Here is a 57,671-nt window from a genome sequence, read left to right as displayed (position 1 = left end):
TCTAGTCGAAAGGAATGCCCGAGGCGAGCGGGGCACAACCCGAAACCGGCAGTCCTTCCCGGGAAGGTCATGCACCCTTCACCAGGCTGTCATGCCATGTGTTTAAGGTGCGCCGATTCCAACCCACCGGATATTTCCCATGACTCGCACATCCTCGCGGCGGGGCGTTCCCGTGCGCGCCCTCAGCACCCTCTGCACCATCATCGCCTCATCCCTGCTGCTCCACGGCTGCTCGGGCAGCGGTGACGGCAACAGCGCACTGCCCGAATCCGCCACCGCCCAGCTGACCATCCTGGAGACCACCGACCTCCACGCCAATGTCCTCAGCTACGATTACTTCAAGCTTGCCGAGGACAAGTCGGTAGGCTTCGAACGCACCGCCACGCTGATCCGCCAGGCCCGCGTCGACTACCCCAACAGCGTGCTGATCGACAACGGCGACACCATCCAGGGCACCGCCCTGGCCGACTACCAGGCCCTGGTCACGCCGGTGAGCTGCAGCCAGAAGCTGGCCACCTACAAGGCCATGGACAGCATCGGCTACGACGCCGGCACCCTGGGCAACCACGAGTTCAACTACGGCCTGCCCTACCTGGCCCAGGTGACCGGCGCCAGGTTCAACGTGGATGGCATGGCTGCCGTGTCCAGCCAGGCCAGCTGCGCCGGCCCGGACTTCCCGCTGGTCCTGTCCAACGTCACCAGCAAGAAGGATGGCCAGACCCTCTACAAACCCTACGTGATCCTGACCCGCAAGATCAAGGGCAAGGACAAGGACGGCAAGGACATCGAGAGCACGGTGAAGGTCGCGGTGATCGGCTTCACGCCGCCCCCCATCCTGTCCTGGGACAAGCGCTGGCTGGATGGCAAGGTGGACGTGCAGGGCGTGGTCGAGGCCGCGCAGAAATACGTGCCGATGGCCCGCGCCGACGGCGCCGACCTGGTCATCGCCGCCTCCCACGGCGGCTACGACTCGCGCAGCTACTCGGCCACCATGGAGAATGCCAACTACCACCTGGCCAAGGTGGCCGGCATCGACGGCATCCTGATGGGCCACTCGCACAACGAATTCCCCAACGCCACCTGCACCACCAGTGACTGCAATGCCAGCGGCGTGGACAAGGTGAAGGGCACCCTGCACGGCGTGCCCGCGGTGATGCCCAGCTACTGGGGCAAGGCCCTGGGCGTGATCAACTACGGCCTGGTGGTGAAGAACGGCAAGTGGACCATCGACACCAGCAAGACCCAGGTGAGCCTGCGCAAGACCCTGCTCGACGCCACCGCCAAGACCTACGCGGCGGTGGACCCGACGATCGCCGCCGCGGTGAGGACGGAGCATGAGTCGGCGATCGCCTACGTGAAGACGCCGATCGGCCAGTCGGACTTCAACCTGTCGTCCTACTTCGCCGACGTGGGCGACGTGTCGGCCATCCAGGTGGTGAATGCCGCCCAGGCCGACTACGTGAGCAAGTACGTCGCCGCCAACCTGCCGGCCTACAAAAGCCTGCCCGTCCTGTCGGTCAGCGCGCCCTTCAAGAGCGGCTTCGCCGGCGGCACCGACTTCACCGACGTGAAGGCTGGTGGCATCGCCATCAACAACGCCGCCGACCTCTATCTCTACCCCAACACCGTGTATGCGGTGAAGGTCACCGGTGCCGGCATCAAGGCCTGGCTGGAAAAGGCCGCCGAACGCTTCAACCAGATCAACCCGGCCCTCACCACCGAGCAGCCCCTGATCTCGACCTTCCCAGGCTACAACTTCGACGTGTTCACCTCGGCGGACGTGAGCTACGAGATCGACGTGACCCAGGCCAAGGGCAGCCGCATCAAGAACCTCAATTACAAGGGCGCCCCCATCGACGCCACCGCCGAGTTCATCATCGCCACCAACAACTACCGGGGCTCCGGCGGTGGCGGCTTCCCGGGCCTGGACGGCAGCAACGTGATCTACGCCTCCCCCGATGCCAACCGGGACGTGCTGATCGAGTACATCAAGGCGCGCAAGAACCTGAGCCTGGCCACCGACGGCGCGGCCCGCAGCTGGCGCTTCACCAAGGTGACGACGGCCGGCCCGGTGAGCTTCAAGTCCGCCGGCGGCAAGCTGGCCACGGCCCAGACCCTGGGCCTTGGCAACATCAGCGTGATCAGCGATGACGACGGCTCCGGCAAGGGCCTGGGCGTCTACGCCATCGATCTGTCGAAGTAAGCACTGCCCGGGGCTCCCGCAATTGCGGGAGCCCCTCATCCACCACACTCAGCGGAACTTCACGCCGACCGCCGGATCGCCCGGCAGGCCCGCATACTTCACCACCACCGCCATGCCCGCCTTCGGCGGCATCAGCTTGCTGAAGGACCCCAGCGACAGCAGATCCCCCCGCTTCAGCGGTATGCCGGCCGCGGCCAGATCGCGCGCCAGCCAGGCCGCCGCATTGAGCGGGTTGCCCAGGGTGGCACTGCCCTTGCCCGTGTCCAGCACATTGCCCGCAGCATCCGAGACCGTCACCGTCATGCTGGCAAAGGCCCCGGCAAGCTCAGGGGTGGCCTTTACCGGCACGGCCTTTCCCACCACCCCGGCGCGGGCCCCCACGTTGATCATCGCCAGCATCGGCCCACCGAGCTTCGACGGATCGTCCACAATGAGATCAGGCAGCTCGATGAAGGGGAAATAATGCTTGAGCGCCTTGAGGGCCTCCAGCGGCGTCTGCGCCCTCGCGAGGGCAAGCGGGTCGGCCACCTCGACGAGCAGATCCGCCTCGAAGACCGGGCGGGCCCCATAGCTGACCGGCAGTTCGGCACCATCTGCCACCAGCATCGACTTGAACAAGGTGCCACGCAGGGGGGCGTCATGGTTGAAGCGCTTCTGCACGGCGGGACTGGTGAGCCCGGCCTTGTAGCCGACAGGCTCGCCATACACCTGCCGCAGATAGCGCACGACCTTGTCCCGCCCGCACATTCCGTCCGCGAGGCTCAGCTCGCCTGCAGGCCGGGGCACCGGCTGAAGGGCGACAATGGCGGCAGCGACCGCCGCCGCCTCGAGATCGGTGGGACACGCGGCGTGAACGGCTGCGGGAAAGGAAATCACCGCCACGGCGGCAGAGCAGACGGCAAGGCATTTCATCGATGGTCTCCAGGATTGTTATCGTGGGGCAAACAGCCCATCCGCATCTTACTTCGGACACACGGGAACAGGCCCCTCCAACGGAAATGGCATAATTCGTGACAGATATAGAGCCATCCACGCATACATATCACCATGTCTGGCATCTTCATCAGCTACCGCCGCGAGATCGACGCCGGCTGGGCCGGCCGCCTCGCCGCCGACCTCATGCAGGAACTGCCGGACAAGCCGGTCTTCCAGGACATCGCCTCCATCGAGATCGGCGAAGACTTCGGCCTCGCCATCGAGCAGGCGCTCGGCGACTGTGCCGTGCTGCTGGTGGTGATCGGCCCACGCTGGCTCGACGCGCGACACCCCGGCGGCGGGCGTCGCCTTGATGACCAGGACGACTGGGTCCGCCTGGAGATCATCACCGGCCTGCGTGGCAGATTGCGTGTGGTACCGATCCTCGTGGGCGGTGCGACGATGCCTCCGGGCGACAAGCTCCCCGAGCCCCTGAAGCCCCTGGCGCGGCGCAGCGCCCATGAGATCAGCGACAGGCGCTGGGACTATGACGTGGGTGAGCTGGTCAAGGCGCTGCGACGCATCCCGCCCCTCCCGGCGGAGCATGCGCCGGCCACGCCCCTGCCCCAGTCCACGCCTCCGGCGGCCACCGCCTCACGAGCATCTGGCACATCCCCGGCCCCCACGCAGCCCCAGTCACAGCACGCAGCTTCGCGGCCCCCTGGCGCCGGGAGGCAGCCTGCGCCCGATGCCCTCCTCCGCCATGGAGCGAATTTCCCCGAGTTGGTCGTGGTGCCGGCCGGGCGCTTCCTGATGGGATCGCCGGAAACCGAAAGAGGCCGCAGCAACGCGGAAAGCCCCCAGCATGAAGTTTCCATCGCACGCCCCTTTGCCGTGGGCCGCTACCCGGTCACCTTCGCCGAATGGGATGCCTTTGTCGCCACAGGCGCCACCTGCTACAAGCCCGCCGACCAGGACTGGGGGCGCGGCCGCCAGCCCGTGGTGAACCTGAGCTGGGACGATGCCCAGAGCTATGTGGCCTGGCTGCGCGAACAGACAGGCCAGCCCTATCGCCTGTTGTCCGAAGCGGAATGGGAGTACGCCGCCCGGGCCGGCAGCCAGGCCCGCTACCCGTGGGGCAACGAACCGGGCGTGGGGCAGGCCAACTTCCGCGACTCCGGCAGCCCGTGGAGCGGCAAGCAGACCAGTCCGGTCGGCAGCTTCGAAGCCAATGCTTTCGGGCTTCACGACATGATCGGCAATGTCTGGGAATGGGTGCAGGACAACTGGCACGACACCTACGAGGGGGCACCCGATGACGGGAGCGCCCGGCAGGCGCGCAGGGGGCTCCGGGTACTGCGTGGCGGTTCCTGGGATCTCGACTCCGCCTACTGCCGTGCTGCGTGCCGCGACGGGTCTGTCCCCGAAGACCGCCTCATCAACCTGGGGTTTCGGGTGTGTTGCGGGCTCCCCGACGCCTGAGCGCGACCTGCCCCTGCCGCGCTGAACCCACCCCACCCAATCCAATCCAGACCACCCAATCCAATCCAGACCGCCCAATACAATCCAGACCGCCCAATACAATCCAGACCGCCCAATACAAAACCGGCCCGTCTTGCGACGGGCCGGCTTCAATTACAGCCAGATGGCAGGCGAGGTTTACTCGCCCTTGCTGTGCGCCGCCAGCTTCAACCAGGTATCGACCACCGTATCCGGGTTCAGGGAGATGGTCTGGATGCCTTCGTCCATCAGCCACTCGGCGAAGTCGGCATGGTCGGAAGGCCCCTGGCCGCAGATACCGACGTACTTGCCCAACTTGTTGGCACCGCTGATGGCCATCGACAGCAGCATCTTGACGGCCGGATCACGTTCGTCGAAGGCGTGGGCCACCAGGCCGGAGTCGCGGTCCAGGCCCAGGGTCAGCTGGGTCAGGTCGTTGGAGCCGATGGAGAAGCCGTCGAAGTGCTGCAGGAATTGTTCGGCCAGCAGCGCGTTGGACGGGATCTCGCACATCATGATGAGCTTGAGGTCGTTCTCGCCCTGTTTCAGGCCGTGCTCGGCCAGCAGATCGACCACGCCCTTGGCTTCTTCCACGTTACGCACGAAGGGCACCATCAGCTGCACGTTGGTTAGGCCCAGTTCGTTGCGCACCTTCTTCATGGCGGCGCATTCGAGTTCGAAGCAGTCGCGGAAACTGTGGGCGATGTAGCGGGAGGCGCCACGGAAGCCCAGCATGGGGTTTTCTTCTTCCGGCTCGTAGATCTCGCCGCCCAGCAGCTTGCGGTACTCGTTGGACTTGAAGTCCGACAGGCGCACGATCACGGGCTTCGGGTAGAAGGCCGCGGCGATGGTTGCAACGCCTTCCACCAGCTTCTCGATGAAGAACTGCTTGGGGGTGGCGTAACCGCGGGAACGGCGGGTGATCTCGGCACGCAGGCTGGCCGGCACCTGGTTGATCTCGAGGATCGCCTTGGGGTGGATGCCGATCATGTTGTTGATCACGAACTCCAGGCGGGCCAGGCCCACACCGGCGTTGGGGATCTGCGCGAACTCGAAGGCCAGCTCCGGGTTGCCCACGTTCATCATGATCTTCACCGGGATGTCGGGCAGGTTGCCCATGTCGGTGGTGACCACTTCGAAGTCCAGCTTGCCGCGGTACACGTAGCCGGTGTCGCCTTCGGCACAGGACACGGTGGCTTCGTCGTTCTCTTCCAGCACCTCGGTGGCGTTGCCGCAACCGACGATGGCGGGGATGCCCAGCTCACGGGCGATGATCGCCGCGTGGCAGGTACGGCCGCCGCGGTTGGTGACGATGGCGGCGGCGCGCTTCATCACCGGCTCCCAGTTCGGGTCGGTCATGTCGGTGACGAGGATGTCGCCAGCCTTCACACGATCCATCTCGGAGGCGTCCTTGACGATACGGACCTGGCCGGCACCGATCTTCTGGCCGATGGCACGGCCGTGGGTCAGGGACTTGCCGTACTGCTTGAGGCGGTACTTCTCCATCACGTGGCCGGACTGCTGGCTCTTCACGGTTTCCGGACGGGCCTGCAGGATGTACAGCTTGCCGTCGTCGCCGCTCTTGCCCCACTCGATGTCCATCGGACGGCCGTAGTGCTGCTCGATGATCATGGCGTAGCGGCCCAGCTCCAGCACGTCCTCGTCGGTCAGGGAGTAAACGTTGCGCTCGGCTTCGGCCACATCGATGGTGCGGGTGGACTTGCCGGCTTCCTTCTTCTCGGCAAAGACCATCTTGATCAGCTTGGAACCCAGGTTGCGACGGATCACGGCCGGCTTGCCCTGGGCCAGGGTGGCCTTGTGCACGTAGAACTCGTCCGGGTTCACGGCGCCCTGCACCACGGTTTCGCCCAAGCCGTAGGAGGCGGTGATGAAGACCACACCGTCGAAGCCGGACTCGGTGTCCATGGTGAACATCACGCCGGAGGCGCCGATGTCGGAACGGACCATGCGCTGCACGCCGGCGGACAGGGCCACCTCGGCGTGGGTGAAGCCCTTGTGCACGCGGTAGGCGATGGCACGGTCGTTGTACAGGGAGGCAAACACTTCCTTGATGGCGTGGAGGATGTTCTCGTAGCCGTGGATGTTCAGGAAGGACTCCTGCTGGCCGGCGAAGGAGGCATCCGGCAGATCTTCCGCGGTGGCGGAGGAACGCACGGCGAAGCTGCCCTCGCCTTCGGCGGTGAGCTTGTCGTAGGCGGTCTTGATCTCGACTTCGAGCTCGGCCGGGAAGGGGGTGTCGACGATCCACTGGCGGATCTGGGTGCCGGTGCGGGCCAGGGCCACCACGTCATCCACGTCCAGGCTTTCCAGCGCGGCGCTGATGCGCTCGGCGAGGCCCTGGTGGGACAGGAACTGGCGGTAGGCATCCGCAGTGGTGGCAAAGCCGCCCGGCACACGCACGCTGGAGGGCAGCTGGCTGATCATTTCGCCGAGGGACGCGTTCTTTCCGCCGACCTGCTCCACATCGGACATGCGCAGCTCTTGGAAAGGAATGACATTACGGGACATGGGATCTTCCTGGGAGATAAGGGAAAAAGTGCAAAGCGTTGAATATTCTTGTTGGGGCGTATTGTAAGTGGTTTGCTGCTCCGCCGCATGCAGGGTTTATCCTAACGTCAGCATGATAGGACGCCCCGCCGAACCGGTCACGGATCGGCAACATCCTGTCTGCCCGGCTGCCGGACTAAAGGCCGGAATGGGATAAGATGCGGAGCTGGCGCCTCTCCCTCCGCGCCTGTGATCCGTTCATTCCCTGTTGGCACGCCCATGAACCAGACCCGCCCCGTTTTCTTCATTTCCGACGGCACTGGCATCACCGCCGAAACCCTTGGCCACAGCCTGCTGGCCCAGTTTCCGGAAACCCGTTTCCGCAATCACCGCCTGCCCTTCGTCGACACCCCCGAGAAGGCCCGTGACTGCGCCCTGCGGATCCGCGACGCCGCAGTGGAAAGCGGCAGCCGCCCGATCGTCTTCAACACCCTGGTCAATCCGGAAGCGGTGGCGGCCCTGAAAGAGGTGGACGCCCTCTTCCTCGACCTCTTCGAGAAGTTCATCGAGCCCCTGGAAAGCGAACTCGGCCAGCGCTCCACCCATGCCGCCGGGCGCTTCCACGGCATCGCCGACAGCCAGGACTACAAGAAACGCATCGAAGCGATCAACTTCACCCTGGCCCACGACGACGGCGTGTCCCACTCCGACCTCGAAGAGGCCGACGTGATCCTGGTGGGCGTCAGCCGTTCGGGCAAGACCCCGACCAGCCTCTACCTGGCCATGCAGTTCGGCATCAAGGCGGCCAACTACCCGCTGATCCCCGAAGACTTCGAGCGCAACAAGCTGCCGGTCGAGCTGACTCGCCACCGCAGCAAGCTGTTCGGCCTGACCATCAGCCCCGACCGCCTCTCGCAGATCCGCCAGGAACGCCGCCCCAACAGCCGCTACGCCTCCCTCGAGAACTGTTTCGGCGAGATCGAGGCGGCCCAGCGCATGATGAAGCGCGAGGGCATCAAGTGGCTGGACTCCACCGCCAAGTCGATCGAAGAGATCTCCACCATCATCCTGCAGGAAGTCCGCCTGGACCCCTCGTCCTACTGACCGGGCGGCGGGAATCCCCGCCATCCGGCCCTGTCCAAACCTCAATAACAAGGAGAGCCCCCGATGAAACGAAATCGCCTCGGGCGCCGCGGCGGACTGCCGCGGGACGCCGAACAGCTCCTGTGGCTCGCCAACGGTCTCGCCGACTCCAGCAGTCGTGCCGAAGACCATTTCTGGGATCAACGCCTCGCCGACGCCGTGGACGGCCTGCTCAGCGCGGAAGACGAGGACGCCCTCACCACGGCCCTCGATCATCTGGGCTCGGCCACCACCAGCGTGCACGCCTACGACGAGCTGGCCGACATGATCGAATCCCGGGCCGAAGGCGCCCTCAAGTCAGACGCGCAGCATGACGTACTGCTGATCGCCGCGCCGGTCATGGCCTGGTCGCGCTACCGCATTCCCGCCGCCCCCATCGCCGCGGCCGTCATGGCCAACCTGCGGGTGCACCTGAAGGCCCATGTGCTGGCCTCCGGCGTCAAGCTGGCCCTCGCCGACTTCCTGTTCAGCCCCGACCAGCTGCCCCAGGGCTACTGCGCCACCGCGGACTTTGCGACCCACCTGGGCAAGGCCGCCGAAGGCGACGGCGACCTGCACATCAAGACCGACAACCTGCCCGAGACGGCGCAGTTCCTGTCCGACAACCGCTACCTGCTGGGCGCGGTGATGGTCCCCAAGGGGGCCCCCATCTTCCGTTGGCAGGAAGAGGATTGCAGCCGCGACCAGGCGCTGGAGCAATGGCGCGCCCAGGGCGGCGCCTGCGTAGCCCCGCTGCTCACCGGCTGCGCCTTCGAGGTGGTGCTGCCCAATGCCTACTTCGCCGCCAGCCGGGAAGCCGACAAGACCTCCCGCCCCTACTCCATCCAGGCCTCGGTGGCCTTCCTGAGTACCACCCTGGACGCTCCGGCGGCGGGGCTGCGGGCGGTGGTCGCGCCCTTCTTCGAACGCCAGGTGGAAGAATTCCGCATCGGCTTCACCCTGCGCAACCAGAACGAGGTGGTGCATGGCGTGGTGTGGCCGCTGCTGGGCGCCGAGGACGAGAGCAGCGAGACCCTCGGCCAGATCGAGGCCACCCTGCGGGCCTGCGGCATCACCGACATCCTGGTGCTCGACAACGAGTTCCCGATGGAATACTGCGACGACTGCGGGGCCCCCATGTATCCATCGCCGGAAGGCGAAGCGGTGCACGCGGAGCTGCCCGAGGAGCAGGCCGAGCAGATGCCCAAGCATCTCCACTGAAAGCGAGTACGCGCGGGCGGGAACTCCTCCGCCCGCGCACCCTCAATCCGGCATCCCCCACCGGAGCACATCATGACCCGCAAGATCGAAAAGACCGACGCCGAATGGCGTGCCCAGCTCAGCCCCGAGGAATACCAGGTGGCTCGCCAGAAAGGCACCGAGCGCGCCTTCACCGGCCGCTACTGGGACTGCCACGAGCAGGGTAAATACGTGTGTGTGTGCTGTGGCGCCGACCTGTTCTCGTCCGAGCACAAGTTCGACTCCGGCTGCGGCTGGCCGAGCTTCCACTCCGCCGCGGCCCCCGAAAACGTCGAGGAGACCGAAGACCGCAGCCACTTCATGCTGCGCACCGAAGTGCTGTGCCGTGACTGCGGCGCCCACCTCGGGCACGTCTTCGAGGACGGCCCGGCCCCCACCGGCCTGCGCTACTGCATCAACTCCGTTTCGGTGAAGCTCGAGCAGGACGAGTGATCAGCGACGCATCGCGGCGTAGGTCTGCGACATGAAATCGCGGCGGTAGAGCACCAGCACGATCAGGGTGGTCACCGCCGCAAAGGCCCAGGGCTGGACGAACCAGAACACCGCCGCCAGCCCGAAGTAATAGGCCCGGATGCCCCGGTTGAATTCATCGCCGGCCAGGGAGTTCACCTTGGCGAAACGCTGGGCATCCTCCTCGGTGCCCTCTCCCGGCGGGGGCGCCGCGCCGATCAGGATGGACAGCATGTTGAACTGGCGCAGGGCCCAGGTGAACTTGAAGTAGGCCACCACGAAGACCAGCAGCAGCAGGATCAGCTTGACCTCCCACAGTTCCCGCGACACATGCCGGGCAAAGGGGAGGTCGGAAGCCACGTCGATCAGCTTGTCCATGGTGCCAAGCAGGGCCAGCAGGCCGGCGATCACATAGATCGTGGTGTTTGCATAGAAGGACACGTTCTGCATCAGGTTGCCGATCAGCCCCGAATCGGCCACCCGCACCTCCCGCCGCAGCATCTGGCGGCCCCATTCCTCGCGAAACCAGTGGCTGGCTCCCAGCAGCCCGCGCATGGTGCCGCCGGGGCCGTGTTCCACCACCCAGCCGTAACCGAACCAGCACGCCAGGAACCAGACCAGGGCCAGCCAATCCACCGGACTGAAGGCGGTCAGCCACACCCCGTGCATCAACGCACCTCCAGCAGGAAGTCCCGGATCGGAGCGATCTGTGCAGGATCCATCAGGGTGGGCGCATGGCCCACGTCCGGCACCTCAACCACGCGGGCCTTCGGGCCACGCAGCGCCATGGCCTCCGCCGTCTCACGCGCGAGCAGGTCCGACTGGGCGCCGCGCAGCACCAGGGTCGGGCAGCTGATCGACTCGTAGAGGGGCCACAGATCGACGTCCGTCTGCAGCGGTGTCTTGCGGAAGGAGTCACCCAGCCCCGGGTCGTAGCGCATCGCCCAGCCACCCTCCACCGGGTGGATCGAAGTCTCGGTCAGATGCCGCCACTGGGCGTCGGGAAGATTGCCGAAGGGCACGCTGACCGCCCGGATATAGGCCTCGGCCGCATCGATATCGGGGAACACCGGGGCCATGCCCACGTACTCGCCGATCCGCCGCACCGCCTCGGCGATGATCACCGGCCCCACGTCGTTGAGCACCAGGCGCCGGATCGGGTTGCCGGGCATGCTCGCCAGCAGCATGCCAATCAGCCCGCCCATGGAGGTGCCCACCCAATGCACCTCGGGAACATCCAGGCGGGCAATCAGCGTGACCATGTCGGCCGCATACAGCGGCAGCTGGTAGTCGTCCTTCACCACCAGCCAGCCGCTGCGCCCCCGCCCCACCACGTCCGGGCAGACCACCCGATACTCGCTGGCCAGCGCCCGCGCCAGATCGTCGAAATCCCGGCCGTTGCGGGTCAGGCCATGCACGCACACCAGCACCCTGGGGTTGGCCGGATCGCCCCACTCCGTGTAGGCCATGCGGTGCAAACCGTGGGGCCCGCAGCACTGGACATCCCGCAGGCGCGGCTCACCGGGGGCAACGGGATCTCGAACGGAAGAAGGGAGGTTCATGGACAGACCAGAGGAAACGAAAGAATGGGGCCAAGGATAGCATCGCCACCGGCCACGCCCTCACCGACCATGCCAGTAACGGGGCGCCCGCTCGCGCTCGGCCACCGGTTCCGCCGCCGGAGCCAGGTTGAATGACACCGCCCCCGCCAGATCGGTGCGCAGCATGCCGACCCCGGTCTCCTCCCATCTCGCCCACACATCCGCAGCCGGATGCCGGAAGCGGTTCCGGTAGCCCACCGGAAAGATCACCCAGCGCGGCGCCGTCGCCGCGATGAAGGCAGCGGTGGAGGAAGTCCGGCTGCCATGATGGGGTGCCACGACGAACTCGCTGGCCACGGCGCTGCCCTCCCGGGCGAGGATCTGCGCCTCGGACACGGCCTCGATATCCGAGCTCAGCAGCACCTTCCGGCCGGCCGCCTCCACCTGCAGCACGCAGCTCGCCTCGTTGCCGGCCCGCCCTTCGCCCACCGGGTCGACGGGGTGCAGCACGCGGAAGCGAACGCCATCCCACTCCCAGGCCTGGCCGGCGGCACAGGCCTCGCCGCGCGGGCCGGCGATCAGGCGCAGCGGATGGTTGTAAGGCAGGGACGCCAGGACCCGCACCACCGGCAGCCCGGCCAGCACGGACTCGGCTCCGCCGGCGTGATCCTGGTCCTGGTGGCTGACCACCAGCACGTCGAGCCGACGCACCCCCACCGCCCGGAGATAGGGCAAGAGGATCCGCTCGCCGCTGTTGGCATCCGCCGAGAAGGCCGGCCCGGTGTCATAGAGCAGGTCGTGCTGCGCCGTCTGGACATGCACGGCCAGCCCCTGCCCCACATCCAGCACCCGGACCCGTGCCTGCCCCGCGGGCGGACGTTCGGGAGACCACAGGAGCAGGGCCAGCAAGGGCAGCAGGCCCACCAGGCGCGCCGGCGTGCCGCGCGGCAGCAAGGCCCACAGGCAGCCGACGGTGGCCAGGACGGCCAGCACTACAGGTGGTGCCGCCTGCTGCCAGGCCGCCCCCGGCAACTCGCCCAGCCAGCCCACCGGCAGCATGGTCAGGACCATCGCCCCGTGAGCCAGGTCGGCAAACATCTGCAAGGGCAGCAGGGCGAACAGCAGCGCCAGGGGCGTTATTACAAAGCTGATCAGCGGGATCGCGATGCCGTTGGCCAGCGGCGACACCAGGGAGAACTGCTGGAACAGCACCAGCAGCGCCGGCACCAAGCCCAGGGTGACGGCCCACTGGGTGCGCAGCACGGTGAGCACCCGCCCTCCTGGCCCCAGGCGCCCGGCGCTCACCAGCAGGAGCACCGCCACCGCGCCATAGGACAGCCAGAACCCCGCGGCCAGCACCGACCAGGGGTCGATCAGCACCACCACGCCCAAGGCCGCCGCCAGCACCCGGCTGGGCGCCACCTCCCGCCGCAGGATCAACGCCAGGCTGACGCAGCCCAACATGTAGAGGGTGCGCTGGGCCGGAACCCCCCAGCCTGCCAGCAGGCAGTAGGCCCAGGCCACCACGAAGCCGGCCATCACCCCCGCCTGCTGCGCCGGCCAGCGCAGCGCCAGGGCCGGGCAACGCCGCCAGCCGGCCCCCACCAGCAGGGCCGCCAGCGCGGCGATCATCGTGACGTGCATGCCGCTGATCGCCACCAGGTGCGAGATCCCGGTCCTGGCGAAGACCCGCCATTGCTCCGCCGGAATGGCGCGCTGGTCACCGATCGCCAGGGCGATGAGCACCCCGGTGTAGCGTCCCTCCGGCAGCGCCTGGCGGAAGCGCTCGCGCAGGCCTCCCCGCAGGCGCTCGACGGCAAAGCCAAAGGTATTGACGAAAGCCTCCAGCAGGACGCGCTCCCCGTCCGGCCGCACATAGCCGGTGGCCCGGATGCCCTGCTGCAGCAACCAGCCCTCGTAGTCGAAACCATGGGGATTGAGGTTGCCGTGAGGACGCTTGAGACGCACCGTGAGCCGCCAGCGCTGCCCCGCATGGAGCGTGGGCGGCGCCTGCCCCGCTCCGTCCCCGGGACCTTCGTACCAGGCCAGCGAGATCCGCCCGGGCAGGGGCAGCGCACTCTCATCCAGATCGAACACAAAGCGCTGCCCCCGCTCGAAGGCCTGGGGCAGGGACGCGACCACGCCGGTCACGACGACATCGCGCCCCTCCCAGGCCATGGGCAGGCTCTCGGCCAGGCGGTTCTCCGCCCGCCAGCCGGCATACTGGAAACCCGCCGCACACGCCGCCAGCAGCAGCATCCCCCGCCCCATGCCGGGCCACCTCGAGCGCAGCCACCACCCGGCCAGCCCTGCCAGTCCCGCAGCGACAGCAAGCGCCAGGAATACCCTGCGAGAAGGCATGGCCGGCATGAACTGGAAGGCCAGCACACCGCCACAGAACACGATTGTCATAATCCGCATGAAGCGGAATCTAACCGGCTCCACCCGAACCGCCAAGCCCGCCAGCCTCGGTTAGAATCGACAGGCGCCCCGCGAGCCCGCCGCCATGGCACCGAGAACATGCGAAGACTGCTGAAGCGCTACCTGCCCGACCACGAATCCCTGGCTGCCAACCGCTGGCTTGCCCCTTTCGGTTCGACCCTCTTCCACCCGCGGCTGTGGCACCTCAACCGCCACTCGGCCGCCGGAGCCATCGCCGCCGGCCTGTTCTGCGGGCTTATTCCCGGGCCCTTCCAGATGCCCGCTGCAGCCATCTGCTGCCTGGCCCTACGGGTCAATCTGCCGCTCGCCCTGATCACCACGCTCTACACCAATCCCTTCACCATCGTGCCCATCTACCTGCTGGCGTTTACGATCGGCGAGTGGATCCTCGGCCCCGGGGCCGGACAATTCACGGCCCCCCCCGACATGGGCAGCACCGGCCTGCTTGCCTGGCTCGAAGCCCTGCTGGCCTGGACCTCCGGCCTGGGGCACCCCCTGCTCCTGGGCCTCATTGCCCTGGCCGGCATGCTGGCCCCCAGCGGCTACCTGCTGACCCGCCTGGCCTGGCGCTATTACCTGATCCGGCAATGGCACCAGCGCCGCACCCGGCGCAGCTGCTCCTCTCTTTGACGAAGGCAAAAAAAGGGGGCTTCCGCCCCCTTTGCCTGATCCGCTCCGCCTTCGGCCCGCTCAGATCCTGAAGTGCGACACCTCTGCGCGCAGCTGCTGGGCCAGCCCTTCAAGGCGCCGGGCCGTGTCCGCCGTCTCCCGGACGGCACCGGAGTTCTGCTCGGCCATGGCGGCAATACGCTCCACGTTGCGGGCGATGTCGGTACTGGCCGCCCCCTGCTCCCGCAAGGCCATCGAGATGTCGGTCACCGCATTGACGACCTGGTTCGCGCCGGCCCGGATCTGATCCATGGAGGCGCCCGCCTGCCCCGCCAGCACCACCCCCTCCTGCACCCGCGCCACACCGCCCTGCATGGTGTCCACCGCACGGCTGGTGCCGTTCTGGATGGCCGAGACCATGCCGGTGATCTCGCCGGTGGCCTTGGCCGTGCGCTCCGCCAGCTTGCGCACTTCGTCCGCCACCACGGCAAAGCCGCGCCCCGTCTCACCGGCCCGGGCCGCTTCGATGGCGGCGTTGAGGGCCAGCAGATTGGTCTGGTCGGCAATCTCCTTGATCGAGTTCACGATAGTGGAGATCTTTACCGACTGATCGCCCAGATCCTGGATCACCGAGGCAGACTGGCGCACGGTTTCCGCGATGCGCTCCATCTCGCTGACCGTGCGGGCAACCACCGCCCCCCCCTCGCTGGAGAGCCGGCCCGACTCCGACGAAATGCCCTCGGCCGACGAAGCGCTGCTGGCGATCTCCTCGATGCCGACGGTCATCTCCTCGACCGCCGCGGCCATCGTGGATGCCGCCTCGCTCTGCTGGTCGGAGCCCCGCGACACCATGGAGGCCGAACTGGCCAGCGAAACGGCAGACCCCGCCACGTCATCGGCCCCCGACTGCACCTTGGCGATCACGTCGCAGAAGGAGTGGGCCATCTCGTTGAACTGGTCGGCCACCAGCTTGAGCTCGTCGTGGGCCGAAAACGCGATGCGCGAGCGCAGATCACCATCAGCCAGCGCACGGGCACCCACGCGCAACTCCTGGACCGACTGCATGACCGCCACGCAAAAGGCCATCGACAGGTAGAGCAGGACCAGCAGGGACACGCCCGACAACACCGCCGCGATCACGAAATCACGCTTCAGGCCGGACAGGCGCTGATCCAGCAGGGCATTGGCCTCGGGGATCAGGGACTGGTAGGTCTTCTCGAAGACCAGGTCGATCACCTTGGTCACCATGTCGAAATAGGCCGGCGCGGGCATCTCGAAGTCGCCCTTGAGCACATGATCCTTCAGATGCCCGACCACCTTGCCGGTCGCCTCGTTGAAGTCCTTGTCCAGGGCCTCGAAGGTGGGACGGATCAAGGGGTTGGCCACCGCCGCCCGCTCGAAGTTCTCGTTCAGATCGGTCACCGCCATGTTCAGCTCACCCAGCTGCGAGCTCAGATCGAAGCGCCGCTGGTCGTCCACCGCACGGGCGGCCAGGGCTCCGGTACCCATGGCACGCAGGCGCCCCAGGCGCTCGGACACGTCGGGCACACGGCGCAGGGTGTTGTCGATCAGGTAATAGGTGTCGGCCGAGGGGTCGAGGGTCAGGTTGCCGTCGTCACCCAGGTCGTGGAGCGCCAGGATGACCTTTCGGATCAGGGCCGTATGCGCCACCAGGTTGTCCCGCGGGGCCATCTGCATGCCAGCGCTGCGCAGCGCCTCCCAGCCGCTCTTGACCTCACTCCAGCGCCGGCTGGCAAGCGGGGTCTGGCGGGCATCCAGCCCCCCCTCCGCGGCAGCCATGGCGGCCGCCAGCTCTTCAGTCTTCTTGAGCAGGCGCGGACGCAGCTCTTCGTTCCCGTTCAATACGCCCGACGACAGGCCGCGGTGCTGCTGGGTAAGCTCGATGACCTTCAACACCGCAGGAACGCGCTTCATCCCCTCCAGCTCCTTCTCGGTGAAATCGATACTGGCCCTCAGCGAGAGGGCCAGCTGCCCGAGCAGAAATCCGATGGCAATCAGCGCAATGAAGCCCAGCAAGGTGAACTTGGCCGGGTAGCGCAAGCGGTTCAGCAGGGCAACTGCCGGGGCGAAGATTGCATTCATGATCATTCCAATAGTTCTGGTGTCGTACGACTATAGCCATACGTCGGACTATCGGCCCGATCATTCCGAAACTTGACGCCCTTGGCGCCCACATTGGGCTTTCAGGCAGGCGACTCGGCACCGAAGGCACCGTCCCGCAGATGCAGGACGCGTGAAGCCCGCGCCGCCAGCCCGGGGTCGTGGGTCACGATGATGAAGCTGGTGCCGTGGGCTTCGGCCAGCTCGAGCATGAGCTCGAAGACCCGCTCGGCGGTGTGACGGTCCAGGTTGCCGGTCGGTTCGTCGGCCAGTACGCAGGCTGGCTGCGTCACCAGGGCCCGGGCGATTGCCGCCCGCTGGCGCTCCCCCCCCGACAGCTCGCCCGGCGTGTGTTCCAGACGGTGCCCGAGCCCCACCGCCTTGAGGGTCTCGGCAGCCCGCGCCAGCGCCTCGTCCTTCTTCATGCGCCGCACGAACAAGGGCATGGCCACATTCTCCAGCGCCGAGAACTCCGCCAGCAGGTGATGGAACTGGTACACGAAGCCCAGGGACTCGTTGCGCAGACGCCCCCGTTCCCGATCGGAGATCTTCGAGAAATCCCTCCCAAGCAGGCGCACCTCACCACCGGACGGCACATCCAGCCCGCCCAGCAGATGCAGCAATGTGCTCTTGCCGGACCCCGACGAGCCCACCACGGCGACCCGCTCGCCCCGCTCCACCGACAGGCTGACGCCCCGCAGGACCTGCAGGGCATCCTCGCCTTCGCGGAAGGACTTGCTCAGGTCACGACATTCGATCACCGGCTCGTTCATGCTTGCCTCACTCATAGCGCAGAGCCTCCGCCGGATTCAGGCGGGACGCACGCCAGCTCGGGTAGAGGGTCGCCACCAGGGTCAGCACGAAAGACACCCCGGTGATGGCAAACACATCCGACCACAGCAGCTCCGACGGCAGATCAGAGATGTAATAGACGTCCTTGGCCAGGAACTGGATGCCGAAGGCCCGTTCGATGGCCGGCACCACCACGTCGATGTTGAGGGCCAGGCTGACCCCGCCCAGCACGCCCAGCCCCAGGCCGATGAAGCCGATCAGGGCCCCCTGGATGACGAAGATCCCCATGATCGAGCCCGGGCTGGCACCCAGCGTGCGCAGGATGGCGATATCAGCCTGCTTGTCCTGCACCGCCATCACCAATGTGGACACGATATTGAAGGCCGCCACCGCGACGATCAGCAGCAGGATGATGAACATCACGTTCTTCTCGATCTGCACCGCCCGGAAGAAGTTGGCGTGGCTGCGGGTCCAGTCGGACACCAGGGTGTCCGCATCGAGGTACTTCATCAGCTCGCGAGCAACCCTCGGCGCCTCGAAGAGATCATCCAGCTTGAGGCGCACGCCGGACACCCTGTCCTCCATGCGATAGAGGGTCTGGGCGTCCTGCAGATGCACCAGCGCCAGGCTGGAGTCGTACTCGTACATACCCACCTCGAAGATGCCGACCACCCGGAACTGCTTGAGCCTTGGCAGGATGGCCGCCGGCGTGACCAGCCCCTGGGGAGCGATCAGGGTCACCTTGTCGTTCATCGAGACGCGCATGGCCCGCGCCAGATCGGCGCCCAGCACGATGCCGAACTCGCCGGGCCTGAGGTCGTCGAGGCGCCCGGCGCGCATGTGCTGGGCAAAGTCGGCCACCTTGTCCTCGGCATCCGGCAGCACGCCGCGGATCAGGGTGCCCCGCACCGTCTGGTCGAAGGACAGCATGCCCTGCGCTTGCACGAAGGGGGCGGCAAAGCGCACCCGCGGGTGCTTGCCGGCGTCATCGGCGACCCGCTGCCAGTTGCTCAGCTCGCCGTCAAAGCCACTCACCTGGACATGGGAGGCCACCCCCAGGATGCGCGTGCGCAGCTCCCGCTGGAAGCCGTTCATCACCGACAGGACGACGATCAGCGCCGCCACGCCGAGGGCGATGCCGAGCATGGAAACCAGCGAGATGAAGGAGATGAAGCGATTGCGTCCCTGCGCCCGCCGCTTCGAGCGGGTGTAGCGCAGGCCGACCAGAAACTCATAAGACATTCGGGACAGGACCGGAAACGCCGCCAGGCGGCGCGAGCGCGCATTGTGCCGGAGAAGGCCGGGGCTGGGTATCCCGCCGCGCTCGCCAGCCGCCGCGCCGCGGCCGATAATCGCAGGCTGTCCCTGCCAGACCGGAAGCCCGCCATGCCCATGCCCGCCGCATTCACCACCTTCGCCTGCCGCCTGCTCATCCTGGCCCTGCCGGCCACGGCCTGCCTGGCCGGACAGGCCACCCTGACCCGTTCCGACACCCTACGCGAGCAGCCCTCCGGCTTCTCTGGCCGGATCATGGATGTACAGCGCCGCAGCAGCGTCGAAGTGCTGGAGGTCCGCCAGGAATGGCTGCGCGTCATGGCGCCCGGCAACCGCAGCGGCTGGATCCTGCGCCAGAACACCGACCTCGACGCCCAGCTCCCGCCCCCGGACGCCGCCCCTGCCCCGCGCACGCAGCCGGCAGGCAACAGCGGCCTGCAATTGCGCGGCAGCCCGCGGGCCAGCAACCATGCCCTGGTCATCGGTGGCGATACGCGCAACGACGCCAGCCGGCTGGCCGGCCTGATGGGGGTTCCGGACGGCAACACCCGCTACCTGCCCGGCGCGGAGATGTCACTCGATGCCCTGCGCCAGGCCTTCGTCGACCTGGATGCGCGCCTCGGAGACGGCGACAGGCTGCTGATCCATGTCACGCCGGGCCGCTCCCCCCGCATCGCAGGGCACGCATGCCAGGAAGGCATCCAGACCACCGACCGCCAGACTTTCGGCAACGACGAGCTGCTCCGCCACATCAGCACCCTGGCCCGGCGCGCCGACAAGCTCTTCCTGATCATCGACACACCGTCCACCGGCCTGGGCAACTGCCCGACGACAGGCCTCGGCAGCAGCACCCTGCCCGCCAACGTGCTGGCCTTCCTCGACAACGGCGGCACGCTGACGCCCTCGCTGCTGGCCTGCCTTGAAGGTGATGCGCCTTCCCCAGCCTTCGCCGACGGGGAGGCCCTGTACCGCTGCATGCAAGCGCGGCCCGGCACCGCGGGGCAGACGACAGCGCGCCTGGCCGGCAATCCGGCCCTGATTCCCGTCCTCCGCCCACCGCAGCCGCCGGCGAGCGGCACGGACTCCGCCACCCGCCTGCTCGACGCCCTGCATGCCCAGCGTGATCAGCGCTCCGTGCCGGACATCCGCCAGCAGCCCTCCACCGACGGCAGCCTGCGCTTCCGTGCCGACACAAAGACCCCGGCCTACCTGTATGTCCTGGCGGCCGGCCCGGATGGCATCGCCCTGCTCCACCCCAACCGCCACATCACCGAGGCCCGCCTGGACCCGGGTCGCCCCATCGAACTGACCCTCCCGCCAAAACCGGCCGGCGGTGCCGTCCCGCGCCTGCTGTTCATGCTCAGCGACGGCCCGCGCTCGATCCAGCGGGCCGGCTTCATCGCGTCCGGGGACGGCGCCTCGAGCGGCCCCGACAGCACCAGCCTGCACCGGGTCATGGAAGAGCTCCTGGGCGGCGACAACAGCCCCACCTGCCGCCTCAGCGAAACCCGCAACCTCGGCCCCACCCAGGCACGCCAATGTGCGACGCGCTTCTCCGCGAAATGGATCACTCCGGCATCGGGAAAAGCCACTCGATAAGGGCTGCGCCGACAGCTAAAATATGAGGGCTTCGAGCCGGCCGTGACCGGCACTTGCCCGGACGTCCGTCCGCATTCATTCAGGGGAACTCAAAAATGACCAGCCGCATCGGCATCGCACGTCCGGCCAGCACGCTCGCTGCCATTGCCACCCTCGCCGCCCTCAGCGGCTGTGCCAACATGCAGGTGGGCTCGCCGGAAGCCAAGACGGCTGCGACCGGCTCGGCAGGGGGTGCCAACGCCCAGAACGCCAACTCCACCCTCGAAAAGTGCCAGGCCCCGCTGGGGACCATTGCCGTGGTCGAAGACACCGGCGCCTCCTGGTACGGCATCCTCACCGGCCAGATGAAGCTCGGCTCCACCGTTCCCGTGCTCAAGCTGCTGATCCAGCAATCCAACTGTTTCGTGGTGGTCGAGCGTGGTCGCGCCATGAACAACATGATGCAGGAACGTGCCCTCCAGCAATCCGGCGAGCTGCGCTCCAACTCCAACTTCGGCAAGGGCCAGATGGCCTCGGCCGACTACTCCCTGAGCCCCTCGATTACCTTCAGCAACAACAACGCAGGCGGGATGCGGGGCGGCCTGGGCGGGGTCGGTGGCGGCGTGCTGGGCGCCGTCGTCGGCAACATGAATGTCAAGGAAGCCAGCACCATGCTGACCATGATCGACAACCGCTCCGGCGTCCAGCTTGCGGCTGCGGAAGGCAGCGCCCGCAACATGGACTTCGGCGGCATGGGTGCCCTGTTCGGCGCCGGCGTGGGGGGGGGCCTGGGTGGCTACACCAACACCGCGGAAGGCAAGGTCATCGTCGCGGCCTTCACCGACGCCTACAACAACGTGGTCAAGGCAGTCCGGAACTACAAGGCCCAGGAAGTCAAGGGCGGCCTAGGCACCGGCGGCCAGCTCAGCGTACAGGGTGGCTCCACCGGGTCCACCGATGCCGCGGCCAAGCCGACCAGCAAGAAAAAGAAGAAGTAAGCCGCCGCTTCGCTTTACGCTCTAGCCGGTCAGACGACCGGCTAGAGCCCGTTTACAGCGGCCAGTGCCATACTTCGCCGCTCCGCATCCACCCCTCGGCCCACGCCGCCGCTTCCTCCACCACCGCAACAACGCCCCCGATGCGCTTCGAGCTGATCCTTCCCGGCCTGTGCTGGCCCTCCGGCCAGGGGCTGCACCCCGCCCGCGACCTGACCCTGCCATCCCTGGCCACGCTGGCCGGTTTCAGCACGATCCGCTGGCAGCCCCGGACCAGCCTGGAGGCGCTGCTGGCCGGGCAGTTCCGCTCACCGGCCGACCACGCACCGCCCGACACCTCCCAGGCCCATCTGCGCCGGCTCGGGGAAGCGCTGCCCATGCCGGCGGACGGCCACTGGCTGTGCTGCGACCCGGCGCACCTGCACTTCGCCCGGGACACCCTGCTGCTCGCCGACGCCAGCGGCCTGGCCATCCGGCGTGACGAGGCCGACACCCTGATGGCCGGCCTCAACGACATGTTTGCCGACATCGGCCGCTTCGAGGCGCCAGCCCCCGACCGCTGGTACCTTCAGCTGACCGATGCGCCGCGCCCTCGCTTTCACCCCCTGGCCGACGTCAATGGCAGGCCAGTACAGCTCTTCCTGCCCGACGGCGAGGACGTGACGCGCTGGGCCCGGCTCTCCAACGAGCTCGAGGTCTGGCTTTACAATCACCCGGTCAATCAGGCTCGCGAGGCCAGCGGACAACGCACCATCAACGGCGTCTGGCTGTGGGGCAACGGCCGCCCGGCGGGTCAGACCGAATCGCCCTTTGCCAGCATCCAGGCCGATCTGCCGCTGGCCCGCGGCCACGCCCGCCAGGCAGGCCTCGAACCAGTCCCGGCGACACGTTACCAGCCGCCCTCCGGCCCTGCGCTGGCCGTCGTCGACAGCCTGCTGCTGCCACTCCTGCACCGCGATCCGCAGGCCTGGGCCGCAGCCCTTCAACGCCTCGACAGCGACTGGTTCGCCCCTCTGCTGGCCGATCTGAAAAGCCGTCGCATCACCCATCTGCATATCGCAGTGCCCGACGATCAGCACAGCCTGGAGCTCGACATCGCCGCCGGCGGATTGTGGAAGTTCTGGCGCAAATCACGCGCCCTCGACACCCTGCTGGCATCTGCCCCCCCACCATCTCCGAGCACCCCATGACCCGCATCCTGCCCCGCCCCGTTCCCGGCCCTGCCGTCATGCGGCTCCTGGAAGACGGCACGCACCCGCTGCTTGCCCGCATCTACGCCTCCCGCGGCATCTCCAGCCGCAAGGAACTCGATTACGGCCTCAAGGCCCTGCTGCCGCCGGCGAGCCTGAAGGGTGTCCATGAGGCTGCCCAGCTTCTCGCCGATGCCATAGAAGCCAATGCGCGCATGCTCATCGTGGCCGACTACGACTGTGATGGGGCCACCGCCTGTGCAGTCGGCATCCGGGCCCTGCGGGCTTTCGGCGCCGACGTCGGCTACCTGGTGCCGAACCGCTTTGAATACGGCTACGGCCTGACGCCGGCGATCGTCGAACTGGCCGCCCCGCTGGAACCCGAGGTGCTGATCACCGTGGACAACGGCATCGCCAGCGTCGAGGGTGTGGCTGCTGCACGCGAGCACGGCATGGCCACCGTGATCACCGATCACCACCTGCCCGGTGACGAACTGCCCGAAGCCGATGTGATCGTGAACCCCAACCAGCCCGGCTGCCCCTTCCCGAGCAAGTCCCTGGCGGGCGTCGGCGTGATGTTCTACACCATGCTCGCACTGCGCGCCGAACTGCGCGACCGGGGCGCTTTCGAAGGCCGGAGCGAACCTAACCTCGCCGACCTGCTCGACCTGGTCGCCCTCGGCACCGTGGCGGACGTAGTCAAGCTCGACCACAACAACCGCATCCTGGTGGCCCAGGGCCTCCAGCGCATGCGCGCAGACCGCATGCAGCCGGGGGTGCGCGCCCTGTTTGCCGCCTCAGGGCGTGATGCGGCCAAAGCCACCACCTTCGACCTCGGCTTCGCCCTCGGCCCCCGCCTCAATGCCGCCGGCCGCCTGGCCGACATGTCCCTCGGCATCGAATGCCTGATCACCGACGATGTCGGGCGCGCGCTCAACATCGCCCAGGAGCTGGACAAGCTCAACCGGGAGCGGCGCGCCATCGAGGCCGACATGCAGGAAGAAGCCCTGAGCGGGCTCGATCGCATCGATCCGGGCAGCCGTGCCAGCCTGGTCATGTTCGAGCCGGAATGGCACCAGGGCGTGATCGGCATCCTGGCCGGGCGCATCAAGGAGAAATTTCACCGCCCCACGATCGCATTTGCGCGGGGCAACGAAGGGGAACTGAAAGGATCGGGACGCTCGATCCCGGGCCTGCACCTGCGCGACGCCCTGGATCTGGTCACCAAGCAGGCACCCGGAATGATCTTAAAGTTCGGCGGCCACGCCATGGCAGCGGGCCTCACCATCCCGGAGACAGAACTGGCGCGCTTCGAGGGCATTTTCGAGGAGGTGGTGCGCAGCCTGATCGACCCGGCCGACCTCACCCGCCGCCTGGAAACCGACGGGGCGCTGGAAGACAGCCTCTACAACCTGGAGACCGCGCGCCTGCTGGAGCGGGAGATCTGGGGCCAGGGCTTTGCCCCCCCCCTGTTCGACGACATCTTCCGGGTGGAAAACCAGCGCATCCTTAAGGACAAACACCTCAAGCTGCAGTTGCGCAAGGGTAATACCCGGATCGATGCGATCCTGTTCAATCATGCCGAACCGGCCGCGCCGCAGATACGGGCAGCCTTCAGGCTGGCAGTGAACGAGTACAACGGAGTGGCCGGCATCCAGCTGATGCTGGAACATTTCGAGAACGCCTGAGGCTTTCCCCCGAGGAGTTTCATGTCCGCGAGCACGGGAGGCGTGCTCCGGACAGTATTGAGGCCGGGAGAGAGCTCAAGGACGCGAGGCGTCGGCTCCACCGGACTCGGAGGTCTGCGGCTCTACTGCATCATCAGGCGCAGGACCATCGGTAACGGCATCATCGGAGTCAGGCCCCTGCGCGGCCCCCGAACGATCATCAAGCTTGCGCTGGCGCTTGGCTTCCTGCTTGCGCTTCTTGTCCAGTTCCCGCTGGCGTTTTTCGAACGAATAATTGGTTTTTGCCAAGACCGGGTTCCCTTCAAACGAAAAAACTCACCCTCCGCGGACCTTTCGGCCGCGGACAGGATGAAAGAAAGACCTGACTTCAGGGCTCGACAGGGTCGCGCCGGGAGTCAGGATCAGTCAGATCAGGACTGACCGGGATCGATCCGGGAGGATCAACCGGTGTCAGTCGCGACGGTCAGTAACGGCCACCGCCGCCGCCGAATCCGCCACCGCCGCCGGGACCACGACGACCACCGCCACCGCCGCCGCCGCCGAAACCACCGCCGCCGCCAGGGCCACGACGACCACCGCCGCCGCCGCCACCAAAGCCGCCACTGCGCGGCTCTTGCGGACGGGCCTCATTGACCGTCAGGTTGCGACCGTCGCAACCCTTGCCATTGAGGGCGGAAATCGCCGCCTGAGCTTCCTGGTCGGAAGACATTTCGACGAAGCCAAAACCCTTGGAGCGGCCTGTTTCACGATCCATGATCACCTGGGCGGAAGTCACAGTTCCGAACTCGCCAAAGATCTCTTCCAGACGACTCTTATCCACGCTGTAGGACAGATTGCCCACGTATAGCTTAGTACCCAATTGACGCGCTCCATTCAGAAAGGCGGCCTTGAGGCGGTCCGCGCATAGACACAATAGCAAGGCATCTGACGCGCGTCGAATACTTTCGTATTGATTCGGCAAGCGTATTACCCGCCACGGGGAAGCCAGTGGCAGACACCCCGGAGACGCCCGGCCAAGCTGCCGGGCGGCGCACCACGGGGATGCGCAATTGAATACCCACGCCCCATCCCGGGGCTCACCGACGGAGGTGCTTACATACCCTTCAACAGGGTCTCGCAGGCAGCAATATTGTCCAGATGCGAGACCCGCATGGTCTCCAGCATCTCACGGGCGACCGGATCCTCGACTCGCGGAAGCAGCTCGGCGATCCGCTTCACCACCCACATCTGCCCGCGGTTGAGGAACTCCAGGCGCGGCACCAACCCGTCAATGGCCAGCGTCCTGCCGACGAAGGCGCCCGTCTCGTGGGAAGGCCCGCCCCCCAGACGTCGGATCGTCTTGTAGAGCAGCACGGCATTGGCGCCCTCGTCCTGCTGCAGGCGGGCCAGCAACTCCCGCACCGGGGAGCGGGGATCAAGTCCGTCGCGCAGCACGGCCAGGACCTTGGCGCCGGCCCGCTCGGCTTCGAGCAAGGCGTTCAGCGCAGTCTCGATCTCGGGGGCGAGAACCGGCCCCTCTCCAGGGCCTTCGCCGAAGTGGCCGGGAAACTCGTCTGCCATGCAGGGCGGCGACCCGGGCCCTTCCAGTCCGGGGGCAGATTCAGGGCGCGGGCGACTCATGAAGACTCCTGATGAACAAGGCTCCCGCAGCGGATGGCGAGGCGGAAAGCCACAAAGGAAATGGTGAGACATCGATCCCGCATGGCGGACCTCCGTAATGCTCAAACTCGCATTGCAAGCCTACGCGCTCCGCCCAGAACGGGTCCTTGACCTGTGATAGGACGCCCTCTATCCGGGCCTGCGCGCGCTGTTCAGCCGCTCGCGAATCACCGGCCCGAGTCGATGCCCGGCCAGGAAGCCCGCGGCAATGAAGACTTTACGGGAGCTGAAGTCGGTGCTGCGGATCCGCCCTACATCGGGCCGGATGACAAGGTCCGCCCCAGCGATCTCGTTGTTGCGCAGGGAGTGGCTCATGATCTCGAAGGAACGCTGCAGCAGCTCGAAGAGCCCACTCTGCGGCTCACTGCCCTGATCTGCGCCCCCCACATCAACGGCCACCACCAGATCCGCACCGAGTTGCCGCGCGGTTCTCACCGGCACCGGGCTGATCAGGCCGCCGTCGAGATATTCCTGCCCGCCCTGCTCCGCCGGCACGAACACCCCCGGAATGCTGCAGGACGCCCGCACCGCGAAGCCCGGGTCGCCACTACGCAACACCGCCAGGTCGCCCTGGGGATAGCGGGTGGCCACCGCAGCGAAGCGGGTCGGGAAGGATTCGATGGGACGCCCCTTGAGAGACTGGCTGACAAAGTTCTGCAGGGCCTGTCCGGTCACCATGCCGCGGGGTGCATTGCCCTGCACCAGGTCGATGACCTCCGTATCCCGGACCCGCAGGGCCAGCTCCTCCATGCGATCTCCGGAAACACCGGCCGCCCAGAAAGCGCCTACCAGGCTGCCTGCACTGCATCCGACGATAAGGTCCGGCTGGATGCCACGGGCCTCGAAGGCCTTGACCACGCCGATATGCGCGAAGCCCCGGGCCGAGCCTCCCCCCAGCACGACAGCAAGTCTGGGGCGCGCGCCCCGACCGCTCTCCGCTGGCCGGTCGGCGGCAAAGGCCGCAGCAGCCGGCACTGCCAGCCCAGCCAGCGCACTGCGCAGGACAAGCCGCCGACGGGTATTCGGTGTATTCATCGAGACGTTCTTTCGCGCGCCAGGAAACGGGCATTCAGCTCGGCCTTGAGCTTGCTGAAGGCCGCCTCGAAGGCGCCGTCGGCATCACCGCGGGTGAGCTTGTCGACCTCCTCGCCAAGAATGACGATTTCGACCCGCCGGTTTACGCGGCGGCCTGCCTCGGAGTCATTCGGTGCGATCGGCCGGGAGAAGCCATGCCCGAGCACGGCCAGGCGGGATTCGGGGACTCCGCGCGCAACCAGCGCCTGCCTGACGGCGATGGCACGATTGACGGAAAGCACGCGGTTGCCATTCTCCGACCCTACAGAATCGGTGTGGCCTTCGAGGGAGACGGACTTGACCGTCCTTTCGTTGAGCAACCAGGCAATGCGGTCCATGTAGGGACTGGCGAGCACCGGATTGAGCTCGGCCCTGCCGAAATCGAAAAGGATGTCTTCAGGCAGCCAGACCAGGACACCCCGGTCGAGCTGGCTGACGGGCAGCCGCATGGGCGCAACGGGGGAGGACGCAGGCGGCGTGGTCGTGCAGGCCGCAAGCACAGAGGCCGCCAGACAGTAGGCGACGACACGCGTGATGAAACGGAACATCAGGAGGAACCTGTCAGATTGACACGCTCACAGAGGCTACAGGAACGGTGCAGAGTGTCTTTCAAATCTTGTTAAACCCACCAACTGGATCACGCCGGCAGGGTTCAGCAGCTCAGCGTCGGTACAGGCTCACCTGGTCACGACCTGAGCGCTTGGCCTCGTACATGGCCCGGTCGGCCCCCAGCAACAGGCTGGACTCGCTGCGGCCATCCTCCGGGTAGAGGGCCACCCCGATGCTCGAAGAGACCTCGAGGCGCAGGCCGGACACCAGGAAGGGGCTGGCCAGGGCACTGCGGATCTTCTCGGCGACCCGCAGGGCATCGTCCGACACCTCGACCCGTGGCAGCAGGACGACGAATTCGTCTCCCCCGAAGCGCCCCACCGTATCGGACTCCCGCACGCAATCCCGCATGCGCTGGGCCGCCTCGCGCAGCAGGAGATCGCCCACCGCATGGCCATGGGTGTCATTCACCGGCTTGAAGCGATCCAGATCGATGTAGAGCAGCGCAACCCCGTGGCCCTCCCGGCGTGCCGACGCCAGGGCCTGGGACAGGCGGTCGGTGACCAGCGCCCGGTTCGGCAAGCCGGTCAGCGTGTCATGTTCTGCAAGGTAGGCGATGCGCTCCTGCGTGGCACGCCGCTCGGTGATGTCCCGGGTCACGCCCTGGAGTTCCAGGCCGCCGCTGCGCAGATTGACGCTGTAGGTGGACACCACCTCGGTCCACACCGTGGAGCCATCCTTGCAAGGCTGCTCGAAGATATCGGTGTAGAACTGCTGATTGTCGGGATCCGCCCTGAAGGCCCGCGCGCGCTGGCGCACGAGATTGCGCAAGGCCGCCCGCTCCTGGGGCTGGACCGTCAGGTCGATCGCCGTTCCGACCAGCTCGCTGGGGGTATAGCCCCGTTGCCATTCGATCGACGGGCTCACATAGGTGAAGCGCAGGGAATCCGCATCGGCGATCCAGGCCACATCCTTCATGCTCTCGGTCAGCAGTCGGTACTTCCGCTCGCTGGCGTGCAGGTCTTCCGCGGCCCGGCGCGACTCCGCCACGCTGACCAGCAGCCGCCGGTTGATCCGGTGGATGTAGGCGGCCACACCCGCCACCAGCACGATGGCCGCCAGGGCTGCACCAAGATAGATGCGCAGGCCCTCCAGATCGGCCTTGCCGTCGTCAGCGAACAGGAAGCCCGTAAAGTCGAACTGGCGCGGCAACATGCCCATATCGCCATAGACATCGGCGATCTGCTGCCAGCGCGCGGGGCTCATGTAGCCGATCTCGACCAGGTCCGGCTGAACCAGGGAGATCATTTCCCGCGCCTCGAACAACAGGAAGTCCAGCGACTGATCCGGCGCATAACGGGTCTGGATCAGCGCCGCGACCTCCTCGGGATGGTCCATCGCGTAGCGCCAGCCCTTCAGGCTGGCCTCCCGAAAGGCGCGCACCAGCTCGGGCCGCTGGCGCAGCTGGTTCTCGGTGGTGAACAGGTTGTCACCGTAGAAATCCACGCCACCAGAGCGTGGGGTGAACATGCGGTAGGCGACACCAACTCTTTCCAGATGGTACGGCTCCACTGACGAATAGGCCGACATGGCGTCAACGCGCCCCTCCGCCAGGTCATTGATGTCAAAGGAGTGCTCGACCTGGTTCAGGCCATCGACAGGCACATGCTCCCGCCGCAGGTAGGCCAGGAGCTCATCGGAACCCCGCTCTATCATCACATTCTTGCCGACCAGGTCGGGGAGGCTGCGGACAACGGAATCCCGGCGTGTCAGCAGCACGATCGGGGAATGCTGGAAAATCGCCGCGAGGACCACCACCGGCTGTCCGGCCTTGCGAGCGAGCAGCAGGCTGCTCGTACCGACACCGAAATCGGCCCGTCCGGCGAGCACCTCCTCCGGCACATCCGTTTTCGGGGTTGCCTCAATGACGCGGACATCGAGCCCGGCCGCGCGGTAATAGCCTTTTTCCTGAGCCGCGTAGTAACCCGCAAACTGGAAGCCATGACTCCACTTGAGCTGCAGTGTCACCGGCGTCTGCGCCCACAGGACGGAAGCCTGCACCAACAGCACGAGGCCAGCCAGACCGCGAAACAGGAGCGAACCGGGATAAATCCGGTGAAGAGAGAGCATGAAGGCGCCGACGTTCAGGTAACCCGCGAAGTATACCGGGCCGCCTGCGACACCCGCGCCTGGCGAAATCACGATTTTCATGAGGCAAAAGTCCGGCTTCGCAGGTATTGTCGGCGACGCTTCCGGCCACCTCCCGGACAAGACAGCTTTCGGAGACACGCAACATGCCCCCCCGCCTCAATCAGCCCTCGCTCACCCCGACCCCGCTCAGCCTGGCCCTGCTCGCCGCCCTGGCGCCCCTCGCCGGAACGGCCAGCGCCGCGGACACCAGCCTCACCCTCAACCCGGTGGTCATCACCGGCAGCCGCGCCGAAGCAGCCAGTTTTGACCTGCCGGCCGCCATCGACGTGCTGGACCGCGAGCAGATCACGGCCGGCCAGCCGCGGGTGAATGCCTCCGAAGCCCTGCTCGCCGTCCCCGGCGTGGTCGCCAACAACCGCCAGAACTACGCCCAGGATCTGCAGATCTCGACCCGTGGTTTTGGTGCCCGCTCGGCCTTCGGGGTGCGGGGCGTCAAGCTGATCACCGACGGGATCCCCGCCAGCATGCCGGATGGCCAGGGCCAGGCCGCCACCTTCAACCTGGATGTAGCCGAGCGCATGGAAGTCCTGCGCGGGCCGTTCTCCGCCGTGTATGGCAACCACTCCGGCGGCGTGATCCAGCTGTTCACCCGCGAGCCGGAAAACCGCCCCAGCGTGGAGGGCGGCCTGGCCGTCGGCAGCTACGGCACCACCAAGGCCGACCTGGGCGCCCAGGGCAAGGCCGGCGGCCTGGGCTACGTGCTCAGCACCTCGCACTTCGACACCGACGGCTACCGCGACCACTCCGCCGCCACCCGCGACCAGGCCTTCCTCAAGCTCACCGGTAAACCCGACGATGTGAGCAAGCTGAGTTTCGTCGTGAACGGCCTGTGGCAGCACAACACCCAGGATCCGCTGGGCCTCTCCTGGAACAGCTACAAGTCCAACCCCCGCGGCGTGGACCAGGCCGCCATCGACTACAACACCCGCAAGAGCATCGACCACCTGCAGGCCGGCATTGCCTACGAACGCAAGTTCGGCAGCGACCTGCTCCAGCTGTCCACCTACTCGGGCCAGCGCAGCGTGATCCAGTACCAGTCCATCCCGCGCACGGTGCAAGCCAATGTCCGCCACTCCGGCGGCATCATCGACTTCGACCGCAGCTTCTATGGCTTTGGCGCCCGCTACATCGCCGTCCGCGAAGTGGCCGGCGGCAAGCTCACCACCACCGTCGGCGCCGACTTCGACAGCAGCACCGACCAACGCCGCGGCTACGAGAACTTTGTCGGTACCACCCTGGGCGTCAAGGGCAGGCTGCGCCGCAAGGAAACCGACACCGTCGAGAGCCTCGACCCCTACGTACAAAGCGAATGGGCCAGCGGCAACTGGGCCGTCACCGCAGGCCTGCGCCACAGCCAGGTCAAGTTCAAGGTGGATGACCAGTACGTCGTCGGCGTGAACGGCAACGACAGCGGCCGCCGCGACTACAGCAAGACCACCCCTGTGCTGGGCGTCGTCTACAAGCTCAACCCGGCGGTCAACCTCTACGCCAGCGCGGCCCGGGGCTTCGAGACCCCGACCCTCAACGAGATGTTCTACTCGGGCAGCGGCGGCAGCTTCAATTTCGGCCTCAATCCCTCCCGCAGCAAGCACCTGGAAGTGGGCGCCAAGGCCTTTGTCGGCGACGCCAGCCGTGTGAACCTGGCCGTCTTCCAGATCACCACCGACGACGAGCTGGTGGTGGATACCGCCATCGGCGGCCGCACCAGCTACAAGAATGCCGGCAAGACCCAGCGCCAGGGCGTCGAGCTGTCCTTCGACACGGCCTGGCGCAAGGACCTCACCAGCCGCTTCGCCGCCTCCTACCTGCGCGCCATCTACGACGAAGGTTTCCGCACCGGCAGCGCCAACACCCTGGTGGCCGCCGGCAACCTGATGCCCGGCATCCCCCGCAGCACCGTGTTCGGCGACCTGGCCTGGAAGATCAGGCCCGGCCTCAGCACCGCCGTGGAAGGGGTGTACCGCAGCAAGGTGTACGTCGAGGACACCAATACCCAGACCCCTGCACCGTCCTACGCCATTGCCAACCTGCGGGTCACCGCCGAGCAGCGCGTCGGGCCGTGGCGCTTCACCGAGTTTGCCCGCCTCGACAACCTGTTCGACCGGCAGTACGTGGGTTCGGTGGTGGTCGGCGACACCAATGGCCGCTATTACGAAGGCGCCCCCGGTCGCAACGGCATGGTCGGAGTCAACGCCCGCTACACCTGGTAAGTCCCGGCCGCCCGCTCCCGGCGGCGCAGCCATACCCAGCGCCCTGCGCCCCTACCAGGCCGGGGCGTTGTTGCATCTGCAGTACGCCCGGTAGGTCTGTGCCCATGGCAGCGGAGGCTGCAGGCCCCACTCATTGTTGCCCATATCGCAACACTGGTTTGCCGACTTGCCACTATTTCGGATCATCCGGCAGGACTAAAGTCTGCACATGGGCACTGCGGACATAACGCTGCAGCGCCTTCACCCAAACAGGAAAGGACGCATCGCCATGCTGGAACTGAGACCCGCCGCCGCACGAGGCACCGCGAACTTTGGCTGGCTGCAGTCGCGGCACAGCTTTTCCTTCGGCCATTACTACGATCCAGAGCAAGTCGGCTTCTCCGACCTGCTGGTGATCAACGACGACCGCGTCAGCGCAGGCAAGGGCTTTGGCACCCACCCGCACCGGGACATGGAGATCTTCTCCTATGTGCTGGACGGCGCCCTCGAACACAAGGACTCGATGGGTACCGGCTCGGTGATCCGCCCGGGTGACGTACAGATGATGAGTGCCGGCTCCGGCATCCTGCACAGCGAGTACAACGGCTCCCAGGCGGCCCCGGTGCACTTCCTGCAGATCTGGATCGTGCCCAACCGGGTCGGCGTGGCACCGCGCTATCAGCAGCAGCACTTCGGCGAGGCCGACAAGCGCGGACGCATGCGCCTGATCATCTCGCCCGACGGCGCCGACGGCTCGCTGTCGGTGTACCAGGATGCCCGTGTCTACGCGGGGCTGTTCGATGGCGACGAACAGCAGCGCATCACGCTGCCCGCCGGACGTCATGCCTATGTGCATGTCGCCCGGGGCTCGCTCCAGGTCAATGGCCAGCCCATGACTGCCGGCGACGGCGCGCGGCTTCGGAATGTGCAGGAGATCGAGTTCTCGGGTGGGCAGCAGGCCGAAGTGCTGCTGTTCGACCTGCGGCCGGTCGAACTGCCGGGCGACTGAACGGCGCAGGGCAAGGGGCGACATCCCGCAGGGGGTGTCGCCCCACCCGGCCAGACGGCCGCCTACTGAAGTCCCCGTTCGGGCCCCGCCGCTTGCGATCTGCTGCGGATGGCCGCCAGCTTCACGTACAAGGTGCTGCGCGAGATGCCCAGGTTGCGCGCCGCCAGGGACAGGTTCCCCCCCGCGCCGGCGACCGCCGCGTCGATGGCGGCCCGCTCCATTTCTTCGAGCCGGCCGGACGCAAGCTGCGGCCGGCTCACCAACTCGGGCATCGCCAGATGCTCGGGCAGGGCTGCGATATGCGGCGGCAACAGCGAACTGTCGATGCGGTCTCCGTCGCTCAGCGCGAACATCGCCTCGAAAACGTTCTGCAGCTCACGGATGTTGCCCGGCCAGCGGTAACGCAGGAGCTGGTCGCGAACCGGCGCGTCGAGCGTCTTGCTCGGGCAGCCGTACTTCCGGGCAAAACGCTGGTTGAGGCAGTCGAGGATGGCCTCGATATCGTCCGGCCGCTCGCGCAGGGCGGGCAGGCTCAGGCTGACCACGCACAGGCGATGGAAGAGATCCTCGCGGAAGCGCCCCGCGCCGGCATCGGCCTGCAGGTCGCGGTTGGTGGCCGCGATGATGCGCACCGCCACCTTGCGCTCCCGCGTGTCGCCCAGCCGCACCACCACACCATCCTGCAGGACCCGCAGCAGATGCGGCTGCATGTCGAGGGGCATCTCGCCGATCTCGTCGAGGAACAGCGTGCCGCCATCGGCCTGCTCGAACTTGCCGGGCAAGCCGCCGCGACGGGCCCCGGTGAAGGCCCCTTCGCTGTAGCCGAAGAGCTCACTGGCCAGCAGCTCGCGGGTCAGCGCGCCGCAATTGACGGCCACGAAGGGGCCGTTGGGCCTGGCACTGGCCTTGTGGATGGCCCGCGCGAAGATCTCCTTGCCGGCGCCGGTTTCGCCAAGCAGCAGCACCGGCAGGTCGAGGGGCGCCACCCGCCGCGCCCTGGCCTTGGCCACCGTGATGGCCTGGCTGGTGCCGATGATGTCTGCAAAATGATCGACGCCTGGGCACGCGCCCGGTGCCTCGCCGCGCGACGGCAGATGGGTCGTCGGCCGGGCCCGCGCGCCCACCGGGATGACCAGCAGGCTGCCGAGAACGCCCTCGCGGGTGTCCACCGGATGCAGCCATTCGCCGCGCAGCCAGGCCGGCGTCTGGCGTTGCCGCTCGTCGGCCGGCAGGCTGATGTCCAGGGCCGCCACCCTGCCGCCGACCTCAAAAGGCAGGCGGACGCCGAAGGCCTCGCGGGCAAGCTGGACGCTGCCGCCGGTCTTCACGACACGGCCAAGGTGGTCGAAGAGCACCACGCAGTCGTTGGCATAACGGGTGAAGCTGTCCGCCGTGTGGGCCAGCAGGCGGCCATGCCGCTCGTAATCGCGGCGTGCCAGCACGGCCTCGATCTGCTTGGCGGCGGCGATGACCAGGCCCAGGGTGTGACCATGGAAGGTCTCCTTCACCCCGGACACATCAACCACCCCCAGCAGGGTCCGCCCCATCGGGTCGAGGATGGGTGCCGCCGCGCAGGTCCAGTGCTTGACGTCGATGCAGTAGTGCTCGCTGGCGTAGATCTGCACCGGGAGCTGGGTGGCGATGGCGGTGCCGATCGCGTTGGTGCCGATCAGCTCCTCGCTCCAGCGCCCGCCTGCGGCCAGGTTGATCTGTTCGCCGGCATCGCGGGCCCGGGATTCGCCATTGAGGTCGAGGATGGTGCCACTCTGGTCGCTGAGCATGATCAGGGTGCCCGACGCGCACAGGATGTCGCGCAGGGATTCGAGCACCGGCCGGGCGGCGACATACAGGTCGCCGGACCCCTGCCGCAGTTGCTCGACCTTGCGCGGGTCGGCGGCCGGTGCACAGGGCAAGGCAGGGTCCACGGCCCCCTGGCGGCTGCGCCGCCACGAGTCGAGCACCACGTCGCGCACGCCGCCACCGCTCACCGGACGATCGGCAAGAAAACGCTCCCATGTCGTGGCGACGGCTTTCTCGTCGCCAATGCGGGGAATCAAGGGATTGCTGGAAGGCGTCACATTCCGCTCGCTTCGGACTCCGAAAACCCTGCCGGGACCAGGCTTTTTAACATACGCGTAACCGTAGCCAGAAGACCGCCACAAGTCAAATAAAGTCTTTTATATCAATGCGTTGTGCAAAGCAACATAGCCTGCAGAAAGTGTCCGGATTCCGGACACACCCCGCCTGGTGTCGATCTTCCGGACAATCCCGCCCCCGCCGCCGGACACCCCGTTTTCTGCATGCCCTGATCGCAAGCTGCTGATTCGCCACAAGAACAGATGGATTTCCGGGACCTGGCCCGGCGCTTGCCATTGGACTGTCGTGGGGCTTCTCACCACACACACCAATGACAGGAGACAAGACATGCAAGTCCAGCAGTCAAGCGTACAGGTGATGGGCATCGATGCCGGCGGCACGATGACCGACACCTTCTTCGTCCGCGCCGATGGGCGCTTCGTGGTCGGCAAGGCACAGAGCAATCCCGGCGACGAATCCCTGGCCATCTACAACTCGTCGGTCGATGCCCTGGCGCACTGGGGCCGCGAGGTGGACGACGTCTATCCGGAACTGGTCACCTGCGTCTATTCCGGCACCGCCATGCTCAACCGCATCCTGATGCGCAAGGGCCTCGACGTCGGCCTGATCTGCAACCGCGGCTTCGAGCAGATCCACTCCATGGGCCGCGCCCTGCAGAGCTACCTGGGCTACGCCCTGGAAGACCGCATCCACCTCAACACCCACCGCTACGACGAGCCGCTGGTGCCGGTGTCGCGCACCCGCGGCGTCACCGAACGCACCGACGTGCAGGGCCGGATCGTCATTCCCCTGCGTGAGGACGAGGTGCGCCAGGCCACCCGCGAGCTGGTCGAGGCCGGTTCCCAGGCCATCGTCATCTGCCTGCTGCAGTCCCACAAGAACGAGATCAGCGAACAGCGCGCCCGGGACATCGTGCGGGAGGAACTGAAGCGGCTGAAGTCCGACATCCCGGTGTTCGCCTCGGTGGACTACTACCCGTCGCGCAAGGAAAGCCACCGGATGAACACCACCATCCTTGAGGCCTACGGCGCCGAGCCCTCGCGCCAGACCCTGAAGAAGGTCAGCGACCGCTTCAAGAAGCACGGCGCCAAGTTCGACCTGCGGGTCATGGCCACCCACGGCGGCACCATCAGCTGGAAGGCCAAGGAGCTGGCCCGCACCATCGTCTCCGGCCCCATCGGCGGGGTCATCGGCTCCCGGCTGCTCGGCGAATACCTGGGCGACGAGAACATCGCCTGCTCGGACATCGGCGGCACCAGCTTCGACGTGGCGCTGATCACCAAAGGCAGCTTCGCCATCAAGTCCGACCCCGACATGGCCCGCTTGGTGCTGTCCCTGCCCCTGGTGGCGATGGACTCGGTGGGTGCCGGCGCCGGCAGCTTCGTGCGCCTCGACCCCTACAGCAAGTCGATCAAGCTCGGCCCCGACTCCGCCGGCTACCGGGTCGGCACCTGCTGGCCGGAGAGCGGGCTGGACACGGTGTCGGTGTCCGACTGCCACGTGGTGCTGGGCTACCTCAACCCGGACAACTTCCTGGGCGGCGCCATCAAGCTGGACGTGCAGCGCGCCCGCGACCACATCAAGGCGCAGATCGCCGACCCGCTCGGCCTGTCGGTCGAGGACGCCGCTGCCGGTGTCATCGAGCTGCTCGACCTGACCCTGTCCGAGTACCTGCGCGCCAACATCAGCGCCAAGGGCTACAACCCCGCCGAGTTCACCTGCTTCTCCTACGGCGGCGCCGGCCCGGTGCACACCTACGGCTACACCGAAGGCGTCGGCTTCAAGGACGTGGTGGTGCCCGCCTGGGCCGCCGGCTTCTCGGCCTTCGGCTGCGCCTGCGCCGATTTCGAATACCGCTACGACAAGTCGGTGGACCTGGGCGTCGCCCAGTTCGCCCCCGACGCGCAGAAGGCCGCGGCCTGCACCACCCTGCAGGCAGCCTGGGAGGAACTGGCGGTCAAGGTCATCGACGAGTTCGTCAATAACGGCTTCAAGGCCGAGGACGTGCTGCTGATCCCCGGCTACAAGATGCAGTACATGGGCCAGCTCAACGACCTGGAGATCGTCTCGCCGGTAAGCAGCGCCGGTACGGCCGCCGACTGGGACAAGATCGTCGACAGCTTCGAGACCACCTACGGCCGCGTCTATGCCAGCTCGGCCCGCTCGCCGGAGCTGGGCTTCTCGATCACCGGCGCCATCCTGCGCGGCATGGTCGTGACCCAGAAGCCGGTGCTGCCCGAGGACCCGGACGCCGGCCCGACGCCACCGCAGGAGGCCTTCCTCGGCACCCGCCCCTTCTACCGCCACAAGAAATGGGTCGAGGCCGCCCTGTGGAAGATGGAGTCACTGAAGGCCGGCAACCACATCACCGGCCCCGCCATCATCGAATCCGATGCCACCACCTTCGTCGTGCCCGATGGCTTTGAAACCACCATCGACAAGCACCGCCTGTTCCATCTCAAAGAAGTGAAGTGAGGAGACCAATCATGAACATGATGAGCAACAAGGAATTCGGCATCGGCAATCTGCTGGCCAGCGGCCTGACCCTCAAGCAGCACCGCGACGCCATCATCGAACGCACCCAGAGCAGCGGCTACTACAACGGGCTGGAGAAGCTGGAACTGCGCGACAGCGACCCGATCGGCTACGAGAAGCTGTTCTCCAAGCTGCGCGGCGGCCTGGTGCACGCCCGCGAAACCGCCAAGAAGATCGCCGCCAGCCCCATCGTCGAGCAGGAAGGCGAGCTCTGCTTCACCCTCTACAACGCCGCCGGCGACTGCGTCCTGACCTCCACCGGCATCATCATCCACGTCGGCACCATGGGCGCGGCGATCAAGTACATGATCGAGAACAACTGGGAGGCCAACCCGACGATCAACCCCGGTGACATGTTCACCACCAACGACTGCGCCATCGGCAACGTCCACCCCTGCGACATCGCCACCATCGTGCCGATCTTCTGGGAAGGCAAGCTGATCGGCTGGGTCGGCGGCGTCACCCACGTCATCGACACCGGCTCGGTGACCCCGGGCTCCATGTCCACCGGCCAGACCCAGCGCTTCGGTGACGGCTACATGATCACCTGCCGCAAGACCGGCGTGAACGACGAGCCCCTGCGCGACTGGCTGCACGAATCCCAACGCTCGGTACGCACCCCCAAGTACTGGATCCTCGACGAGAAGACCCGCATCGCCGGCTGCCACATGATCCGCGAGCTGGTCGAGGACGTGATCCGTGCCGACGGCCTCGACGCCTACATGAAGTTCTCCCACGAGGTCATCGAGGAAGGCCGCCGCGGCCTGATGAGCCGCATCAAGGCCATGACCCTGCCCGGCAAGTACCGCAAGGTGTCCTTCGTCGATGTGCCCTACAAGCACGACGACGTGCAGGTCTCCAACGCCTTCGCCAAGCTCGACTCGATCATGCACTCGCCCTGCGAGATGACCATCAAGCCCGACGGCAAGTGGCGGCTCGACTTCGAGGGCGCCAGCCGCTGGGGCTGGCACACCTTCAACGCCCACCAGGTGGCCTTCACCTCGGGCATCTGGGTGATGATGTGCCAGACCCTGGTGCCCACCCAGCGCATCAACGACGGCGCCTACTACGCCACCGAGTTCCGCCTGCCCAAGGGCACCTGGTGCAACCCGGACGACCGCCGCACCGGCCACGCCTACGCCTGGCACTTCCTGGTCTCCGGCTGGGCCGCCCTGTGGCGCGGCCTGTCCCAGTCCTACTTCAGCCGCGGCTACCTGGAGGAGGTCAACGCCGGCAACGCCAACACCTCCAACTGGCTGCAAGGCGGGGGCATCAACCAGGACGGCGAAATCCACGCGGTGAACAGCTTCGAGGCCAGCTCCTGCGGCACCGGTGCCTGCGCCGTCAAGGACGGCCTCAACCACGCCGCCGCGATCTGGAACCCGGAAGGCGACATGGGTGACATCGAGATCTGGGAAATGGCCGAGCCGCTTCTCTACCTCGGCCGCAACGTCAAGGCCAACTCCGGCGGCTATGGCAAGTACCGCGGCGGCTGCGGCTTCGAGACCCTGCGCATGGTGTGGAACGCCCAGGACTGGACCATGTTCTTCATGGGCAACGGCTTCATGAACAGCGACTGGGGCATGATGGGCGGCTACCCCTCGGCCACCGGCTACCGCTTCGAAGCCCACAAGACCGGCCTCAAGGAGCGCATCGCCATCGGTGACTCCCTGCCCCTCGGCGGCGACCTCGACCCGTCCCGCCCCGACTACGAGCGCCACCTGGACGCCACCGCCGTGGTCAAGCGCGACAAGCAGTGCATCACCACCGAAGACTGCTACGACAACCACGACCTCTACCTCAACTACCTGCGCGGCGGCCCCGGCTTCGGCGACCCCATCGACCGCGAGGTCAAGGCCATCGAGAACGACCTCAACCAGAAGTTCCTGCTGCCGGAGTACGCGCAGAAGGTCTATGGCGCGGTGTTCACCCAGGACGCCAAGGGTGTGTTCACGGTCGATCCGGCCCGCACCCAGGCCCGCCGTGCCGAGATCCGCAAGGAACGCCTGGCCCGCGCCCTGCCGACCCGCGAATGGATGAAGGAAGAGCGCGAACGCATCCTCAACAAGCACGCCGCCGTGCAAGTGCAGCACATGTTCGCCACCAGCTTCGCCCTGTCCGAGAAGTTCACCAAGCAGTTCAAGGACTTCTGGAACCTGCCGGCCGACTGGCAGGTGCTGGAAGAAGAGCTGGGCGTGCCGACCTACGGCTCCAAGCACCGCATGGACCTCTCGCTGATGCCCGACGTCACCACCGTCGTCCAGGTCGAAGAGTGACCTCCCGCCCCATCGACACCCCGAATCAAGGAGCACGCAATGTCATACACGAATGAACAGGTCAGCCATCTGGTCGAAGGCACGCTGGACTGGGAGACCACCTTCCGCATGCTGTCCATGCCCAAGGACAACAGCCGCTTCGAGCAATACGTCGCCGCGCTGCAGGCCAAGGTCGGCTTCAAGGACCGCATCGTCCTGCCCCTGGCCCCGCACATGTACATCGTGCAGTCGGCCACCACCAAGCAGTGGATCATCAAGTGCGACTGCGGCCACGAGTTCTGCGACTACAAGGAGAACTGGAAGCTGCACGCCTCGATCTACGTGCGCGACACCGAAGAGGCGATGACCGAGGTCTATCCCAAGCTGATGGCGCCGGACACCCAGTGGCAGGTCTACCGGGAGTACTACTGCCCCACCTGCGGCACCCTGCACGACGTCGAGGCACCGACCCCGTGGTATCCGGTGATCCATGACTTCGAGCCGGACATCGAAGCCTTCTACAAGGAATGGGTGCATCTGCCCGTACCCGAACGCGCTGATTAAGGCCCCCTGAGGCCTGGACCGGGGCGGCGGCCGGATCTCCCGGCAACCGCCCCACAGCGGAACACACACAACAGCACATCGGGGACTGCACCCAATGAACAAGGTATTCCCAACGAGCGACGCCGCCCTCGACGGCCTCCTCTTCGACGGCATGACCATCGCCGCCGGCGGCTTCGGCCTGTGCGGCATCCCGGAGAACCTCATCGCCGCATTGCTACGCGCCGGCACCCGCGGGCTGACCATCGTCGGCAACAACGCCGGGGTGGACGACTTCGGCATGGGCCTGCTGCTCAAGGCCCGGCAGGTCAAGAAGGTGATCGCCTCCTACGTGGGCGAGAACAAGGAATTCGAGCGCCAGGTCCTGGCCGGGGAGCTGGAGCTGGAACTGGCCCCCCAGGGCACCCTGGCCGAAAGGCTGCGGGCCGGCGGCGCCGGCATCCCCGGCTTCTTCACCCGCACCGCCTTCGGCACCCGCCTGGCCGACGGCAAGGAGACCCGCAGCTTCGACGGCGCGGACTACGTGCTGGAGGCCGCCATCCGCGCCGACCTGGCCATCGTCAAGGCCTGGAAGGGCGACCACGCCGGCAACCTGGTCTTCCGCAAGACGGCGCGCAACTTCAACCCGATGATCGCCACCTGCGGCCGCACGACCATCGCCGAGGTCGAGGAACTGGTCGAGCCCGGCCGGCTGGACCCGGACCAGATCCACACCCCGGGCATCTACGTGGACCGCATCCTCCAGGGCCACGGCTACGAGAAGCGCATCGAATTCCCCACCGCCGCCGGCGCCGCCGCGCCGCGCAAGCACGACCCCGTGCGCGACAGCATGGCCCGCCGCGCCGCCCGCGAGCTGCGCAACGGCTATTACGTGAACCTCGGCATAGGCATCCCGACCCTGGTCGCCAACTACATCCCCGACGGCATGCAGGTGACCCTGCAATCGGAGAACGGCCTGCTCGGCATCGGCCCCTTTCCACCGGCCGAAGCCCTCGACCCCGACCTCATCAACGCCGGCAAGCAGACCATCACCAGCCTGCCCGGCAGCAGCTTCTTCTCCAGCGCCGACTCGTTTGCCATGATCCGCGGCGGCCACGTGGACCTGTCCATCCTCGGCGGCCTGGAAGTCTCGGCCAGCGGGGACCTGGCCAACTGGATGGTGCCGGGCAAGATGATCAAGGGCCCCGGCGGCGCCATGGACCTGGTCTCCGGCGTCGGACGCGTCATCGTCCTGATGGAGCACACGGCCCGCGACGGCTCGCCCAAGATCCTGCCCCGCTGCACCCTGCCCCTCACCGGCAAGGGCGTGGTGGACATGATCATCACCGAGCTGTGCGTCTTCGAGGTCGATCCCGACCACGGTCTGACCCTGATCGAACTGCAGCCGGGCGTGAGCCTGGACGAAGTGCGGGCGAAGACCGGCTGTGATTTCGCGGTACGTCAGACAACGGGCAAGGCAATGGCCTGGACGCTCGCCCCGGAGCTGCGGACGGGCCCGCCGATGTAATCACCCCTGCGGATCGCCGACCGGCCCCAGGGTCGCCGCGCACACCTCCCGCACGCAGTGGCGCAGCCAGCGGTGGGCCGGATCGGCATCCAGCCGGGGGTGCCAGATCAGCGACACGGTGATCTGCGGGGCGGTGATGGGCAGCGGAAAGCAGAACAGGCCGGCGCGCAGGTTGCCGGTATGTCTTTCCGGCACGCTGGCAACCAGGTCGGAGCCACGCGCCAGGGCCAGGGCCGTGGCGAAGCCGCCGACGATGGTCACCACCTTGCGCTCCAGCCCCAGGGGCTGCAGGGCATCGTCGATGGCCCCCCTGGCCGAGCCCCGCCGCGAGACACCGATGTGCCCTGCCGCCGCATAGCGCGCGGCGGTGATCTCGCCATGGCTCAGGGGGTGCCCCATCCTCACCGCGCCGATGAAGCGGTCGCGGAACAAGGCCTGCACGCGCAGCTCCGGCGCCGTCGCCTCGCCGATCACGCCGGTTTCCAGGTCGATCGCGCCCTCGCGCAGGGGCGCGCTGTCCCTGCCCCGATCCCAGTCCCGATCCTTGCCCCGATCCCTTCCCTTATGCATCTTCGGCACGAAGCGCAGGCGGACACCCGGGGCTTCCGCGCCGATGCGGGCCAGCAGCGCCGGCCCGAAGTTCTCGACGAAGCCGTCGCTGGTGCGCAGCGAGAAGCTGCGGACCAGCTGCGCCGGGTCCAGCGCACCCACCGGGCGCAGCACGGACTCCACATCGCGCACCAGCAGGCTCACCTGCTCACGGAGCTCCAGGGCCCGTGGCGTCGGCACCAGACCGCTGCCGGCCCGGACCAGCAGCGGGTCACCCATCGTCTCGCGCAGCCGCGCCAGTGCCCGGCTCATCGCCGAGGGGCTGAGCTGCAGACGCCGCGCCGCCGCCGCCACACTGCCTTCGGTGAGCAGCACATCAAGGGTGATCAGCAGGTTGAAATCGGGATTCGTCATGCGCCGGACCATAGCATGCAGCGCTCACACATGGCGTCTGGCGCACGGATACAGTGCAAGCCATGCGTCTTCCGCCACATATCGGAAGCACCTACAGTGGGCTCATCCGGCACCCGCCGCACACAAGAAGCAGAGAGAGCCCCATGCCCCAAGCCAAAGACCTCCAGCAAGCCGGCCCCGTGATGTCCTGGACGCTGGCCGGCCTGGCCCTGTCCATCCTGCTGCCGTCCCTCGGCACCAGCATCGCCAACATCGGCCTGCCGACCCTGATGGAGGCCTTCGGCGCGTCCTTCCAGGCGGTGCAGTGGGTCGTCCTGGCCTACCTGCTCGCCATCACCACGCTGATCGTCGGCGTCGGGCGGCTGGGCGACCTGCTGGGGCGGCGCCGGCTGCTGCTCGCCGGAATCGCCGTGTTCACGGTGGCCTCGGCGCTGTGTGGCCTGGCTCCGGCGCTGCCGCTGCTGATCGCCATGCGGGCCGTTCAGGGGCTCGGCGCAGCCATCATGATGGCCCTCGCCATGGCCTGTGTCGGCGAAGCCATCCCCCGCGAAAGAACCGGCAGCGCAATGGGCGTGCTCGGCAGCATGTCGGCCATCGGCACCGCCCTGGGGCCGGCGCTGGGCGGCGTGCTGATCGCCGCCGCGGGCTGGCCGGCGATCTTCCTGATCAACCTGCCCCTCGGTGCGCTGGCCTTCGTGCTGGTGTATCGCCACCTGCCCGCCAGCGCCCCGGCCGCACCGAAGGACGGCACCGGCTTCGACGTGCCGGGCACCGTGCTCCTGGCCGCCACGCTGGCCGCCTACGCCCTCGCGCTGACCATCGGACGCGGCCACTTCGGCAGCCTCAATCTGGCCCTGCTGGCAGGCGCGGCGCTGGGGGTGGCCCTCTTCCTGCGGGTCGAAGCGCGGGCAGCCTTCCCCCTGATCCGGCCCGGAATGTTCGGTGATGCGTCGCTGCGTGCCGGCCTGCTCAGCAGCGCGCTGGTGGCCACGGTGTTGATGGCGACGCTGGTGGTCGGCCCCTTCCATCTCTCCAGCGCACTCGGGCTCAACGCGGCAGCCGTCGGCCTGGTGATATCGATGGGGCCGCTGGTGGCGGCGCTCACCGCGGCCCCCGCCGGGCGCCTGGTGGATCGCCTCGGCGCCCGGCCGATGAGCCTGCTCGGGCTGGCCGGCATCGGCGGCGCCTGCGTGCTGCTGGCAGTGCTGCCGACGCAGCTCGGCGTCGCCGCCTACCTCGGCCCGATCGTGATCCTCACCGCCAGCTACGCGCTGTTCCAGACCGCCAACAACACCGGCGTGATGGCCGGCATCGCCCCGGCGCAGCGGGGCCTGGTGTCCGGCATGCTCAACCTGTCGCGCAATCTCGGGCTCATCACCGGCACCTCGGCCCTCGGTGCGGTGTTCGCCGCCGGCGGACTGCACATCACCTTTGCGGTGGCGGCCGCCCTGATCGGCCTGGCCCTGGCCATCACCACGCTCCTGCGCAGCCCGGCCGGCCGCCCCGCGCCGCGTGGCGAGGCTCCGTGACGCGGCGGCCTACATGAAGTTGCGGGTATGCAGGGAGGCCAGGCGGTGCGCCGCCTCGCCCTTGAAGCCGAGCTTGGCGAGGCGTGCCTCGCGGCCCCGCGCCATGTCCTGCAGCAGGCCCTGGACACGCCCGTAGCCGGCGGCGATGTCTGCCGGGCGGGTGCCGCCGGCAGCCAGCAGGATGAGGGCATCGAAGACCTCCTCGTTGAGCCCCGAGGTACCCGCCAGGTGTTCGTAGCGCGCCTCCACCGCATTGCCCAGGCGGGACAGCAGGGCCGGCTCCCGGGCGATGCTCTGCCCCAGGTGGGCCATGCCGAAGGCCACGTGGCGGGCTTCGTCCCGCGCGGCCAGGCGGGCGATCTGACGGGTCACCGGATCAGGCGCGTGCTGATTGAGGAAGTTCAGCAGGCTGACGAAGGTGCCCTCCCCCAGCACCGCCAGCAGGAACTGGGCGACGGAGAAGTCCGGCTCATCCACCAGGGTCTTGAGCGAAGTCTGCCCACCGGCGGTGGACAAGCCGGGCTGGCGGCCCTTGAGGGCGATGCGGCGGGTGAACACGTCGATATGCCGCGCCTCGTCGGCCACCTGGATGGCCAGCAAGGCCTGCACCTCGCGGAAATGGGGATGCAGCTGGCCCAGGAAGCGGGCCGGCACCACCAGGGCGGCGTTCTCGTTCTCCACCATGTAGGTCATCACCTGCACCACGGCATCCTCGACCTCGTCAGGCAGCGCGAAGGCCGTGTTCCAGTCGATGGCGGTATCGGCGTTCCACTGGGCCGCCGCGGCCTCGGCATAGAGGGTGGCGGCGCTGTCGGCCCACACCTCGTCCTTGCGGCTGAGGCGGAAGGCAAAGGCGGGGCTGCCCGCCTCCACCGTCGCGCCACGCGCGGCCAGGCCCCAGCGGGCCTCGGCCTGCGGCAGCACGGCGTTGTCGGCGCGCGGGTCGATGGCGCCGGTGACGGCCGCCGCGCGCCAGCGGCCGGCCTGCACCGCGCCGCGGGTGACGCGGGCCTCGATGTGGCCGGCCGCGGCGTCGAAGTCGACCGCGTGTCCCTGGCTGCGGCACCAGGCTGCCAGGGGGCCTTCCCAGCCCTCCCCCTGGCTGCGCACCCGCAGCACCTCGCCGACGGCGACCCGGCCCAGGGCCAGCTTCACCAGCAGGTGGGCGCCGGCGTCGAAGCCGACCGACTCAATATCGATAGTCGGCAGCAAGGATCTTCCCTTCGGCATCGTAGAAGGCCTCGTCATCCACCGCCCGGGCCAGGGCCGCGTAGCCGCTGGTACGGCCGGGGCGCCAGGCGCGCAGGCCTTCCAGCTCGAGCAGCGAGCGCACCGCCGGGTCGTCCCACGACATGCCGAGGAGCAGTTCGGTGAAGCGCCCGATCAGCTCGGCCGGCGCGCCGGGGCTGACGGTGAAATTGCAGTGGTCGTAGAGGCCGGTACGGGTGAGGATGCGGGTCGCGCCGCTGGGCAGCACGCCCTCGTTGGCGAAGGCCATGTAGTTGCCGTCTATCATCCAGGCCGCGTCGATCTCGCCGGCCATCAGGGCCACGGCCGCATCGCGCTCGCCGCCGATGTGGTCGCCGTGCTTGCCGCCGAGCACATCGAAGCGCTGCGCCGTGTAGTCACGCCCGGCGACGAGGCCGGCCTGGCGCAGGTGATCGAGAGGAATGAGGGTCGCCTGGGGTGAATCGATGGCCCCGAAGCCGACCCGCCGGCCCTTGAGCGCAGCCACCTCGGCGGCCCCGTCCTGGCGCACCACCAGCACCGAGGACAGGTCCTGGTCGGTGTCGCGCATGGCCACGGCGCTGACCTGGAGGCCTCTGGCGCGAGCGATGCGCTCGGCGCGCACCCAGGCCAGCGGGGAATTCCAGGCCAGATCGAGGGTGCCGTCGAACTGGGCCTCCACCTGGCGCTCGTAGTTGGAATAGAGCACGAAGTCGAACTCGAGGCCCTGCTCGCGGAACCAGGCCTTGAAGCCTTCCCAGATGGTGACGACCTTCGGCGCGTAGGCGACTGCGCCCATCACAAGTGTTGTAGACATGGTGTTTCCTCAGCCAAAGACAGGCATGCCGCACACGGCCTTGCCGATGAAGTCGTAAAGCACGTCCGCGGTGGGTGCCATCACGGTGGCGGCCCGGGCATCGCGGAAGTGGCGTTCCACCCCGTGGCTCTTGCGGAAGGCGGCACCGCCGCACACGCGCATGGCCAGGTCGGTGACCTCGGTGCCGGTCTCGGCGGCGGCGGCCTTCACCTCGAGGAGGCGCAGCATGGTGTCGGGGCGGCCCTGTTCAACAGCGTCCAGGGTGTCCAGGAGCAGGGTGCGCACCATGTCCACCTTGATGCGGGCGCGGCCCAGGTAGGCGCGCACGGTGGGCAGGTCGGCGATGGACTGGCCGAGATGCTCGAAGCGGGTGGCGCTGACGTGGGCGATGGCCTTGCCCAGGGCGGCTTCCATATTGCCGAGGGATACCGCGGCGGTCATCAGGTTGAAGTACGGGACCACCGTGCCCATCATGATGTCGAAGCCGCCGCCGTCGGCACCCAGCCGGGCGCTGTCGGCCACCCGCACATTGTCGGCGGTGATCGGCGAGGAGGCGTTGCCGCGCAGGCCCAGACCCTCGAACTTGCCGACCACGGTCAGGCCGGCGGCGTCGGCCGGCACCAGCCACAGGGTGCTGGCGCCTTCCGCGGCGGCGGGGCGGCTCGACCACACATAGGAGTCGGCCTCTCCGGCGGAGGTGATCATGCTCTTCTTGCCGTCCAGGCGGATCGCCCCATCCAGCGCAGCCGCCGTGCCCACGGGAGCCCAGAAATGGCTGCGCGAACCGGTTTCGGAGAAGGCCAGGGTGGACACATGCTTGCCGGCCGCAATGGCGCGGCGCACTTCGAGGCTGCCGAAGGCTTCGATGACGGCCGTGGCGCAATAGTGCATGCACAACACCATGGCCGTGGACGTACAGCCCTGGGCCACCTTCTCCACCGCCAGGGCGGCGGCGCGGTGGGACAGGCCGAGGCCGCCCACTTCGGCGCTGCTGATCAGGCCGAGCAGGCCCGTGCGGCCCAGCGCATCGAAAGCGGCGCGGGGATAGCGGCCATCGGCATCCACGTCGGCGGCGGCCGGGGCCACCACCTCGGTCACCACCTCGTCAAACATCTTCAGGCTGGCGGCGAGCGCCTCCGCCACCTGATTTGCAGGCTTGTTCATTGTTTCTCCAGTCAACGAGCCGCCCGGGCGCGGAGTCGCCCGGACTTAATATCCATCCACCACGGGATGAAGCGGTATCGGCAGGAGGTACACAGACCGCCGTATCTGAAAAAATCAGGCCGGGGCCGAATTCTGCAGCAAAGTCCCCGCCGGGGAGAGGATTTGTTGCCCAGGCCGCGCCGGGCGTGGGTTACAGCACGGTTGCCAGCCCCGGGTTGGCGGGCTATCGTGTCCGCGCAACAGGTGTTGTGTATTTTTGATTCGCTGGCGGCAGTGGGGGGCTGAGTGAGATTCACCGAGTTGGTCGACATCGAAGAGCTGCGCGGCCTGTGCGAAGAGTTTTCCGACATCACGGGTGCCGTGACGGCAATCCTTGATCTCGAGGGCAACATCCTGATTGCCACGGGCTGGCACGACATCTGCACCAAGTTCCACCGCGTCAATCCTGGCACTGCGGCGCGCTGCCTGGAGAGCGACACCATCCTCGCCGACCAGCTCAAGCTGGGTGAGAGCTACAACGTCTACCGCTGCAAGAACGGCCTGGTCGACGTGGCCGTGCCCATCAACATCGGCGGGGAACACGTCGCCAACCTGTTCACCGGCCAGTTCTTCTTTGATTCACCGGACACCCAGTACTTCATCCGCCAGGCCAACGAGTTCCGCTTCGACCAGGCGGCTTATCTCGACGCCCTGGAAAAGACCCCGGTGTTCACGGTCGAGAAGGTCAAGTCCACCATGGCCTTCTTCACCCGCCTGGCCCGGGTCATCGGCGAGATGGGGCTGGCCAGGGTGCAACTGCTCGAGACGAACACCGCCCTGCAGGCCAGCGAGGCCATCATCCAGTCGTCGGAAGACGCCATCATCGGCAAGACCCTGAGCGGCGTCGTCACGACCTGGAACCCGCGCGCCACGACGATCTTCGGCTACACCGCGGCCGAGATGATCGGCCAGTCGATGCTGCGGCTGTTCCCGGACGAGCTGCGCCACGAGGAGGAAGAGATCCTGGAGCGGATCCAGCACGGCGAGAAGGTCGAACACTTCGAGAGCATCCGGATTCGCAAGGACGGCGAGCCGATCAACGTCAGCATCACCATCTCGCCGATCCGCAACGCTCGCGGCGAGACCATCGGCGCGAGCTCCATCGCCCGCGACATCACCCGCCAGGTGTCGGCCGAAGCCGCCGCCCGCGAGAAGGACGAGCAGTTCCGCCTGGCAGTCGAAACGTCCACGGATGGTTTCTGGATCACCGACACGGCGGGCCGCCTCCTCGAAGTGAACAATGCCTACGTGAAGCTCTCGGGCTATTCCCGCGACGAGCTGCTGAGCCTGTCGATCGAGCACCTGGACGCCAGCGACAGCGCGGAACGGCTCACCAGCCTGACCGAGAGAGTCCTGGCCGACGGCTACGCGCGTTTCGAGACCACCCACCGCAGCCGGAGCGGCAAGATCTGGCCCGCGGAAGTGGCGGCCAGTTATTCACCCATGATGGGCGGCCGCTTCTTCGTCTTCATCAAGGACCGCACCGAAGAAAAGAAGACTGCCGAGTTGATCTGGCGCCAGGCCAACTTCGACCGGCTGACCGACCTGCCCAACCGCTCCCTCCTGTTCGACCGCCTGTCCAAGGCCTGCCTGCTGGCCCAGCGCCAGGGTCGGCACGCCGCCCTGCTGTATCTCGACCTGGATGGTTTCAAGCCGATCAACGACCAGTTCGGCCACGAAACCGGGGACATCGTCCTCGCCGCCGTGGCCAAGCGCTGGCTCGGCTGCGTGCGCGAATCGGACACGGTGGCCCGGCTGGGAGGCGACGAATTCGCGGTACTGACCGGCGACCTGATCGAGCCGGGCGAAGCTGCCAGCGTCGCCCGGAAGCTGCTCGACGCCCTCGCAGCCCCCATTCCGCTCCCCGGCGGCAAGCTCTGCCAGATCGGGGCCAGCATCGGCATCAGCATGTATCCCGACAACGCCCTGGAGATCGACTCGCTGATCGAAACCGCCGATTCCGCGATGTACCAGAGCAAGGCCAGGGGCAAGAACACCTACACCTTCTCGTCGGCCAGCCCGGAGCCGCGGCAATGGGTGTCCTTCGACGACAGCTACCTGGTGGGGGTGGCGGAGATCGATGCCCATCACCGGCAACTGGCCCACATGGTCAATCATCTGAACCAGGCCACGCGGCTCGAGGAGAGCGCGTCCGACTTCCTGCCGCGCTTCAAGGAGCTGATCGGCTTTGTGCGCTTCCACTTCGATACCGAAGACCGGTACATGAAGGACTACGGCTACCCCGGCCATGAGGCGCACCGTCGCGAGCATGACGACCTGGTGCATCTGCTGCAGCGGACCGCCCGGGATTTCCGCAAGGGCAAGGAATTGCTGGTCCTGCAGATCGTGAAGGACGTGTTCGTCAATCACATCAAGACCGCCGACCAGCCGCTGGGGACCTTTCTCAACGGGCTGAACGTCAGCTAAGCCCCGTCCAGCCCCCTGGCAACCACTGGCCCTCAGGCCTGGCTGAAAGCCTCGCGCAGCTTGTCCAGGGTGGCGGCCTCGCCGCGCACGCGGAACAGCGCCCCCTCCTCATCGGCCCGCTCCTCCAGCACCTCGCAGTTGGCGTAGATCTCCTGGCGCCATTGCTGGGCCGACCAGGGCAGGAACAGCTCCCCCTCCACCAGATTGCGCTGGAAGAAGGCCACGATGGCGTGGTGCAGGCGGGCCACGTCGTCCGGGCGGCGCGCGCTCATCACGATGCAGCCCGGGTAGGCCTCCTGCAGCGCTGCCGTGTGAGCCGCCTGGGCCTCGGCATCGCCGACGTGGTCGATCTTGTTGAAGATGCGCAGGCGCGGCACGTCGCTGGCGCCGATCTCCTCCAGCACCGTGTCGGTGACCTGGCGCTGGCGCTCGAAGCCGGGGTCGCTGGCGTCGATGACATGCAACAGCAGCTCGGCATCGAGGGCTTCATCGAGGGTGGACTTGAACGAAGCCACCAGGCCGTGGGGCAGGTTCTTGATGAAACCCACCGTATCGCTCACCAGCACGCGCGGCACGCTGGCCGGGTGCAGCACGCGCACCGTGGTGTCGAGCGTGGCGAACAATTTGTTGGCCACCAGCACCTCGCTGCCGGTGAGGGCGCGCATCAGGGTCGACTTGCCGGCGTTGGTATAGCCCACCAGGGCCACCCCGGCCAGGCCCTGGCGCCCCTGCCGACGCGAACGCTGGGTGGCGCGCTCCGCCTCCATCGCGTCGATGTCCTGCTGCAGCTCGGCGATGCGGTCGCGGATCTTGCGTCTGTCGAGTTCGGTCAGCGATTCGCCCGCACCGCGGCCGCCACCACCACCCCGCTGGCGCCCCTGCGAGCCGGCCAGCTTGGCCATCTCGCGCAGGCGCGGCGCCATGTAGCCCAGCCGGGCGATCTCCACCTGGGCCCGGGCCGCGCGGGAGCGCGCGTTGCGATGGAAGATCTCGAGGATGACCATGGTGCGGTCCATCACCTCGCATCCCACCTCCACCTCCAGGTTGCGCGCCTGGGACGGCGACAACTCATGATCCACCAGGATCACCTCGATCTCCTGGCCGTCGTCGCCATTCACATAGTCGCGGACTTCCTGCCGCTTGCCGACGCCCAGGTAAGCCGTCGTATCAAAGCCGGGGCGTTTCTGGACGAAGGTATGAACAACCTCCAGGCCCAGCGTCTTGGCCAGCTCGCGCAGCTCGGCCAGCGACGATTCGAACTCGAAATCGCTGACGGTGGGCAGCTGGACCGCGGCGATCACGGCGTATACGGGCTTTTCCTTGATGTCTCTTTGCATGCGTTGCGGGCTATGTATTGAATGGAGAGAGGCGGATAGTACTCGCAAGCACGCACAAACGCCTCCGCCCGATTTTTCCAAGGAGAACACCATGTCCACAACCCAACGCAGAAACTTCTCGCGGGTGAACTTCCAGGATGGCTGCACCCTGCAGATCAACGACACGGCGCTGGCCTGCAACGTGCTCGACCTGTCCTTGCGCGGCGCCCTGCTCAGCCTCCCGGCCGGCGCCCTCCCCGCTACCGCCGCGCAGCGCGGCACCCCGTGCAGCCTGAACATCATGCTCGAACCCGATGGCGACGTGCAGGTGCTGATGAAAGGCGAGATCGCCCACGCAGAAGCCTCGGACAAGGCCCTCCACCTCGGGCTCGGCTGCCACGAGATCGACCTCGACAGCATCACCCACCTGCGCCGCCTGGTCGAACTCAACCTCGGCGACGCACAACTGCTGGAACGGGAGGTGGGCTTGCTGGTGCGGGGGGCCTAGCAGGACGCAGCAAGGCCCTACTCCGCCATCGCCCCCCGGATATTTTGATCAGCGACGGCGATGAAGCATGTGGACGCGTCTACATGCCATGTTGACGCTGCTTGGAAGCATGTGGACCGGTCTACATAAAACATAGGGACCGATATGTTCCATCCAGCGCCGTCAACATTGAATGTTGAGCCGTCGACATTGAATGTTGACCGCTCTGTGAAGCATGTAGACCGGTCTACATGCTTCACAGACGCTTCCTTCAAAAGAATTGAGTATCGAACATATCAAGTTGATACCGATTTATCGTCGGTAGACGCCGCAACATGTCTGCCAGCGGCGGCATGTAGCTTCTTGCTGTGCGGATCGTCGGCAGGGCTGATGTGCAAGATCCAGACGGCACAAAGCATCAAGGCCCAAGCACCTGAATGCTTGAGCCTTGATGTTTGAATCTGGTTGCGGGGGCAGGATTTGAACCTTCGGGTTATGAGGCTGATGATTAACCCCGGCTCTATGCGTTCCTGAGCGTTATCCAATCGGCTCCAAACGGGGAAAAACAAAAAATCCATTTAAAATCATGACATTGATTAACACCAAGCTTGTTACACATAACACCTAATGACTGGACCACTTTAGCAAACCGCGTAACAACGTGGAAACGTGCGTCACACCGACCCTTGCACCCTAGCACATCGCGATGACCTTCGGTACAACTGTCGGCGGGTGATCTCAAGCAGACTGAAGGGATAGCTTGCGCATCCGAACTTGTACCCCCCAGGGCCCTGTCGACGGTAGCGAACAGCTCAGTCAGCTTATCGTCGATAGACCTGCCAGCTACCCGAATGCTCCAAACAACTGTGATTGCAGCTGAGCAGATTCGGGCTCCCAGACAAGCAAAGCTATACATCACGCCGAAATCACATTTTCCAGATCGCCAACGCAACCAGGGCGGACGCCTGACACGACGTTGTCCCGCCTCCTCCACCCCTTATGCTCCGGCCGGGCTAGCATTGACACTATCCGCAAACACGACACATGAAGCCACCGAACCCAGCTCAACAGCCGGGCTAGGCTATCGGCGCGGGAGTTTGATTCATCCCGGCACGGCCCTTCCACAGCACCGATGCCTCCGAATAACTACGGTTGCGTCTCCATGCTTTCCTCGTGCGAGGCCGCAATCCGCCCTTCCCGCACTAAACTTGGCAACCAAGTTGGCGGCGCACTTCACTAGCTTCGGTCCATCAAGCACCGCAGCGCTTGCCCGTTTCGAGCAAGCGCTGCGGCCGCTTCCTCGGGTGATATGCCCCATAGCGGAGCAAGGCCTGCCGCAGTCCGGCACGTACTCCACGGCATGACCGGCTTGCCAGCGATTTTTGCAAAGGGACCGTCGCTCTCAGGCACGACGCGGTCCCGCGGCATCACAGCCGCCAAGGCACGGCCATTCACGGACTCAAACATCGCCGGACCTATGCTGAACCAGCACCCGTGCTCTGCGGCAGCTTTGAGCTCGGCCTTGCTTCCCGAGAACCAGTGCATAACGGCCGTTCCGAAGTTCGGGTGGCGTTCGAACTCGGCCAAGATGTCTCTGACCGCGCGGCGGGAGTGGATGCTGAGGGTTCGTCCACCTAACTCTGCGGAGCGTGCTATGACCGCGCCAAAAATCTTGCGCTGCACGTCGTAGTGGGCTTTGAAGCGAGGCGACCCATCAAGGCCCACCTCACCAACTGCTTTGACTCCCGCAATCTGTTCAAGCAGCAGCTCCAGTTCTGCGGCACGCTCGTGGGCAATCTCGGGATGGAGACCGGGCGTGATGAGTACTGAGGGCAAGGGCTCCAGCACCCGCGACGTAGCAGCAAACGCCTTCGGGCTCGTAGTGACTAACCAGGTGAATGCATTGCGTCGTGCGGCTTCGCAATAGACCTCCCTTGCATCTGGGTAGAGATCAAGGTGGCAGTGAAAATCCATCACAGTAGCCTGTCTGCTTGGAGCAGCGCCTCAAGCTCGCTGAGCCCCGATTGGAGTACCTGCCGATACGAGCCACGCTCACTGGGCGACGCAAAGGCCAGGGTAGCGCCAAGAAAGCGGTTCAACCCGTGGTCACGTGCCCTCTCGGTACGCAAGTTTTCTAGCAAAGGATCTATCCTGTGAGACCAGACAGCACTGACGCGGAGGCAACCTTGGAACGAGCCACAGTGACCAAACACGCACAAAGCCTCTATCTTGCGTCGCCAGCGGAGCGCATACGGCTCATTCGAGAGCAAGTCCCCGCGTCGCGTCTCAAGGATCTTTCCGACGAGATGCATATCTCCCAGGAGCACCTGCTCGACATGCTCAACCTCCCCCGTGCGTCCGTACAGCGGAAGAACCGTCAAGGCGCAACGCTCACCACAGAGCAAGGTGAGCGTGTGATCGGTCTGGAGTGCCTGATCGGCCAAGTCGCAATCATGGTGGAGGAGTCGGGCAGCAGGATCAGATTCGATGCGGCCTGCTGGGTCGGGTGGTGGCTCGATCAGCCTATCCCAGCCCTCGGCGGAGCCCGCCCTTCTGAGTTCGTGGGGATACTGACTGGTCAGAAGCTGCTGTCCGAGGTGTTACTGCAGTCTCAGGCCGGAGTGTTTGCGTGACCCTGCTCTATCAACGGCCATCCAACGCCTGATGAGACCCGAGGGCGCTCCGCCTGAAGGTCTGACAAAGATCGCAAAGCGACGGCTCGACTCCACCAGATCGTGAATTGCCGGGCCCAGTGGCATCCTGGTGCGGGGCAATCCGCCGCACCATTGCCGCAGGGTGCCCAGCACCGGCAAGATCAAGATCCGATAGGAGGTGCAACATGGCCGCAGCAACCAGAGTATTGACCGCACACGTGCCGCTTCCGCTGGCCGACAAGGTAGATCAGATGGCTTCACGGCTTGAACGCTCGCGCAGCTGGATCATGAACCAGGCGCTTTCCGCCTGGATCGCCCAGGAAGAAGAACGCGACAGACTGACGCAGGAAGCGCTGGCTGACGTAGACGCCGGCCGCGTCATCGATCACCAGGCCGTGCAAGCGTGGGCGGAGAGCCTTGGCAATGACCAGCTGCTGCCGGTGCCGCGTTGATGGAGCTGAGACGAAATACCTCAAGGTCACTGTATTGATGAGCACTCAGGTACCGACAGGCTGGCAGCGCACCGATAGGCTTCGGATCGAGTCGGATGCAGATCGTTCCAAATTCTTCTACGACCGACTTTTGACGAAGCGCCGCGTAGCCGCTGTTTTTGCCAAACGGTTTGTCACCCAATCGGTCGCACCGCAAAATCTTGTGTGGCTCACGAGCGCCCGTTCGATGAGATAGGTCAGTGCAGGATTCAGTCGTCGAGGGGGCCATTCGAGCACTTCTGAGATTTCTTCAGGTGTGCCAGGGAAACCGTCGTCACTCACGAGCCCCGCCGCGATACGAACGGCATCTTCCTCTGGGGTCCAAGGCAACCCGGCACTGCTTTGCAGTCGCGAGCGTTGGCAAGCACGACGGCTAGCCCGTGCTCTTCCAGGATCTCGTAGACCGGCACCCAGTACACGCCGGTGGACTCCATCGCCACGGTCGTGATGCCGACTGACACTAGCCAGTTGGCCATCGTCTCGATGTCAGCGGTGAAACTCCCGAACGTGCGCACGGGATCGTCGCTCAGTTCGGGCGGCACGGCCGCGACCTGGATGCGTGCTCCGATGTCGATTCCGGCAGCTCTGGTATTGACGATCGGAAGACCGAGCGCCTTTCCAACCTTGGGCATGGCAACCTCCTGTAGGCAAAGCGCCGGACAGGGGAGCGGGTCAATCACTTTCCTAAACGGGGTCGCACAAGGCGCCACCACAGCTGGGTCCGCAGAATCCCCAGGGGCCACGTTTTTTAGTCGGCCCTGAAATATTCAATCTTCCGCACCCAGCCGCCTGCCTGGCGGCCAGGCACCCTCGTTGCTGACCACCCGCCGAAGCATCCCGAGCAGCACGCAGAGCGCAATAAGGGCTTTCAGCCCCAGGCTGACCACCGCCCGCATCAGCCAGCGCAAGTTGTACCCCGCGGCACACAACACCGGGTGTAGCACATCCCCCTCCGACCCCTTCAGCCAATTTCGCCGTAGTCCGCAGTCGTCCTTCAGGTGTCCGATCACCGGTTCCACCGCCTGACGGCGTTTGAGCAATCGGCGGGCCTTGGCGTCCAGGCTTTTGATCCGGTCGCGGTGGATGATCTCGACCCCGGGCACCTCCACACCCCGATAGCCGAGATCAACAATGGCGGTGTGGGGCTTCGGGGCGCCTTTGACGTTCTGCATCAGGATCGTCGCCTGCTCGATCTGCTCGGCGAGGGTGTGGCCGTCGTAGGGGTTGCCGGGAAAGGCCCGGGCGCCGACGATCAGGTTGCCTCTTTCGGTGGTGGCAATGCCCACCTTGACGCCGAATTCATAGGGCTGGGGCGCTTTGCCCTTGCCGATGCACTCGACTTCCGGTGCGTGCAGGGCGTAGTGCGTATTCCGAAGAAATCGTCCACTTATAACGACCTGAAGCCCTCCACGTGTTCCAGTCACAAATGCTCCACCCGTAACGACACATGCCGCCACGCTCAGCCTATCAGGGGTAGGTGCTCAGTGGATCTATCCAGCTGATCGCCTCTTGCAAAGCGAGCCTTACAGCTAGCTGATTTTGACACTGGGGGGGATGGAACAAGGTGTGGCCGGGATGCAGGGAATGCACTGAACCATTCCCAACAAATTGATGTTCTAGAGGGGTTGGCCGGGAGAAGGGGGAAACATCTACACATCCCCAGTAAGACAGTTTTCTAAAGAATAAGAATTCTAGAACCTTATATTAATATAATTAATTTGGTTTGCAAGGAGGGTGGATCCGCTCTCTTGCCGAGCGCGGATACGTGCGAGATGAATCGTAAGTGTGACGGCGTTCGGAACTACGGCAACAGCAGGCTGTGAATGCTGACTTGCAGAGCGTTTGCAAGGCGTTCGATATTGTCGATCGAGATGTTCCGCACTTGGCGTTCGACATGCGCCACGAAGGTTCGGTGAAGGCCTGCCTCCAAAGCCAAGTCCTCTTGGGACCACCCCTTCTCCCTTCGGAGTCGAACGATATTGATCGCAAGGAGTTCCCGCGCTTTTGGGATACCTGAACGGGACGATGATTCGCTGAGAGACATCGGATCAGTCTCTCGGAGTGATGCTTTTAAGTCAGCCGTGTTTAAGTCACAATGTCAGTCTTTCCCAAATCCTTGATTCATACTGAATTCCAGAGGAAATCTCTGTTATCTGATCACTCAATCCATTCATCGGCTGGATCGGACAATCCTCATCACTGAAAGCTTCGAATCGCATGTTCATCACAGATGCTTCCGCTCACCATCCCTTCCTGTCTCGTCTGCTTGGCAACGGAAAGGATGCGTGGCGGGCTGTAGGCCTCACCGCGCCCAGGGAATGGTTCTACGTCAGCTACACCCTTTCCACCCCGAAAGGAAACCTTGCCGAAACCGCGCTCATCGCCAATTGGAGATTACCGATAAGTTGACCAGTCATTCTCAAAGAGGGCGCGCTCTAGACTGAAGTGCAACACCCCGATTTGTTAGGGTGTAGGCATGGGAAATCACTACAGTCAGTTGTCGATGGACGAACGTAATCAGATTCATCGGTGCAGCAATGAGGGATTGAGTCTTCGGGCAATTGCCCGAAGACTCAATCGGCCGACTTCCGCGGTGTCGCGTGAAGTGGCGCGCAACACAATTGGCAAGAGCTACGATGCCGCCCGTGCCGAGCGGGCGATGCTGGCGCGCAGACGCCGCGGGACGGTCAAGCTCAAGAGCGGTTCCGTGCTGCTCAACCGG

The 57,671-nt window shown here is 66.3% G+C and carries 45 protein-coding genes and 1 pseudogene; 22 read left to right on the top strand and 24 right to left on the bottom strand.

The genetic code is table 11. The features are described 5' to 3' along the window. Positions 1–139: 139 nt before the first annotated feature. Positions 140–2,203, top strand: coding sequence for a bifunctional 2',3'-cyclic-nucleotide 2'-phosphodiesterase/3'-nucleotidase (locus HHL15_RS21865; protein WP_169147939.1), 2,064 nt, complete (start codon positions 140–142; stop codon positions 2,201–2,203). A gap of 48 nt (positions 2,204–2,251) precedes the next feature. Here the strand turns inward: HHL15_RS21865 and HHL15_RS21860 are convergent, their stop codons facing one another. Further along, a complete protein-coding gene (locus HHL15_RS21860; RefSeq protein ID WP_169147938.1) occupies positions 2,252–3,115 on the bottom strand; it encodes a 2-keto-4-pentenoate hydratase in 864 nt (287 codons plus the stop codon). 135 nt (positions 3,116–3,250) lie between these two features. On the opposite strand from HHL15_RS21860, the gene HHL15_RS21855 reads away from it, so the two are divergent. Continuing rightward, entirely contained in the window at positions 3,251–4,600 is a 1,350-nt protein-coding gene (locus HHL15_RS21855) for an SUMF1/EgtB/PvdO family nonheme iron enzyme (protein WP_169147937.1), read from the top strand. A gap of 177 nt (positions 4,601–4,777) precedes the next feature. On the opposite strand, the gene ppsA is transcribed toward HHL15_RS21855, so the two are convergent. Continuing rightward, the gene (gene ppsA / locus HHL15_RS21850; RefSeq protein WP_169147936.1) at positions 4,778–7,147 is read right to left on the bottom strand and encodes a phosphoenolpyruvate synthase; all 2,370 of its coding nucleotides are present in this window, start codon (positions 7,145–7,147) and stop codon (positions 4,778–4,780) included. Between the two features lie 258 nt (positions 7,148–7,405). Between ppsA and ppsR the strand changes: the two genes are divergently transcribed. The 3 genes from ppsR (at position 7,406) to msrB (ending at position 9,940) form a co-directional block, all read left to right on the top strand. Next, positions 7,406–8,230 carry a posphoenolpyruvate synthetase regulatory kinase/phosphorylase PpsR gene (gene ppsR, locus HHL15_RS21845; RefSeq protein ID WP_169147935.1) on the top strand — a complete coding sequence of 275 codons (825 nt, stop codon included), beginning with the start codon at positions 7,406–7,408 and terminating at the stop codon, positions 8,228–8,230. A gap of 63 nt (positions 8,231–8,293) precedes the next feature. Continuing rightward, positions 8,294–9,469 carry a DUF2863 family protein gene (locus HHL15_RS21840; protein ID WP_169147934.1) on the top strand — a complete coding sequence of 392 codons (1,176 nt, stop codon included), beginning with the start codon at positions 8,294–8,296 and terminating at the stop codon, positions 9,467–9,469. Between the two features lie 72 nt (positions 9,470–9,541). After that, positions 9,542–9,940 carry a peptide-methionine (R)-S-oxide reductase MsrB gene (gene msrB, locus HHL15_RS21835; protein WP_169147933.1) on the top strand — a complete coding sequence of 133 codons (399 nt, stop codon included), beginning with the start codon at positions 9,542–9,544 and terminating at the stop codon, positions 9,938–9,940. On the opposite strand, the gene HHL15_RS21830 is transcribed toward msrB, so the two are convergent. The 3 genes from HHL15_RS21830 to HHL15_RS21820 are packed head-to-tail and all read right to left on the bottom strand — an operon-like array spanning position 9,941 to position 13,920. Further along, on the bottom strand, positions 9,941–10,627 hold the full coding sequence (locus tag HHL15_RS21830) for a DUF599 domain-containing protein (RefSeq protein ID WP_169147932.1): 687 nt from the start codon (positions 10,625–10,627) through the stop codon (positions 9,941–9,943). Beyond that, entirely contained in the window at positions 10,627–11,520 is an 894-nt protein-coding gene (locus HHL15_RS21825; RefSeq protein ID WP_235943581.1) for an alpha/beta fold hydrolase, read from the bottom strand. The genes HHL15_RS21830 and HHL15_RS21825 overlap by 1 nt, the downstream gene beginning before the upstream one ends. A gap of 60 nt (positions 11,521–11,580) precedes the next feature. Continuing rightward, positions 11,581–13,920, bottom strand: a complete 2,340-nt coding sequence (locus HHL15_RS21820) for a DNA internalization-related competence protein ComEC/Rec2 (protein ID WP_169147930.1) — start codon at positions 13,918–13,920, stop codon at positions 11,581–11,583. Between the two features lie 99 nt (positions 13,921–14,019). Between HHL15_RS21820 and HHL15_RS21815 the strand changes: the two genes are divergently transcribed. Then, complete coding sequence (locus HHL15_RS21815) at positions 14,020–14,571, top strand: DUF2062 domain-containing protein (protein ID WP_169147929.1); 552 nt, start codon at positions 14,020–14,022, stop codon at positions 14,569–14,571. 60 nt (positions 14,572–14,631) lie between these two features. Here HHL15_RS21815 and HHL15_RS21810 read toward each other — a convergent pair whose 3' ends face one another. From HHL15_RS21810 to HHL15_RS21800, 3 genes are all read right to left on the bottom strand, one after another. Then, positions 14,632–16,653: a methyl-accepting chemotaxis protein gene (locus HHL15_RS21810; RefSeq protein WP_169147928.1), complete on the bottom strand. Its 2,022-nt coding sequence runs from the start codon at positions 16,651–16,653 to the stop codon at positions 14,632–14,634. A 101-nt stretch (positions 16,654–16,754) separates the two neighbouring features. Then, complete coding sequence (lolD, locus tag HHL15_RS21805) at positions 16,755–17,459, bottom strand: lipoprotein-releasing ABC transporter ATP-binding protein LolD (protein ID WP_169147927.1); 705 nt, start codon at positions 17,457–17,459, stop codon at positions 16,755–16,757. Further along, positions 17,452–18,705, bottom strand: coding sequence for a lipoprotein-releasing ABC transporter permease subunit (locus HHL15_RS21800; protein WP_169147926.1), 1,254 nt, complete (start codon positions 18,703–18,705; stop codon positions 17,452–17,454). The genes lolD and HHL15_RS21800 overlap by 8 nt, the downstream gene beginning before the upstream one ends. Positions 18,706–18,849: 144 nt before the next feature. On the opposite strand from HHL15_RS21800, the gene HHL15_RS21795 reads away from it, so the two are divergent. From HHL15_RS21795 to recJ, 4 genes are all read left to right on the top strand, one after another. Next, positions 18,850–20,337: a hypothetical protein gene (locus HHL15_RS21795; protein ID WP_169147925.1), complete on the top strand. Its 1,488-nt coding sequence runs from the start codon at positions 18,850–18,852 to the stop codon at positions 20,335–20,337. A 95-nt stretch (positions 20,338–20,432) separates the two neighbouring features. Then, a complete protein-coding gene (locus tag HHL15_RS21790) occupies positions 20,433–21,314 on the top strand; it encodes a CsgG/HfaB family protein (RefSeq protein WP_169147924.1) in 882 nt (293 codons plus the stop codon). Between the two features lie 140 nt (positions 21,315–21,454). After that, positions 21,455–22,501, top strand: a complete 1,047-nt coding sequence (locus HHL15_RS21785) for a hypothetical protein (RefSeq protein ID WP_169147923.1) — start codon at positions 21,455–21,457, stop codon at positions 22,499–22,501. Continuing rightward, positions 22,498–24,189 carry a single-stranded-DNA-specific exonuclease RecJ gene (recJ, locus tag HHL15_RS21780; protein ID WP_169147922.1) on the top strand — a complete coding sequence of 564 codons (1,692 nt, stop codon included), beginning with the start codon at positions 22,498–22,500 and terminating at the stop codon, positions 24,187–24,189. Before HHL15_RS21785 ends, recJ begins: the two co-directional genes overlap by 4 nt. A 75-nt stretch (positions 24,190–24,264) precedes the next feature. Here recJ and HHL15_RS21775 read toward each other — a convergent pair whose 3' ends face one another. From HHL15_RS21775 to HHL15_RS21750, 6 genes are all read right to left on the bottom strand, one after another. After that, a complete protein-coding gene (locus tag HHL15_RS21775) occupies positions 24,265–24,477 on the bottom strand; it encodes a hypothetical protein (protein ID WP_169147921.1) in 213 nt (70 codons plus the stop codon). Between the two features lie 175 nt (positions 24,478–24,652). Beyond that, on the bottom strand, positions 24,653–25,048 hold the full coding sequence (locus HHL15_RS21770) for an RNA recognition motif domain-containing protein (RefSeq protein ID WP_169147920.1): 396 nt from the start codon (positions 25,046–25,048) through the stop codon (positions 24,653–24,655). A 233-nt stretch (positions 25,049–25,281) separates the two neighbouring features. Beyond that, positions 25,282–25,809, bottom strand: coding sequence for a DUF6306 domain-containing protein (locus tag HHL15_RS21765; RefSeq protein ID WP_169147919.1), 528 nt, complete (start codon positions 25,807–25,809; stop codon positions 25,282–25,284). 168 nt (positions 25,810–25,977) lie between these two features. After that, the gene (locus HHL15_RS21760; protein ID WP_169147918.1) at positions 25,978–26,883 is read right to left on the bottom strand and encodes a patatin-like phospholipase family protein; all 906 of its coding nucleotides are present in this window, start codon (positions 26,881–26,883) and stop codon (positions 25,978–25,980) included. Beyond that, positions 26,880–27,470: an OmpA family protein gene (locus HHL15_RS21755; RefSeq protein WP_169147917.1), complete on the bottom strand. Its 591-nt coding sequence runs from the start codon at positions 27,468–27,470 to the stop codon at positions 26,880–26,882. Before HHL15_RS21755 ends, HHL15_RS21760 begins: the two co-directional genes overlap by 4 nt. Before the next feature lie 112 nt (positions 27,471–27,582). Beyond that, positions 27,583–29,682 (bottom strand): ABC transporter substrate-binding protein, encoded by a 2,100-nt coding sequence (locus tag HHL15_RS21750; RefSeq protein ID WP_169147916.1) that lies wholly within the window; start codon positions 29,680–29,682, stop codon positions 27,583–27,585. Positions 29,683–29,765: 83 nt separating this feature from the next. Between HHL15_RS21750 and HHL15_RS21745 the strand changes: the two genes are divergently transcribed. Both HHL15_RS21745 and HHL15_RS21740 read left to right on the top strand, forming a co-directional pair. Further along, on the top strand, positions 29,766–31,892 hold the full coding sequence (locus HHL15_RS21745; protein WP_169147915.1) for a TonB-dependent receptor family protein: 2,127 nt from the start codon (positions 29,766–29,768) through the stop codon (positions 31,890–31,892). A 268-nt stretch (positions 31,893–32,160) separates the two neighbouring features. Next, on the top strand, positions 32,161–32,880 hold the full coding sequence (locus tag HHL15_RS21740) for a pirin family protein (protein WP_169147914.1): 720 nt from the start codon (positions 32,161–32,163) through the stop codon (positions 32,878–32,880). A gap of 62 nt (positions 32,881–32,942) precedes the next feature. Here HHL15_RS21740 and HHL15_RS21735 read toward each other — a convergent pair whose 3' ends face one another. Beyond that, positions 32,943–34,958, bottom strand: coding sequence for a sigma-54-dependent Fis family transcriptional regulator (locus HHL15_RS21735; RefSeq protein WP_169147913.1), 2,016 nt, complete (start codon positions 34,956–34,958; stop codon positions 32,943–32,945). Between the two features lie 346 nt (positions 34,959–35,304). Here HHL15_RS21735 and HHL15_RS21730 point away from each other — a divergent pair, with 346 nt between their 5' ends. The 4 genes from HHL15_RS21730 to HHL15_RS27100 all read left to right on the top strand — a co-directional run bounded on the left by HHL15_RS21730 (position 35,305) and on the right by HHL15_RS27100 (position 41,835). Further along, positions 35,305–37,452 carry a hydantoinase/oxoprolinase family protein gene (locus HHL15_RS21730; RefSeq protein ID WP_169147912.1) on the top strand — a complete coding sequence of 716 codons (2,148 nt, stop codon included), beginning with the start codon at positions 35,305–35,307 and terminating at the stop codon, positions 37,450–37,452. 11 nt (positions 37,453–37,463) lie between these two features. Further along, positions 37,464–39,788 carry a hydantoinase B/oxoprolinase family protein gene (locus HHL15_RS21725; RefSeq protein WP_169147911.1) on the top strand — a complete coding sequence of 775 codons (2,325 nt, stop codon included), beginning with the start codon at positions 37,464–37,466 and terminating at the stop codon, positions 39,786–39,788. Positions 39,789–39,827: 39 nt separating this feature from the next. After that, positions 39,828–40,331 carry an acetone carboxylase subunit gamma gene (locus tag HHL15_RS21720; RefSeq protein ID WP_169147910.1) on the top strand — a complete coding sequence of 168 codons (504 nt, stop codon included), beginning with the start codon at positions 39,828–39,830 and terminating at the stop codon, positions 40,329–40,331. 94 nt (positions 40,332–40,425) lie between these two features. Then, positions 40,426–41,835: a 3-oxoacid CoA-transferase gene (locus HHL15_RS27100; RefSeq protein ID WP_169147909.1), complete on the top strand. Its 1,410-nt coding sequence runs from the start codon at positions 40,426–40,428 to the stop codon at positions 41,833–41,835. Here the strand turns inward: HHL15_RS27100 and HHL15_RS21710 are convergent, their stop codons facing one another. Further along, positions 41,836–42,798 carry a LysR family transcriptional regulator gene (locus HHL15_RS21710; protein WP_169147908.1) on the bottom strand — a complete coding sequence of 321 codons (963 nt, stop codon included), beginning with the start codon at positions 42,796–42,798 and terminating at the stop codon, positions 41,836–41,838. A gap of 143 nt (positions 42,799–42,941) precedes the next feature. Between HHL15_RS21710 and HHL15_RS21705 the strand changes: the two genes are divergently transcribed. Next, positions 42,942–44,327, top strand: a complete 1,386-nt coding sequence (locus tag HHL15_RS21705) for an MFS transporter (RefSeq protein ID WP_169147907.1) — start codon at positions 42,942–42,944, stop codon at positions 44,325–44,327. 9 nt (positions 44,328–44,336) lie between these two features. Here HHL15_RS21705 and HHL15_RS21700 read toward each other — a convergent pair whose 3' ends face one another. The 3 genes from HHL15_RS21700 to HHL15_RS21690 are packed head-to-tail and all read right to left on the bottom strand — an operon-like array spanning position 44,337 to position 47,535. Further along, positions 44,337–45,539 (bottom strand): ferritin-like domain-containing protein, encoded by a 1,203-nt coding sequence (locus HHL15_RS21700; RefSeq protein WP_206198914.1) that lies wholly within the window; start codon positions 45,537–45,539, stop codon positions 44,337–44,339. Further along, positions 45,517–46,371, bottom strand: a complete 855-nt coding sequence (locus HHL15_RS21695) for a phosphate/phosphite/phosphonate ABC transporter substrate-binding protein (protein ID WP_169147905.1) — start codon at positions 46,369–46,371, stop codon at positions 45,517–45,519. The genes HHL15_RS21700 and HHL15_RS21695 overlap by 23 nt, the downstream gene beginning before the upstream one ends. Positions 46,372–46,380: 9 nt before the next feature. Further along, complete coding sequence (locus HHL15_RS21690; RefSeq protein ID WP_235943578.1) at positions 46,381–47,535, bottom strand: acyl-CoA dehydrogenase family protein; 1,155 nt, start codon at positions 47,533–47,535, stop codon at positions 46,381–46,383. Between the two features lie 285 nt (positions 47,536–47,820). Here HHL15_RS21690 and HHL15_RS21685 point away from each other — a divergent pair, with 285 nt between their 5' ends. Then, positions 47,821–50,001 carry a bacteriohemerythrin gene (locus HHL15_RS21685; RefSeq protein WP_169147904.1) on the top strand — a complete coding sequence of 727 codons (2,181 nt, stop codon included), beginning with the start codon at positions 47,821–47,823 and terminating at the stop codon, positions 49,999–50,001. A 32-nt stretch (positions 50,002–50,033) separates the two neighbouring features. Here HHL15_RS21685 and hflX read toward each other — a convergent pair whose 3' ends face one another. Continuing rightward, entirely contained in the window at positions 50,034–51,338 is a 1,305-nt protein-coding gene (gene hflX / locus HHL15_RS21680) for a GTPase HflX (protein ID WP_169147903.1), read from the bottom strand. A 91-nt stretch (positions 51,339–51,429) separates the two neighbouring features. Between hflX and HHL15_RS21675 the strand changes: the two genes are divergently transcribed. Then, on the top strand, positions 51,430–51,825 hold the full coding sequence (locus HHL15_RS21675) for a PilZ domain-containing protein (protein WP_169147902.1): 396 nt from the start codon (positions 51,430–51,432) through the stop codon (positions 51,823–51,825). A gap of 1,215 nt (positions 51,826–53,040) precedes the next feature. On the opposite strand, the gene qatD is transcribed toward HHL15_RS21675, so the two are convergent. Continuing rightward, positions 53,041–53,778, bottom strand: a complete 738-nt coding sequence (gene qatD, locus HHL15_RS21670) for a Qat anti-phage system TatD family nuclease QatD (RefSeq protein WP_169147901.1) — start codon at positions 53,776–53,778, stop codon at positions 53,041–53,043. Positions 53,779–53,990: 212 nt separating this feature from the next. Here qatD and HHL15_RS21665 point away from each other — a divergent pair, with 212 nt between their 5' ends. Together HHL15_RS21665 and HHL15_RS21660 are read left to right on the top strand one after the other, a co-directional pair. After that, positions 53,991–54,437, top strand: coding sequence for an antitoxin Xre-like helix-turn-helix domain-containing protein (locus tag HHL15_RS21665; protein WP_169147900.1), 447 nt, complete (start codon positions 53,991–53,993; stop codon positions 54,435–54,437). 206 nt (positions 54,438–54,643) lie between these two features. Further along, on the top strand, positions 54,644–54,910 hold the full coding sequence (locus HHL15_RS21660) for a CopG family ribbon-helix-helix protein (RefSeq protein WP_169147899.1): 267 nt from the start codon (positions 54,644–54,646) through the stop codon (positions 54,908–54,910). Between the two features lie 317 nt (positions 54,911–55,227). Here HHL15_RS21660 and HHL15_RS21655 read toward each other — a convergent pair whose 3' ends face one another. The 3 genes and pseudogenes from HHL15_RS21655 to HHL15_RS21645 form a co-directional block, all read right to left on the bottom strand. Continuing rightward, positions 55,228–55,581 (bottom strand): IS110 family transposase, encoded by a 354-nt coding sequence (locus HHL15_RS21655; RefSeq protein ID WP_206198913.1) that lies wholly within the window; start codon positions 55,579–55,581, stop codon positions 55,228–55,230. A 135-nt stretch (positions 55,582–55,716) separates the two neighbouring features. Continuing rightward, positions 55,717–56,310 (bottom strand): annotated as a pseudogene (locus HHL15_RS26255) (transposase); the annotation flags it as partial. Between the two features lie 440 nt (positions 56,311–56,750). Continuing rightward, positions 56,751–56,993, bottom strand: coding sequence for a helix-turn-helix domain-containing protein (locus HHL15_RS21645; protein ID WP_206198911.1), 243 nt, complete (start codon positions 56,991–56,993; stop codon positions 56,751–56,753). A gap of 432 nt (positions 56,994–57,425) precedes the next feature. On the opposite strand from HHL15_RS21645, the gene HHL15_RS21640 reads away from it, so the two are divergent. Next, a partial coding sequence (locus HHL15_RS21640) for a helix-turn-helix domain-containing protein (RefSeq protein WP_169146273.1) occupies positions 57,426–57,671 on the top strand: 246 nt, incomplete at its 3' end.

This window comes from Zoogloea dura, from assembly GCF_012927165.1.
Classification (GTDB): Bacteria; Pseudomonadota; Gammaproteobacteria; order Burkholderiales; family Rhodocyclaceae; genus Zoogloea; species Zoogloea dura.
Note: the sequence above shows the minus strand (reverse complement) of the source record. Positions and strands in the feature narration are given on the sequence as shown.

Bases quoted from the DNA above. Each gene is read 5' to 3' on its own strand.
- qatD (WP_169147901.1), bottom strand. From the start codon at position 53,778: ATGGATTTTCACTGCCACCTTGATCTCTACCCAGATGCAAGGGAGGTC.
- recJ (WP_169147922.1), top strand. From the start codon at position 22,498: ATGACCCGCATCCTGCCCCGCCCCGTTCCCGGCCCTGCCGTCATGCGG.
- HHL15_RS21740 (WP_169147914.1), top strand. From the start codon at position 32,161: ATGCTGGAACTGAGACCCGCCGCCGCACGAGGCACCGCGAACTTTGGC.
- HHL15_RS21815 (WP_169147929.1), top strand. From the start codon at position 14,020: ATGCGAAGACTGCTGAAGCGCTACCTGCCCGACCACGAATCCCTGGCT.
- HHL15_RS21785 (WP_169147923.1), top strand. From the start codon at position 21,455: ATGCGCTTCGAGCTGATCCTTCCCGGCCTGTGCTGGCCCTCCGGCCAG.
- HHL15_RS21855 (WP_169147937.1), top strand. From the start codon at position 3,251: ATGTCTGGCATCTTCATCAGCTACCGCCGCGAGATCGACGCCGGCTGG.
- HHL15_RS21755 (WP_169147917.1), bottom strand. From the start codon at position 27,470: ATGTTCCGTTTCATCACGCGTGTCGTCGCCTACTGTCTGGCGGCCTCT.
- msrB (WP_169147933.1), top strand. From the start codon at position 9,542: ATGACCCGCAAGATCGAAAAGACCGACGCCGAATGGCGTGCCCAGCTC.
- ppsA (WP_169147936.1), bottom strand. From the start codon at position 7,147: ATGTCCCGTAATGTCATTCCTTTCCAAGAGCTGCGCATGTCCGATGTG.
- HHL15_RS21750 (WP_169147916.1), bottom strand. From the start codon at position 29,682: ATGAAAATCGTGATTTCGCCAGGCGCGGGTGTCGCAGGCGGCCCGGTA.
- HHL15_RS21695 (WP_169147905.1), bottom strand. From the start codon at position 46,371: ATGTCTACAACACTTGTGATGGGCGCAGTCGCCTACGCGCCGAAGGTC.
- HHL15_RS27100 (WP_169147909.1), top strand. From the start codon at position 40,426: ATGAACAAGGTATTCCCAACGAGCGACGCCGCCCTCGACGGCCTCCTC.
- HHL15_RS21675 (WP_169147902.1), top strand. From the start codon at position 51,430: ATGTCCACAACCCAACGCAGAAACTTCTCGCGGGTGAACTTCCAGGAT.
- HHL15_RS21820 (WP_169147930.1), bottom strand. From the start codon at position 13,920: ATGCGGATTATGACAATCGTGTTCTGTGGCGGTGTGCTGGCCTTCCAG.
- HHL15_RS21810 (WP_169147928.1), bottom strand. From the start codon at position 16,653: ATGAATGCAATCTTCGCCCCGGCAGTTGCCCTGCTGAACCGCTTGCGC.
- HHL15_RS21830 (WP_169147932.1), bottom strand. From the start codon at position 10,627: ATGCACGGGGTGTGGCTGACCGCCTTCAGTCCGGTGGATTGGCTGGCC.
- HHL15_RS21825 (WP_235943581.1), bottom strand. From the start codon at position 11,520: ATGAACCTCCCTTCTTCCGTTCGAGATCCCGTTGCCCCCGGTGAGCCG.
- HHL15_RS21765 (WP_169147919.1), bottom strand. From the start codon at position 25,809: ATGAGTCGCCCGCGCCCTGAATCTGCCCCCGGACTGGAAGGGCCCGGG.
- HHL15_RS21760 (WP_169147918.1), bottom strand. From the start codon at position 26,883: ATGAATACACCGAATACCCGTCGGCGGCTTGTCCTGCGCAGTGCGCTG.
- HHL15_RS21840 (WP_169147934.1), top strand. From the start codon at position 8,294: ATGAAACGAAATCGCCTCGGGCGCCGCGGCGGACTGCCGCGGGACGCC.
- HHL15_RS21795 (WP_169147925.1), top strand. From the start codon at position 18,850: ATGCCCATGCCCGCCGCATTCACCACCTTCGCCTGCCGCCTGCTCATC.
- HHL15_RS21690 (WP_235943578.1), bottom strand. From the start codon at position 47,535: ATGAACAAGCCTGCAAATCAGGTGGCGGAGGCGCTCGCCGCCAGCCTG.
- lolD (WP_169147927.1), bottom strand. From the start codon at position 17,459: ATGAGTGAGGCAAGCATGAACGAGCCGGTGATCGAATGTCGTGACCTG.
- HHL15_RS21790 (WP_169147924.1), top strand. From the start codon at position 20,433: ATGACCAGCCGCATCGGCATCGCACGTCCGGCCAGCACGCTCGCTGCC.
- HHL15_RS21730 (WP_169147912.1), top strand. From the start codon at position 35,305: ATGCAAGTCCAGCAGTCAAGCGTACAGGTGATGGGCATCGATGCCGGC.
- HHL15_RS21860 (WP_169147938.1), bottom strand. From the start codon at position 3,115: ATGAAATGCCTTGCCGTCTGCTCTGCCGCCGTGGCGGTGATTTCCTTT.
- ppsR (WP_169147935.1), top strand. From the start codon at position 7,406: ATGAACCAGACCCGCCCCGTTTTCTTCATTTCCGACGGCACTGGCATC.
- HHL15_RS21725 (WP_169147911.1), top strand. From the start codon at position 37,464: ATGAACATGATGAGCAACAAGGAATTCGGCATCGGCAATCTGCTGGCC.
- HHL15_RS21645 (WP_206198911.1), bottom strand. From the start codon at position 56,993: ATGTCTCTCAGCGAATCATCGTCCCGTTCAGGTATCCCAAAAGCGCGG.
- HHL15_RS21800 (WP_169147926.1), bottom strand. From the start codon at position 18,705: ATGTCTTATGAGTTTCTGGTCGGCCTGCGCTACACCCGCTCGAAGCGG.
- HHL15_RS21745 (WP_169147915.1), top strand. From the start codon at position 29,766: ATGCCCCCCCGCCTCAATCAGCCCTCGCTCACCCCGACCCCGCTCAGC.
- HHL15_RS21865 (WP_169147939.1), top strand. From the start codon at position 140: ATGACTCGCACATCCTCGCGGCGGGGCGTTCCCGTGCGCGCCCTCAGC.
- HHL15_RS21705 (WP_169147907.1), top strand. From the start codon at position 42,942: ATGCCCCAAGCCAAAGACCTCCAGCAAGCCGGCCCCGTGATGTCCTGG.
- HHL15_RS21720 (WP_169147910.1), top strand. From the start codon at position 39,828: ATGTCATACACGAATGAACAGGTCAGCCATCTGGTCGAAGGCACGCTG.
- hflX (WP_169147903.1), bottom strand. From the start codon at position 51,338: ATGCAAAGAGACATCAAGGAAAAGCCCGTATACGCCGTGATCGCCGCG.
- HHL15_RS21660 (WP_169147899.1), top strand. From the start codon at position 54,644: ATGGCCGCAGCAACCAGAGTATTGACCGCACACGTGCCGCTTCCGCTG.
- HHL15_RS21655 (WP_206198913.1), bottom strand. From the start codon at position 55,581: ATGCCCAAGGTTGGAAAGGCGCTCGGTCTTCCGATCGTCAATACCAGA.
- HHL15_RS21710 (WP_169147908.1), bottom strand. From the start codon at position 42,798: ATGACGAATCCCGATTTCAACCTGCTGATCACCCTTGATGTGCTGCTC.